We start from the raw sequence: 55,820 nt of genomic DNA, 5'->3' as shown, positions 1-55,820 counted from the left end.
CCTCGAACTGGTTGGCCAGCAGCGCCAGCAAGGTGCCTAGCCCGTAAGTGAACAGACCCGCCAGCATGGCGGGGCGTCGCCCGATCAGATCGCAGAGCCGCCCCCAACAGACCACGCCCACTGCAAACGCCAGAAAATAGACCGACAGGGTCTGGGATGCCTGCCCGTCGCTTACCCTGAAATGGCTCGCGATATGCGTCAGCACAGGGCTGTAGATGGTCTCCACTATCTGGGGAAACATCATCAATCCGACCACCAGCCAGAGCGGTGGCAACTTGTTGTTCATGGCAAACCTCCTTCACAAGAGGTCGTTATTCTAGAGAGATGCCGACTGTCCGATTACAATAAGCAGGACTATAAACATCAATAATCGGACACATGGCCTTTATTCTCCCCGATCACCCTTTTGACCCGGACAGCCTGTCTGGCAGCGTGATCGGCATTGCCTCCGCGCTGGGTTGGCACGACTCAGGCCTGCACCAGCATCAGCGCCATCAGCTGCTGTTCGCCCAGGCGGGCTGCATGAGCATAGAGCTGGCGAACCAGGTCTGTCTGCTGCCACCCAGCCGGGCAGCCTGGCTGCCGGCGGGCACTCCCCACAGAGTGCTGATGCGCGGTGTGGTGGCCTACCGCTCTCTCTACTTCATGCCTCAGCCAGATCTGCCAGCCAGTGTGCAGGTGATGGCGGTCAACCCGCTGCTGCGGGAGATCATAGAACGAATGGCACTCTGGCCATGGGAGAAACCGGAGGTGGAGCAGAGCCGGACACTGGCGCTGTTCATCGAGGAGCTGGCGCAAGCGCCGCGGGAATCCTGGCAACTGCCGCTACCGGCAGACTCGCGCCTGACGGTCTGGTTGCAGGAGGTAAAACGGGGCGACACCCTGCCCGATCGGCTCAACCGGCTGGCCGGACGGGTGGGTGCTAGTGACAAGACCATAGGTCGCATCTTCATGCGAGACACAGGCATGAGCTATCAGGCCTGGCGCCAGCAGTGGCGTCTGCTGCGCGCCATGGAGCTGCTGGCCGAGGCCGTGCCCATCAGCCGGGTGGCCGCTTCGCTGGAGTTCTCCAGCGACAGCGCCTTCATCAGCTTCTTCAAGCAGCATACGGGGCAAACTCCCCTGCACCATCTCAACTCCTGGGGTGAGTCGCATCGGCTGAACTCACCTCCACCACCAGGGTATCCAGCGCCAGTGGCTTGAGGTTGCTGAGGGCATCCAGCACCACGGCATGGGATGCCTCCTGCTGCTGAGTCAGGATCACCTGATCCAGTTGGGCGGTATCCAGTTCGGGTCTGGGGTTTTCAGTTGCCATGACATTCAGACTCAGTGTGCTCATTATCAAGGTGGCGATCAGGGTTTTCATCTGGTGTGCTCCGATGTGGTTGAGATGACCAGATAGTTATTCCAATACTTGTGCCATATTTATAACTAGATGATTTTTCTTAAATTAATTAACTTAAAGCCCCAATTTGTGCCTTGTCGGGATAGCAAGGTGGTCATTTTTAAACCCATAAATGGTATTTTTTACCACGACGTATTCCCGAGTCATGTTCCACGTGGAACGTCCTGTTATTTTGATCGACACCCGCTTTTAAACTGAGCTATGGTGCTACATCCCCGTAACTGACTCTGGATCCGTCACCGAATGGAATTTTCCTTGTTCGGCGAGAAGTTCACTCGCCACGCCGGCATTACCCAACTCATGGATGACCTTAATCAGGGGCTGACCAATCCGGACGCCATCATGCTGGGTGGCGGCAATCCTGCCCCCATCCCCGCCATGCTGGAACGCTTTCAAACCGAAGCCAAAAACCTGCTCGACAATGGCGAACTGGTCAAAGCCATGGCCAACTACGACGGCCCCCAAGGCAAGGACAGGTTCACCAAGGCGCTGGCAGCACTGCTCAGCAAGGAGCTCGGCTGGGATATCACTTCTCGCAATATCGCCCTGACCAACGGCAGCCAGAATGCCTTCTTCTACCTGTTCAACCTGCTGGCCGGCGAGTTCGCCGATGGCCGCAAGAAGAAGGTGCTGTTCCCGCTGGCCCCCGAATATATCGGCTACGCCGACTCTGCCCTTACCGATGACTACTTCGTGGCGTACAAACCCACCATGGAGAAGCTGCCCGATGGCCAGTTCAAATACCATGTGGATTTCGAGAGCCTGCAGGTGGGTGACGATATAGGGGTGATCTGCGTCTCCCGTCCGACCAACCCGACTGGCAACGTGCTGACCGATGACGAGATAGAGCATCTGGATCAGATAGCCCGCGACAAGGGCATTCCGCTGCTGATCGACAACGCCTACGGCGTGCCCTTCCCTGGCATCATCTTCAGCGAGGCCAAGCCGTTCTGGAACGCCAATACCATCCTCTGCATGAGCCTCTCCAAGCTGGGGCTGCCGGGCACCCGCTGCGGCATCGTCATCGCCGACGAGAAGATCATTCAGGCCATCACCAACCTGAGCGGCATCATCAACTTGGCGCCGGGCAGCCTGGGACCCGCCATCACCATCCCCATGATAGAAAGTGGCGAGATCATCACCCTCAGCGAGCAGGTGGTGAAACCCTTCTACCGGCAGAAGGCCGAGCTGGCAGTGCGGCTGCTGCGTGAGGCGATCCCTGATCCGCGCTTCCACATCCACAAGCCGGAAGGCGCGCTCTTCCTCTGGCTCTGGTTCGAAGATCTGCCCATTCACTGCCAGGAACTTTATGAGCGGTTGAAGGCCAAGAACCTGCTGATAGTGCCGGGGCACTACTTCTTCCCCGGCATCGACGACCCCAAGTGGCGCCACAGCCAGGAGTGCATCCGTCTCAACTACTCCCAGAGCGAGGAGCTGGTGCGCCGTGGCATCGCCATACTGGCGGACGAGATCAACGACCTCTACGGCAGCAACTGACCTGCGAACCAAAAACAAAAAGGCCTGCAATCGCAGGCCTTTTTCATTTCCCATGGCTTAATTTGGCAGCGCCAGCGGCTCGGCTTTACCGATGGGAATGGCGCGAGGCTTGAGCGCCTCCGGCAGTTCGCGAGCCAGATCTATGGTCAAGAGGCCATGTTCCAGTTTGGCGCCCTGCACCTCCACATGCTGGCTCAATTTGAAGGCCAGCTCGAAGTCACGCTCGGCGATACCCTGATGGAGGAACTGACGCTCACCGGCAGCTGCCTTGCGCCCCTTCACCTTGAGGGTGCCGTTTTCGGTCTCCAGCTCCAGCTCCTCGCGCTCGAAACCGGCCACCGCGACCGTGATGCGATAGCCATCGTGATCGCGCTTTTCGATGTTGTAAGGGGGATAGGCCACCGCCTTCTGGTCAAACAGGCCTTCCAGCTCACGGGCCATCCGCTCGAAGCCGACGGCATTGGAATGGAGATGAGAAAAATCGAGGTTACGCATAATCCTATCCTTCTAATAAGCAACAGGTTTCAATTTCCACAGGCCCGCCATCGGCACCCGGGAAGCTTGGTAAAATGTGTGGCGAGGTCTGGCGTCAGCCGTTGATCTCGATCTTGCGCGGCTTCATGGCCTCGGGCACTTCACGCACCAGTTCGACGTGCAGCAGACCGTTTTTCAGGTCGGCACCCTTCACCCGTACATAGTCAGCCAGCTGGAAGCGACGCTCGAAACCCCGCTCGGCTATACCCTGATACAGGTAGTTGCGGTCGGTCTCGGCCTGCTTGCTGCCCTTCACCGTCAGCAGGTTTTCCTGAAAGCTCAACTCCAGCTCTTCCTGGGTAAAGCCCGCCACCGCCATGCTGATGCGGTAGTCGTTGTCACCCAGCTGCTCTATGTTGTAGGGGGGATATCCGGCATTGCCATTGCTGGCCGCAGATTCGATGAGATTGGCCAGACGATCGAAACCGATGGCAGAACGATAGAGCGGAGAAAAGTCGATAGAACGCATAGTATTACCCTCTTGTGAGCGATAACGGATGGTTTGCCCTCCTGTCGGACGGGCGTCCGGTCGAAACCTCTGTCGAGCGTTCCGGCCTTGTTACCTATATAGGGTCCGGCTTTTTGCTTTCAAGGGCGAGAATCAAAGAAATTTTTCGAGTTTGTCCAGCACACAATCGTATCGTTCAGCTGGCCCGATAGGATCGATAATCGACCCGCGGGCCACTCATGGCTCCCCGCATCCCCCGTCATACTGGTTGCACACCTCGCCGCTATCACGGAGCTACACAATGCAGATTACCCAGGTTCGCAACGCTACCCTGCTGATCGACTACGCCGGCACCCGCTTTCTGATCGACCCCATGCTGGCAGCGAAGGGCACACTGCCCGCCTTCGCCGGAACAGCCAACAGCCACCTGCGCAACCCCTTGGTCGAGCTGCCTCTCCCCCTGGCGGAGATACTCGATGTGGATGCGGTGATCGTCACCCACGATCACCTGGACCACTGGGACCCGGTCGCTCAGCAGCAGCTCCCCAAGCATCTCCCGCTATTTGTACAACATCAGAAAGATGCCGACACCATCTGCGCCAGCGGTTTTACAGATGTGCGCCTGTTGAGCGAGCAGGCCGAATTTGCCGGCATCCGCCTGCAACAAACCGAGGGGCAACACGGCAACGATCAGGTCATGGCTGTGTTGGCCGAGCGGCTGGGTGAGGTGTGCGGTGTGGTCTTCTCCCACCCGCAAGAGAAAACCCTCTATCTGGCGGGTGATACCGTCTGGAACGAGATGGTCGCACAGAGCCTGCGGCAACACGGGCCTGAGGTGATCATCCTCAACTGTGGCGATGCCCAGGTGCCGGGGCTGGGCTCCATCATCATGGGCAAGGAGGATGTGCGGGCCGTCTATCAGACCGCGCCACAGGCCACCCTGATTGCCAGCCACATGGAGGCAGTCAATCATGCCGTGCTGTCACGCAAGGAGTTGCGCGACTATCTGGCCGAGTACGGCATGGCGGATCGGGTACGGGTGCCGGAAGATGGCGACACGCTCTCGCTGTGATGGCTGGGGCCGTGCATCCGCATGGCCCTTCGGCTTTCAGCTGCCAGCGCTTATCATGGTTGCTCATCGCGCAAAAAGGAGGCCAGCGTCATGCCCATCCCGAGAGTTGCCATCGTGGCCTTCGACCACTTCAGCCCCTTTCACTGCTCAGTGCCCTGCCTCATCTTCGGCGACATACTGCCGGGTCAGCCCCTGTTCGAACTCAGGCTCTGTGCCGGGGATGGCAAGGCCAGCTCGCACTCGACACAGGGATTCAGCATCCAGGCGCCTCACGGGCTGGAAGCCCTGGCCGAGGCGGACATCATAGTCATTCCCTTCTGGCGCGACCCGGCAGAACGCCCGGCCCAGCCACTGCTGGATGCCCTGATGGCGGCTCATGCCAGAGGGGCCCAGGTGGTGGGACTCTGCCTCGGCACCTATGTGCTCGCCTATGCCGGCTTGCTCAATGGACGCAAGGCCTCGACCCATTGGGAGTACGAGCAGGATTTCCTCCGCCGCTTTCCCTGCGTGCGGCTCGATACCAACGCCCTCTATGTGGATGACGAGGGGCTGGTCACCTCGGCGGGCACAGCTGCCGGACTGGATTGTTGCCTCTATCTGGTACGCCAGCACCATGGCAGTGCCATCGCCAACCAGGTGGCACGACGGCTGGTGATCCCGCCCCACCGGGAAGGTGGCCAGGCCCAGTTCATCCAGCAGCCGGTCTCTGCCTCTACCCGGGATGCCAGGATGAATCAGCTGCTCGATCACCTGCGAGCCCACCTGCCGGAGCCGCATACCCTCGACAGCCTGGCGGCCCACAGTCTGATGAGTCGTCGCACCTTTACCCGCCGCTTTCATCAGGCCACCGGCCTCTCCGTTGGAGAGTGGCTGCTGATCGAGCGCCTCAGGCGCTGCCAGGAGCTGCTGGAAGCCAGCACCCATCCCATAGAACGCATCGCTGAACTGGTGGGTTTCAAGACAGCCACCTCACTGCGCCAGCATTTTCGGGCCCGCTTCGAGGTTTCGCCGAGCGAATGGCGGCGATCTTTTCGTGGCAGCAGGGAATAAGCCTCACACCTCACCCTGTTCCGGCTCGCCCAAACATGGCACCCTAACCGCAGATCCCAAGGAGCCATGCCATGTCCCGTTCCGAACGCCTGCTGGCCCTGCTCCAGCTGTTGCGCGGTCACCGTTACGCCATCACAGGCACAGAGCTGGCCAGCCGGCTCGGCATCAGCCTGCGCACCCTCTACCGGGACATAGCGACCCTGCAGTCTCAGGGGGCGCATATCGAGGGTGAGCCCGGTATCGGCTATGTGCTGCGCCCCGGCTTCATGCTGCCACCGCTGATGTTCAGCGAAGAGGAGCTGGAAGCCCTGGTGCTGGGCTCCCGCTGGGTGGCCGAACACGCCGACAGCGCCCTGAGTGCCGGAGCCCGCAGTGCGCTGGCCAAGATAGAGGCCGTGCTGCCCGCCGAGTATCGCCAGCAGCTCCATGCCAACACCCTGCTGATCGGCTCATCCCGCAGCGACGCCTGCACCGATGAGGCCCCCCTGCGCAGTGCCATCCGTCAGCAGCGCAAGATAACCCTGAGCTACCGCGATCTGAGGGAAGCGAATTCCGAGCGCACCGTCTGGCCATTTGCCCTCGGCTATTTCGAGCAGGTGCGAGTCCTGGTGGCCTGGTGCGAGCTGCGGCAGGACTTTCGCCATTTCCGGGTGGATCGCATCAGCCGGCTGAAGCTGGAGGAGATCGGCTATCCCAAAGGCCGGGCTATCCTGCTCAAGGAGTGGCGCGCCACCCAGCAGATCCCGCAACCACAATTCATTGCTGACAGAAACTGACAGCAGGTAGCGCCATGCTGACGGGGTCGGCGCAGATGCGCCATCCCCAAAACAAGGAGCGTCACCATGCTTGTCCCCCAGTTCACCATCCTCTATGTCGCCAATCCGGCTCGCAGCACCCGCTTCTATCGCGAGCTGTTTGGTCGCTCGCCAGTGGAGGAGTCCCCCACCTTCGCCATGTTCGTGTTCGAGTCTGGCGCCAGGCTGGCGCTCTGGTCCAGTGCCACGGTTGAGCCCAAGGTCACGCAAGGAGCCGGTGCCATGGAGCTGGCCTTCCCTCTGCCAGATGATGCCAGCGTCGATGCCGAGTTTGCGAAATGGCAGGCTCGTGGCCTCACCATCACCCAAACGCCGATCCGACTGGAGTTTGGCTACACCGGCATGGCACTCGATCCTGATGGGCATCGGCTGCGTCTCTACTGCCTGGCACCCGAACTGGGCACATGATAAACAGCCACAAGGGTTTGGTTGGCAATGGTCGGAGGGCGCGATGTTTCACGTGGAACATCCATAACGAGCCGAGATAATCTAGGGCCCGGGGATAACGCAATTCCGCTGACTACATATGTAAAAAAGCCGCTCACAAGGAGCGGCTTTTTGCTGTCTGACTGACTACGTCGATTAGACGTCGAGGTTGGCGACCCGCAGGGCGTTGGTCTCGATAAAGTCACGACGAGGCTCGACTGCATCACCCATCAGGGTGGAGAAGAGCTGGTCGGCACCAACGGCATCGTCGATGGTGACGCGCAGCATGCGGCGCGCTTCCGGATCCATGGTGGTTTCCCACAGCTGGTCCGGGTTCATCTCGCCCAGCCCTTTATAGCGCTGGATGTAGATGCCGCGCTTGCCTTCGCTCATCAGCCAGTCGACCGCTTCCACGAAGTTGGCAATCGGCTTGACCTTCTCGCCACGCTTGATGAAACCACCTTCCTCGATCAGGTTGGCAATCTCCTTGCCCAGTGACACGAGCTGACGGTACTCACCGGACTGCAGGAAGTCGTAGCTGATCGCGTATTCACGGTCGACCCCGTGCTGACGCACCACTGCGTGCGGCACGAACAGACTACGCTCTTCGTCGCGGCGAACCTGGATCTGGTACTGGATACCATGGTTGCTCTCGTTGAGCACGGCTTCCATCCCCTGGCACCAGGCCAGCAGATCGCTTTCGCTGGCCAGCAGGGTTTCGTTCAACTCAGGCTGATAGATCAGCTGGGTCAGCACGGCATCCGGAGCGCGGCGGGACATGCGAGTGATCAGGTGAGACACGGCGCGGTGCTGGTTGACCAGACGCTCCAGTGCCTCGCCACCGATAGCCGGCGCAGACTCGTTGACATGCAGGGTAGCACCATCCAGCGCCATGGCGGTCTGGTACTGCAGCAGCGCATCTTCGTCTTTCAGATACTGCTCCTGCTTGCCCTTCTTGACCTTGTACAAGGGCGGCTGGGCTATGTAGATGTAGCCACGCTCGATGATCTCCGGCATCTGACGATAGAAGAAGGTCAGCAACAGGGTACGGATGTGCGCACCATCGACGTCCGCATCCGTCATGATGATGATGTTGTGGTAACGCAGCTTGTCCGGGTTGTACTCGTCACGACCGATACCGCAGCCCAGGGCTGTGATCAGGGTGCCCACCTCTTGCGAGGAGATCATCTTGTCGAAACGGGCCTTCTCCACATTCAGGATCTTGCCCTTGAGCGGCAGTATGGCCTGGTTCTTCCGATTGCGACCCTGCTTGGCGGAGCCGCCAGCAGAGTCCCCTTCCACTATGTAGAGTTCGGAGAGGGCCGGGTCTTTCTCCTGACAGTCGGCCAGCTTGCCGGGCAGGCCGGCGATATCCAGCGCACCCTTGCGGCGGGTCAGCTCGCGGGCCTTGCGCGCCGCTTCACGGGCACGGGCCGCATCGATGATCTTGTTGACCACTATCTTGGCATCGCCCGGGTTTTCCAGCAGGAACTCGCCGAGCTTCTCACCCATCGCCTGTTCAACGGCGGTCTTCACTTCGGAAGAGACCAGTTTGTCCTTGGTCTGGGAGGAGAACTTGGGATCCGGCACCTTGACCGAGATGACCGCAATCAGACCTTCACGCACGTCGTCGCCGCTGGCGGCCGACTTGGCCTTCTTGCTGTAATCCTCTTTGTCCATATAGGTATTGAGGGTACGGGTCAGCGCGGTACGGAAACCCACCAGGTGAGTACCACCATCCCGCTGCGGGATGTTGTTGGTGAAGCAGTAAACCCCTTCCTGATAGGCATCGTTCCACTGCATGGCGACTTCGACGCCGATGCCGTCCTGCTCGGTGGAGAAGTGGAACACCTTGGGATGGATCGGGGTCTTGTTCTGGTTCAGGTATTCAACGAATGCCTTGATACCGCCCTCGTAGCAGAAATGCACCTCGCGGCCGTCCCGCTCGTCCTGCAGACGGATGGAGACACCGGAGTTGAGGAAGGAGAGCTCGCGCAGACGCTTGGCCAGGATCTCGTAGTGATACAGGGTATCGGTGAAGATGATCGGGCTCGGCCAGAAGCGCACCTCGGTACCCGTGCCGCTGCTGCTGTCGCCAATCTGCTTGAGCGGTGCCTGCGGCTCACCCAGGTGGTAGGTCTGCTCGTAGACATGACCGTTGCGACGTATGGTCAGCAACAGCTTGTCAGAGAGGGCGTTAACAACTGAGACGCCCACGCCATGCAGGCCGCCGGACACCTTGTAGGAGTTGTCATCGAACTTACCGCCGGCGTGCAGCACGGTCATGATGACCTCTGCGGCGGAGCGGCCCTCCTCCTCGTGCATGTCTACCGGGATACCCCGGCCGTTGTCACGCACGGAAACGGAACCGTCGGAATGGATCTTGACCAGAATATCGGTGCAGTAGCCAGCAAGAGCCTCGTCAATGGAGTTATCGACGACCTCAAACACCATGTGGTGCAGACCTGAGCCATCATCCGTATCGCCGATGTACATCCCCGGGCGCTTGCGGACCGCATCCAGGCCCTTCAGTACCTTGATATTCGAGGAGTCGTAAGTATTTTCACTCATAGCTTACTCTCTGCCTTCTCTAACGTTTCGGAGATCTTGCCTTGTTCCACGTGGAACAACTTGCAGTCATTCGCATCCATCATGTCTGCGAGCTGACCGGTATCGATGGCGGTGATAAACACCTGGGACGCACACTGCTTCAGCCTTGCGGCCAGCAAGCGGCGCTTGTCGACATCCAGTTCAGAGGCAAAATCGTCAATTAAAAAAATACAGCCACGGCTGCTATGTTGATTCAAATAGAGCCCTTGGGCCAGTCGCATGGCACAGACCAACAACTTCAGCTGACCCCTGGACAAAATATCCTGAGCGGGCACACCGTTCGCCTTGAGTCGCACATCAGCCTTCTGTGGGCCTACCCCTGTGTAACCCAGCGAACGATCCCGCTCAAACCCCGCCTCCAGCAAGTCGCCGAGGGGAGTCTCTTTCTCCCAGCCCCGATAGAAACCGAGACTGATGTCGAATTCCGGCAGAAAATCTGCCGTCATCTCCTTGATCAGGGGCGTAATGGCCTGACAATAGCTGGCGCGAAACTCGGCCAGTTCACCCCCGAGCCGCACCAGCTCCTGATCCCAGAACGCCAGCTGGCGATACTGGCTGCTCTGGCGCAACAGCGCATTGCGCTGTTTCAACAGACGCCGCACTCGTCCCCACAGGGAGAAAAAGGTCGGTTCCTGATGGAAGACACCCCAGTCCAGCCAGGCCCGGCGAGCCTGGGGCCCACCCGTCAGCAGGTTGAAGCCATCGGGATGGATCAACTGCACCGGCAACAGCTCGGCCAGATCGGCCAGTCGCTGGGCCTGGGCCCCGGCGATCTTGAGCTGGGTCTCGCCACTCTTGTCCTTGGCGAGTCCGATGGGCACCTGACGCCCCTCCAGCTCGCACTGGGCAAACAGGGTAAAGGCCCGCTCCCCCTGGCGGATGACCCGCCCGGTCAGGTGAGTACGAAAGGAGCGACCGAGACCAAGGTAGTGAATGGCTTCCAGCACGCTGGTCTTGCCGCTGCCATTGCACCCGACCAGGATATTGAGGCCGGGGGACAGCTTGAGACTGGCCTGCTGGATATTGCGAAAGTCGCTGAGCTGGAGTTTGACCAGGGCCACGACTAGATCCGCATCGGCATCACCACGTACTGAGCATCCTGATGATCAAAATCCTCAATAATGGCACTGCTGATGGAATCGCTCAGGCTAATCCGAATTTGGTCACATTTTAACGTATTCAGCACGTCCAGCACATAAGAGACGTTGAAACCTATCTCCATCTCGCTGGCCTCGTATTGTACGTCAAGCAGCTCTTCGGCTTCTTCCTGTTCCGGGTTGTTGGCGGTAATGCGCAGCAGGTTTTCCTGCAGATTGAGACGCACCCCACGGAATTTCTCATTGGAGAGGATGGCCGCGCGGGCAAACGCCTGACGCAGATCCTCACGACCGGCGATCAGGGCCTTGTCGCTGTTGCGCGGGATCACCCGACGCCAATCCGGGAAGCGACCATCTACCAGCTTGGAGGTGAAGATAAAGCCGTCCAGCGCAGCGCGCAGGTTGCTGCGACCGATCTGCAGCCGTACCGGCTTGTCTTCCGCTTCCAGCAGACGCACCAGCTCAAGCACACCTTTACGGGGCAGGATAACCTGATGATCGGGCAGCGATTCTTCCACTACCTCACGACGGCAGGTCGCCAGACGGTGACCATCGGTCGCAACGGTACGCAGGCCGTGGCCCTCGCTCTCGAACAGCATGCCGTTCAGGTAGTAACGCACGTCCTGGCTGGCCATGGAGAACTGGGTGGCATCGATCAGCTTCTTCAGCTCCAGCTGGCCTATGTCGAATTCGAGCACGGATTCCCAATCCTCGATATTCGGGTATTCGCTGGCCGGCAGGGTCGACAGGTTGAAACGGGAACGACCGGAACGGATGATCAGGCGCTCGCCTTCGGTGTTGAGGCGGATATCCGCCCCTTCCGGCAGACCGCGGCAGATATCCAGCAGCTTGCGCGCCGGCACCGTGGTACGGCCATCCTGGCTCTCATTATTGAGATAGACCTGGCCTATCATCTCAACTTCCAGGTCAGTCCCGGTCAGCGACAGCAGACCCTGGCTGACATCAAGCAGGACATTGCCGAGGATCGGCAGGGTCGGCCGGCCACCCAGGGCACCGGACACCAGTTGCAGAGGACGTAACAGGGCCTCACGGCTAATTTCGAGCTGCATCTGTGCTCTCCGTTGTTATCGGGACGAAAGGATTCGAATCAGGTTGGAATATTCGCGCTGCATCTGTCCACTCACCGTTGTTATCAGGAGGAAAGGGTTCGGATCAGGTTGGAATAATCTTCCTTGATGTCGTGGCTCTCCTCCTTCAGCTGCTCGATCTTGCGGCAGGCATGAAGAACGGTAGTGTGGTCACGGCCACCAAAGGCATCACCTATCTCCGGCAAACTGTGGTTGGTCAGCTCCTTGGCCAGTGCCATCGCCAGCTGACGTGGACGGGCAACGGAGCGTGAGCGGCGTTTGGACAGCAGATCCGCCAGCTTGATCTTGTAATACTCCGCCACCGTCTTCTGGATGTTGTCTATGGTGACCAGCTTCTCCTGCAGCGCCAGCAAGTCCCGCAGCGCTTCGCGCACGAAATCTATATTGATGGCACGACCGGTGAAGTTGGCGTTGGCGATCACCCGGTTGAGGGCGCCTTCCAGTTCACGGACGTTGGATCGCAGACGCTTGGCGATGAAGAAGGCCACTTCGTCAGGCAGATGGATCTGGTTCTCGTCTGCCTTGCGCATCAGGATGGCGACGCGGGTCTCCAGCTCCGGCGGCTCGATCGCCACCGTCAGGCCCCAGCCGAAGCGAGACTTGAGGCGATCCTCGACACCGTTGATCTCCTTCGGATAGCGATCCGAGGTCAGGATGATCTGCTGGTTGCCTTCGAGCAGCGCGTTGAAGGTATGGAAGAACTCCTCCTGGGAGCGCTCCTTGTTGGCGAAGAACTGGATGTCATCGATGAGCAGGGCATCGACGCTACGGTAATAACGCTTGAACTCTTCAATGGCGTTATTCTGCAGCGCCTTCACCATGTCCTGCACAAACCGCTCGGAGTGCATGTAGATGACTTTGGCGTCTCTCTTGCGCTCCTTGATGGCGTTGCCAACGGCGTGCAGCAGGTGGGTCTTGCCCAGGCCGGTGCCGCCATAGAGGAACAGAGGATTGTAAGCGCCACCCGGGTTGTCGGCTACCTGACGGGCAGCCGCGCGGGCCAACTGGTTGGACTTGCCCTCGACGAAGTTCTCGAAGGTATAGTTCACGTTGGTGTTGCTTTTGTGGTTCGGCTCAGGCTTGGCTTCAGCCTTGCTTTCCCAGCTCTTCTGCAAGTTATTCACAGGCGCAGCACCCCGCGCCGGCGCTCTTGCGATCGCAACGGGATGGGGACGATTACCTATATCAAAACGCAGGGTGGGGCCATCGACCCCACAGAGTTCATTGATGATGCCGTTAACCCGGATGAGATACTTGTCTCGTACCCAGTCCAGAACAAAGCGATTCGGTGCATACAGGGTCAGAGTATTGTCACTCAACTCCGCTTGAAGCGGCCGGATCCACATGCTGAATTCTGCCGAGGGCAACTCATCTTGCAGCCGGTTAAGGCACTGCTGCCATAGCGAAGCAGTCACTCTAAACTCCCGTCAATTGATTAACTAAAGACCGGCTATTCTACGTTTTTAGCGGCTGGATCTCTAGCCGCCACCTCGCGGATCCAGCAAATAAGATCCTTGACTTTCAAGGATCCAGCACCGATGGATCTGATTTCATCCCCAAAGTTACCCACAGCCTGATCCATCCTGGATGGCACCAAAGATCCAGACCTGAACCGGTTATTTTATATAACCAAATATCATTTATTCTTTGGCTTTTATTCCAATAACATCAGCGCAAATCCAGTGATTACAACTAAAAATACAGAACAACAGAGAGAGGAATCCCATGACATCATCCATCAAGCTGGTCTCCGGTGCCGCCATTCTGCTGGCAGCCCTGTCCGGTCAAGCCATCGCCCAGGAAACCATCAAGGTCGGCATGTCCGGCAAGTATTTCCCGTTCACCTTCGTCAAGCAGGACAAGCTGCAGGGCTTCGAGGTGGATATGTGGAACCAGATAGGTGAGCGCACCGGCTACAAGGTCGAGTTCGTTACCGCCAGCTTCTCCGGCCTGTTTGGCATGCTGGAAACCGGCCGCGTCGATACCATCTCCAACCAGATCACCATCACCGACGAGCGCAAGGCCAAGTACGCCTTCTCCCAGCCCTACGTCTATGACGGCGCCCAGATAGTAGTCCGCAAGGGCAACAGCACCATCCACGGCATCAAGGATCTGGAAGGCAAGACGGTCGCCGTTAACCTGGGTTCCAACTTCGAAGAATTGCTGCGCAAAAACGATCCGAACAAAAAGATCGATATCCGCACCTATGACTCCAGCTTCGAGCAGGATGTCGCCCTGGGTCGTATCGATGCTTTCGTGATGGACCGCGTCTCCACCGCCCAGCTGATCAAGGAATCCAAGCTGCCGCTGCAACAGGCTGGCGCACCGTTCGAGACCATTGAGAACGCCCTGCCCTTCCTGAAGACGCCTGAAAAGCAGGCTCTGCTGAAGAAGGTCGACGACGCCCTGACCGCCATGCGCAAAGATGGTGCCCTGCGTCAAATCTCCGAGAAATGGTTCGCAGCTGACATCACCGACAAATAAATGATGGAATTTGACCTCGAGTACACCCTAGGGCTGTTCCCCATCCTGCTCAAATACCTGAGCACCACGATGGAAATGGCCCTGTGGGGATTCGTCTTGGCACTCGTGCTGTCGCTGACCCTGGCGATAGTACGGGTGTTTCACATCCCCGTTATCCACTGGCTGGCGATGCTCTATATCTCGTTCTTTCGAGGTACGCCCCTGCTCGTCCAGCTGTTCCTGCTCTACTACGGACTGCCGCAACTGTTTCCCGTCTTCGTGGGAATGGATGCCTTTACCGCCGCCATCGTCGGTCTGACCCTGCACTTCGCCGCCTATATGGCCGAGTCGATCCGTGCCGCCATCCTGAGTATTCACAAGAGTCAGATGGAAGCGGCGCTCAGTATCGGCATGAGCCGCTATCAGGCTATGCGGCGGATCATATTGCCGCAGGCGGCCCGCATAGCGACCCCGTCGCTGATGAACTACTTCATCGACATGATCAAGAGCACCTCGCTGGCGTTCACCCTGGGAGTGGCCGAGATCATGGGCAAGGCGCAGATGGAAGCCTCCTCCTCCTTCAAGTTCTTCGAGAGCTTCATGGCGGTGGCCCTGGTCTACTGGGTGGTGGTCATCATCTTCACCCGCTTGCAGCACCTGCTGGAAGTGCACCTGAACCGAGCCTATTAAAGGAAGTCTGCGATGATCAAATTAACCGGCCTCTCCAAGGCATTTCACGGCAACAAGGTGCTCAACAGCATAGATCTGGAAGTCAGGAAGGGGGAGATAGTGGTCATTATCGGCCCCTCCGGTACCGGCAAGTCGACTCTGCTGCGCTGCCTGAATCTGCTTGAGACACCGGATGCAGGCACCCTTGCCATCGATGATCTGCAGCTGGATCTGGCAAACGCCAGCGAGCAGCAGGCCATAGAGCTGCGCAAGCGCGCCTCCTTCGTGTTCCAGAACTACGCCCTGTTCGCCAACAAGACGGCGCTCGACAACATAGCCGAAGGGCTGATCACCGTCTGGAAGCAGCCAAAGGCAGAGGCCCGCGCCACAGCCCTCGGCATCCTCAAGGACATAGGGCTTGCCGACAAGCAGGATGCCTACCCGGCGTCTCTCTCCGGCGGTCAGCAGCAACGGGTCGGCATCGGCCGCGCCATGGCGGCTCACTCCAAAGTCATTCTGTTCGATGAGCCCACCTCGGCCCTCGACCCCGAGTGGGTCGACGAAGTACTTGGCCTGATGAAGGAGCTGGCACGCCAGCACCAGACCATGGTGGTGGTGACCCATGAGATTGAATTTGCTCGTGATGTTGCCGATCGGGTGATCTTCATGGAGGGGGGCCGGATCGTGGAACAGGGCCCGCCGGATCAGATATTGGTCGATCCCAAGGATCCCCGCACCCGGGAGTTCTTGCGAAAAGTACTTAAATAGCTCTCTCTTTGGCGGCCTGGCCGCCTTTTTTATTGGAGGATCCTTGTTTAACCCCGGGTTGCCAGTATAATCCGGAGCCCTTGATCCTCTGGATCCTGTCAGCTTCTCCTGCTTATTGATGAGTCAGGACAAGATGAGAGGGAACGGCGGATTGACTAAAAGCCGAACTCTGTTTAGAATTCGGCCTCTTTTGCTAGTCGTCACACGCTATAGCTGGCGCGTCGGCTAAGTGTGACAATCAAAACTGTACAGAAATACGGAATCGAATCATGAAACGTACTTTTCAACCGTCCAACCTGAAGCGCAAGCGCTCTCACGGTTTCCGCGCCCGCATGGCAACTGCCAACGGTCGTAAAGTTCTGGCCGCTCGTCGTGCCAAGGGTCGTGCCCGTCTGGTAGTTTAATGCCAACGCCGCACACCTTCTCTCGGGAGTTACGTCTGTTAACTCCCGAACACTTCAAACGCGTTTTCGCCGAGCCTGTCCGGGCCGCTTCTCCGCAAATTACTCTTCTCGCCTGTCCCAATACCCTCGAACATCCCCGTCTTGGCCTCGCTGTGCCCAAAAAAGCACTCAAGCGTGCCGTCTGGCGTAATCGTGTCAAACGAGTGGTCCGGGAAAGCTTCCGTCTCAATCAAGCCAACCTGCCCGCTATCGACATAGTCGTGATCGCCAAGGGCGGCGTCAAAGAGATGGATAACGAGGAGCTGTTCAAGTTACTGGAAAAGCTATGGCGCACTCTGTCACGCCGTTGCAATGGGTAGCTGTCAAACTGATACGCCTGTATCAGCTAATCATTAGCCCTCTGCTCGGGCCGCGCTGCCGTTTCACGCCAACTTGTTCCCAATTTGCGATAGAAGCAATCCGACTTCACGGTTTCATAAAAGGCGTTTGGTTAGCCAGCAAACGTCTATTAAAATGCCATCCCTTATCCGAGGGTGGTTATGACCCGGTTCCGCAACCAAAGCGAAGAAACTGAAGACTATGGAATCACAACGCAATCTCATCCTGATCGGTTTGCTGTTCGTGAGCTTTCTGCTCTGGCAACAGTGGGAGTCTGATAAGGCTCCGAAGCCGGCCCCGACTACCGTGGCCCAAACCGAACATTTCGTACCTGAAGCCGGTCAGACCGGTGATATTCCTCAGGTTTCCGAGCAAGCCAACGCGAACGCCGCACGCAAGCTGATCACCGTCTCCTCCGACGTGCTCAAGCTGACCCTGGACACCCAGGGCGGTGATATCGTTTCTGCCGAGCTGCTGGCCCACAAGCTGGAAGAAGGCAAGGATCAATCCTTCGTCCTGCTGACCAGTCAACCTGACCGCCTCTATGTCGCCCAGAGCGGCCTGGTAGGTCGCGATGGTCCTGACAGCCAGGCCCAGGGGCGTCCCACCTATGAAGCCACTCAGACCAGCTACCAGCTGGCCGATGGTCAGGATCAAGTCGTCGTGCCGATGACCTGGACCGACAGCAAGGGTGTGGTCTTCACCAAAGAGTTCGTGCTCAAGCGCGGTGACTATGCGATTGGCGTCGATTACAAGATCGACAACAAATCCGCCGAGCCGGTCCAGGTGCAGTTCTACGGTCAGCTGAAGCAGACCGTGACCACGCCCAAGGATCAGGAAGGTCACGCCATGGTAGCCAGTGCTTACCGTGGTGGCGCCTTCTCCAGCGAAGAGAGCCGCTACAAGAAGTACACCTTCGACGAAATGAAGGATGCCGACCTGAACAAGACCACCAAGGGTGGTTGGGTCGCTATGCTGCAACACTACTTCGTCTCTGCCTGGGCACCGAATGCCGACGATACCAACAGCTTCTACAGCCGCGTGATCCCTGGTAAAGACCAGGCCATCATTGGCTACAAGGCGCCGCTGGTAGACGTGGCTGCCGGCCAGCAGACCGAAGTGGCCAGCAAGCTGTGGGTGGGTCCCAAGCTGCAAGACCAGATGGCCAAGGTGGCAAACCACCTCGACCTGACCGTCGACTACGGCTGGCTCTGGTTCATCGCCCAACCGCTGCACTGGTTGCTGACCGTGTTCCACGGTTTCGTCCAGAACTGGGGTCTGGCCATCATAATGCTGACCCTGCTGGTACGCGGCATCATGTTCCCGCTGACCAAGGCCCAATACACCTCCATGGCCAAGATGCGCATGCTGCAGCCCAAGCTGGCCGCACTGCGTGAGCGCTTCGGTGACGATCGCCAGAAGATGTCTCAGGGCATGATGGAGCTGTACAAGAAGGAGAAGGTCAACCCGCTGGGTGGCTGCCTGCCTATTCTGGTCCAGATGCCGATCTTCATCGCCCTGTACTGGGCCCTGATGGAATCCGTTGAGCTGCGTCACGCGCCGTTCACCCTGTGGATCACCGACCTGTCGGTGAAGGACCCCTTCTTCGTGCTGCCAATCCTCATGGGTGCTTCCATGTGGTATCTGCAGAAGATGAGCCCGACCACGGTGACAGACCCGATGCAGCAGAAAGTGATGCAGTTCATGCCGATCATCTTCACTTTCATGTTCCTCTGGTTCCCGGCTGGCCTGACTCTGTACTGGTTGGTGAGCAACGTCATCTCCATTACCCAGCAGACCATCATCTATCGTCAGCTTGAGAAGAAAGGGCTGCATACCCGCACCTGATCTTCCCCCTGATGACAAAAGAGGCGGCCTTCGGGCCGCCTTTTTTATTACAATGTCCCCAATTACCGAACATACGAGCCAAGCAAGATGACAACAGATACGATCGTGGCCCAGGCCACCGCGCCCGGCCGTGGCGGCGTTGGCATAGTCCGGGTCTCAGGCCCCGCCGCCGAACAGGTCGCCGAGATAGTGCTCGGCAAGCTTCCCCGGATCCGTTATGCCGAATATCTGCCGTTCAAGGATGAGCAAGGCCAACCGCTGGATCAGGGCATAGCCTTGCTGTTCAAAGCCCCTAACAGCTTCACTGGCGAAGATGTGCTGGAGCTGCAAGGTCACGGTGGCCCCGTCATCATGGACATGCTGGTGCGCCGTATCCTGCAAATAAAGGGGCTGCGCCCTGCCCGTCCCGGCGAGTTCAGCGAGCGCGCCTTCATGAACGACAAACTGGATCTGGCCCAGGCAGAAGCCATCGCCGATCTGATTGAAGCATCCAGCGAGCAGGCCGCCCGCAGCGCCATGCACTCCCTGCAGGGGCAGTTCTCCAGCAAAATCCAGCAACTGGTGGAGAGCCTGATCCGGCTGCGCATCTATGTGGAAGCCGCCATCGACTTCCCGGACGAGGAGATCGACTTTCTCTCCGATGGCAAGGTGGCAGGCGATCTCTACGCCATCATGGCTGAGCTGGACGGCGTGCGCAGTGAAGCCAAACAGGGCGCCCTGCTGCGGGAAGGGATGAAAGTGGTGATCGCCGGTCGTCCCAACGCAGGCAAATCGAGCCTGCTCAACGCCCTGGCCGGACGCGAGTCAGCCATCGTCACCGAGATCGCCGGCACCACTCGCGACGTGCTGCGCGAGCACATCCATCTGGATGGCATGCCGCTGCACATCATAGACACCGCCGGTCTGCGCGATACCCAGGATCAGGTGGAAAAGATCGGCATCGAGCGCGCCTGGGCCGAGATAGCGCAGGCCGACCGAGTGCTCTTTATGGTGGATGGCACAACAACCGATGCGATCGACCCGCGGGAAATTTGGCCGGAATTTGTTGATCGGTTGCCAAAAAACATCGGCCTCACGGTAGTACGCAACAAGGCAGACCTGACCGGCGAAGATCTGGCTCCTCGCAGTGAGCTGGGCCACGCCGTCTACCGCATCTCCGCCAAGACAGAACTGGGGCTGCCCGCCCTGCGCGAGCACCTGAAAGCCTGCATGGGCTTCCAGGGCAACACTGAGGGGGGCTTCATGGCTCGCCGCCGCCACCTGGATGCGCTGGAGCGCGCCGCCGAGCGGTTGCTGGTGGCCAAGGATCAGCTGGAAATCTATGTCGCCGGGGAACTGGTGGCCGAAGAGCTGCGGCTGGCGCAGGAGTCCCTGTCCGAGATCACCGGCGAGTTCAGCTCTGACGATCTGCTGGGCCGCATCTTCTCCAGCTTCTGCATCGGTAAATAAACCGGTACGACAGACAATGAAAAGCCCGGGTTCATTCCGGGCTTTTTTGTGCGTTTTTTATCCTCCAACCTAGAGCCGGCGCAGGCACCACATGAAGTAAGCGCCCCCTAACAGGGTGGAGACCAGCCCGACCGGCACGTCCTGCGGGAACAGGATCTGCTGGCCGATCCAGTCCGCCGACACCATCAGCAGGGCGCCGGAAGCGGCGGCACCGAGCAGGTGCCAACGGGCCCGCACCAGTCCCATCAGCTTGGCCATGTGCGGGGCCAGCAGACCAACGAAGGAGAGCGGCCCCACCACCAGGGTGGCGCTGGCGGTGAGCACGGCCACCAGCAGCAGTATGGCGAGCTGGGCCCGGTTGAGGCGAATGCCCAATGCGGTCGCCAGCGCCGACCCCATCGGCAGCAGATCGAGCCAGCGGCTGATGAGCAGGCAGGCTGCCAGCATCAATACCGCCAGTGCCACCAGCCCATAGGCCACCGGCAGGGTAACGTAATAGGTGGAGCCGGACATCCAGGAGAGCAGCTGCAGCACCCGCATGTCGCCGTTGGCCAGCGCTATGGCCTGCAGCGGCTCGAACAGCGCCGTGATGGCGATGCCGGACAGCAGGATCCGCTCCGGCTGGAAGCCGTGCTTGCGGTTGACCAGCACCAGCAGCAAGAGACAAGCGAAGGCGCCGAGCAGGCCGCCCAACAGCATAATGGGCAACGGCAAAGCCGGCAGCAGCAAGGCCGTCGCTATCACCCCCATAAAGGTACCGCCGCTCACCCCCAGTAGTTCCGGACTCGCCATGGGGTTGTTGCTGACCCGCTGCAGCAGGGTGCCCGCCAGCGCCAGCAAGACACCGGCGGCGCCGGCCGCCAGAGTGCGCGGCAGCCGCCACTCCAGTTGGGCCTGCCACCTGAGCCAGCTCGGCCAGCTCCAGCCAGCCATCCCCTGCCCGACCAGCAGGGAGCCTATGATGGCGAGCCCCAGGCCGAGCAGCAGCAAGGTGAGCAGCCGAGTCGGGGCCGGATGCCGTGCGACCGACAGGCCGCTTGCCCCCTTAGGCGCGCCGGACTTCAGGGCCAGCCGCGGGATCAGCCAGAGCAGCAGCGGCGCCCCCAGCAATGCCGTCATGGCACCGGTCGGGATCAGCACGGGCCAGACATTGCTCAGGGTCTGCAGCAGCAGATCGGTGGCCGTCAGCAGCAGAGCCCCCAGGATTGGCCCCCATAACAGCCGTTGGCCGAGCTGACGGATCCCCAGCAACCGCACCATGGCTGGCGCCGCCAGCCCGATGAAACCGATCAGCCCCACCACGCTCACCACGCAGGCGGTGACAAATACCGCCAAGCCAAGCCCCGCCAGTCGCAAGTTTTGGAGGGAGACCCCCAGACTGCGGGCGCTGGCATCATCCAGCTCCAGCACCGCCAGCGGGCGCACCAGCACAGCCGCCAGCCCCCCCGCCACCAGCAGCCGTGGCAGCAGGTAGCTCACTCCGCTCCAGCTGTTCTGGGCCAGGGAGCCACTGCCCCACACCAGCAGCCCCTTCAGCTCCTCCTGAAAGAACAGCAAGAGCCCCATGCTGATGGCCGCCAGATAGAGGTTAATCACCAGTCCCGCGAATACGATGACCACAGGATTGAGCTGACGGCGCCAGGCCAGGGCGAACACCAGCGCCATGGCGAGGCTGCCACCGGCCATGGCGATCCACTCCCGCCCCAGCAGCAGCCAGGAGGGGGCAAACAGGGTCACCATCATCAACGCCAGCTGGGCACCGGAGGCCACCCCCAGTGTGGTCGGCGAGGCGAGCGGGTTGCGCAGCACCTGCTGCATCAGGGTGCCGGCCAGACCGAGGGCGGCTCCGGCCAGCAGGGTCACCGTCAAGCGGGGCAACCAGCTGAAATGGACCACGGCTTGACGGGCATCATCCAGATTGGGCGCAAAGAGGGTCTGCCACCAGAGCGCACCCGGCACCTGGCTGGCCAGCTCCCAGCAAGCGAGCGAAAGGGTCAGCCCCAGCAGGATCAAGGCAGGCCGCAGCAGCGGGGATGGGAATAAATGTTTCATTGGCTATCTCCGCTGGCATCCTTCTGCAATGCCTCGTTGAGCAGGCTAGCAAAGCGGCGGGCGGCGAGCACACCACCGAAGCTCCAGACCGCGGGCAGATGCAGTACCGGGGCCTGCTGCACCAGCGGCAAATGCTGCCACAGGCCGGGCTCCTGCAGCCGCTCGCTCACCCCGACCGGGATGGGATCCACCACCACCAGCCGCGCGGCTGGCAGCGCCATGAACTGCTCTATGCTGGCCACCGAGAAGCCCCAGGCATTGGTCTCTCCCTGCCAGGCATTGCGCAGGCCGAGTCGCTGCATCACGGCCTCGAACAGGCTGTGGCGGCCGAACACCCGCACATGGCGCTCATCGATAAACTGCACCACCAGCAGGGGCGGCAGCTCCACCGGCAGGGTCTGTTTCATCTGCTCGAGATCCCGATTCAAATCTGTCAGCAGCACGTTCGCCTCGGCCGTTTTGTTCACCAGCGCAGCTATGGTCAGGGTCGCCTCATGGAGCCGCTGCCACAGATCGGTTTGCGGATCATAGAGGGCGATGGACTGCACGGGGGCGATGCGGGACAGGGTCGGCGCCAGCGGCGCCGCCAGCGGGGAGATGAGGATGCGATCGGGTTTCAACTCGGCCAGCAGCTCGCGATTGGGTTGAGCCCGCAGGCCTATATCCACCACATCGGCCGGCAGCAGCGGCTCGCCGACCCAGGCGCGGTAGGCGCTGACATCCCCCACCGCCAGCGGGGTCACCCCCAGCGCCAGCAGGGTTTCGGCTATGGTCCAGTCGACGGTGGCAATCCGTGGTACCTGTGTGTGCTCACTCGGCCGAGCGGTATCGGTGGTGGCACTCTGGCTCGCCGGACTGGCCTGCAATCCCAATGGAGCCAGCAGGCAGAGCAGCCAGCCAGCCCTTTTCAATGAAGATATCAAGATAGCTGTCCCGGCTAGATGATGGCGATGGCATGGGCATGAGCCGGGTGGCGCATGACCTCCATCGGGATGCCATGGTACATGGAGTGCAGGGTCTCGCCAGTCTGCAGTGATATGGGTACAAATAAACTCATCGGGATAACAAGCCTTATCTAAACGATGGCGATGGCGTGGTCATGGGCCGGGTGACGAATGACCTCCATAGAGATGCCATAGATGGCGTGCAGGGTCTCGCTGGTCATGATCCGCTCTGGCTCGCCATGGGTAAGCAGACGACCCGAGTGCAGCGCCACCAGCCGATCGCAGAAGCGGGAAGCCATGTTGATGTCGTGGATGACTATGATAACGCCGAGGTTGAGCTGACGGCTGAGTTGCCTGACCAAAGTCAGCACCTCCACCTGATGGGCCACATCCAGCGCTGCCAGCGGCTCGTCCAGCAAGATGAAGCGGCTCTCCTGCGCCAGCAGCATGGCCAGCCAGACCCGCCCCCGCTCGCCACCGGAGAGGGTATCCACCAGCCGATCGGCAAAGCGTTCGGTATGAGTGAGGGCGATGGCCCTGTCGACCTGACGCTGATCCTCCGCCCCCATCCGGCCAAGCAGGCCGCGCCAGGGATAGCGGCCCATCTCCACCAGCTCGCGCCCGAGCAGGTTCTCGGCACTCGGCAGATGCTGGGGCAGATAGGCCACCTGACGGGCGAAGTCCCGGTTGCCCCACGCTTGCAGCGGCTTGTCATCGAACAGGATCTCACCCTCGCTCAGGGGCTGTTGGCGCGCCAGCAACTTGAGCAGGGTGGATTTGCCGGAACCGTTGTGGCCTATGAGGCCATAGACCTGTCCCTGCTCGAAACGCAGGTCAGTGGGGTGCAGCAACTGGCGGTCGTTTACCGCGAAGCTGGCGGCTTTCATCTCAAACATAAGCAATTCCTGTGCTGGCCTGATGCCAGTCTCATCGGGGCCGGCATCAAGCCGGCACCTCGCAATCCAGATGGGCGACGGCATCCTGGCTGACCTGCTCGCGCCGTTCACCGGTCAGCTCGGTGAGCTGGCCCTGGCGCATCTCTAGCAGACGATCGGCCAGCGGGAAGTAGTGATCGTCGTGGCTGATGGCGATCACCGTCTTGCCCATTGCCTTGAGGCGCGGCAGCAGCAGCTGATAGAAGATGCGGCGGAACTGGGGATCCTGATCCGCAGCCCATTCATCAAACAGCATCACCTCGCGCTGCTCGGCCAGTGCCAGCAGCAGGGCGACCCGCTTGCGCTGCCCCTGGGAGAGGTCGATATCGGCGATAAAATTGTCCTCTATGGCGAGCTTGCTGCCCATCTGCAACCGATCCAGCCACTCGGCCACCAGCTCGGCCTTGGGCTCCGGCCCCAGCAAATGCTGGAACAGGTGATAGTCGGTGAAGATGGCGGAGAAGAGCGCCAGATAGGCGTTGCGATCCGTGACGGGTTCACCATCCAGCAGGATCCGGCCCGACACAGGCTGATAGAGACCGGTCAGCAGCATGGCAAGGGTCGACTTGCCGGAGCCGTTGCCACCTATGATGAAGACTTGCTCCCCCCGCTCGATCACCAGATTGATGGGGCCCACCGCGAAGCCACCCTCCCCCTGATAGTGAAAGCTCACCTGCTCCAGCTGGATGCGTTGCCAGGCATGGGGTGCCGGTGGCAGCGGGAAGTCGGGATCCGGCTCGGCCAGCGCCAGTGCGGCTATCTTGTCGAACGCCACCTGGGCGGAGAGCAGAGTCGGCAGGGCGCCAATCCCCTGCAACAAAGGGGTGCGCAGGAACAGCAGGGTCAGCGCGAAGGTGGCGGCCACATTGGTGTTGGCCCAGCCGAGGCCATTGGCCAGGAAGAAGACCAGGCCTATGGCCCCCAGCATCATGATATTCGACCAGTTCACCGCGCTCAGGTGATAGGTGTCGGCGCGTATGATCTGCTGGCGATAGTCACGGGCGTTCTGCTCATAGAGCTGGTGGTAGACGAAATGGGCCCGCTCGCGGTTGAGCGCCAGCTCCTTGCTGCCGGCTATGATGGCCTGATAGTTCTGGTAAAGGCGATCCTCCGCCTGACGCATATGGGAGAGATGGCGATAAACACGGTTCACCAACAGCCAGCCCACCACCATGGTGACTGTGACCCAGAGTGCTGTGACGCCGAGCAGGGCCGGTGAGAGCCAGCCGAGATAGAGGGCTGAGCCCAGGGTGAGCACCAGCCCCTGCACCAGCTCGGGCAGGCGCACGAAGGCGATGGTGATCTGGCCTATGTCGCTGGAGAGGGACGCCAGCAGCGGCCCCTGGCCAAGCTGGCGAATGCGGGCGACATCGGTATCCAGCAGTTGCTTGAGCAGACGGCCCCGCAACCGGTAGACAAAATGATGACCGAGTGTGGTCAGGCCCAATTGAGAGCCGAGAGTGATCACCAGCAGCAACAGGATCAGGCCAAGCAGTTGGCCAAGTACCGGCAGCGGATCACCGACGGATTCGACAAGAGAGTGATTGATAAAGGCAATGACACCTATCCCGCTCACTGCGCTGAGCAGGCTGAGCAGGGTAATGGCAATGAAGGGCCAACGATATTGGCGGTAAACCAGAGACAAGAGTTCCATAACGGACCGGTATTCTAGAGATATGCCAGAAGCAATGTGCAGGGAAAAAGGAGGGTGGGAGCCTGGGCCCCCACCCTCCTCTATTACCAGCGGTAGTTGATGCTGCCCACTACGCTACGCGGCTCACCGTAGTAGCAGTAGTAGTCACAGCTCGCCACATAGGTATCACCCAGCAGGTTGTTGACGTTGAGCTGGGCTCGCCAGTTCTTGGCAAAGTCATACCCGATCATCGCATCCCACACGGTATGGGCCGGTACCTGGGCCGAACCATAGATGGGGGTGTAGTCCGCATTCACGGCACCTATGCCGACACTGGAGCCGACATAACGCACGCCGGATCCCAGTTCCAGACCAGAAACCGGCCCCTGCTGCACCTTGTAGTTGCCCCAGAAGGAGGCCTGGTGGCGCGGGATCAGGCTGGCACGGCGATCGCCCTTGCCGGTGTCGTTGGTCTTGGCATCGGTATAGGTGTAAGCGGCGGTGAGACGCAGTGCCTCCGTGGCCTGCACACTCCCCTCCAGCTCGACACCCCGGGAGGTCACTTCGCCGGCCTGGGTCTGCTGGCCTGAACCGGTGGAGACCAGCGAGTTGGTCTGCTCCAGATCGAACAGGGCCATGTTGATGTAGCCGTCGAGGAAGCTGGGCGCGTACTTGACGCCAGTCTCATACAGGGTGCCCTTGAGCGGCTTGTAGGACTCGCTGGTGTTGGGATCGATCCCGGGCAACACCTCGAACGACTCGGCGTAGGCAATATAAGGAGAGAGACCGTTGTCGGCCAGGTACATCAGGCTGCCGGAGAGGGAGAGCTCGTGATCATACTGCTTCTCGTTCTTGCCCTTGGCTTCGCTGATGTTGTGGGTCTCCACGTAGTCGAAGCGACCGCCGCCGGTCAGCAACCAGCGATCGTCCCAGCGAACCTGGTGCTGGGCGTAGAGGCCGCTCTGGCCCTTGGTGCTCTTCTGATGGGTGGCTGTAGATTCATCAAAACCGGGGAAGCCGCTGTAATCCGGGTTCATGGTGTTGATGGAGCCCATGCCGTAGTTGTCGGCTTCCTGGCCTTCATTGATGTGACGCTGCAGATCCAGCCCCAGCAGCAGGGTCTGTTCCGTGCTGTCGGTGTTCCAGTACCCCACCATCTGGTTGTCCATGGTGGCACTCTTGGTGTTGCCATCCCGGTAGACCAGACCGCGGAAGGCGGTGGTGCCTTCATAGGTCGGGAAGATATAGGTCTGACGCAGCAGCAGATCGTTGTAGTTGAAGCGGACGTTCTGCTTGAACTCCCAGGTCTGGTTGAGCTGGTGGGCCAGCTCGTAACCGGTGGAGATCTGGGTATTGCGGTTGCGATCGTAATCCGGCTGGCTCAGGTTGGTGGAGGGATCGATCTGTCCACCGCTGGTATTGAGGGTGCCGTAAACCGGGAAGAAGCCGTTGGTCGGCACCCCTTCGTCGTGCAGCAAGCTGGCCAGCAGGGTCAGGCTGGTGCGATCCGAGAGATCAAAGGTCACGCTCGGCGCCAGATAGACGCGATCGTTGTAGGTGCCATCCAGCACGCCATCACGCTCTTTATAGAGGGCAACCATGCGGTAGCGGCTGTTGTCGGTCAGCGCATCAGAGACATCCACCCCGATCTGGCGATGATCCCGGCTGCCCAGCTGCAGATCCAGCAGCCCCTGCGGGGTGGCGGTCGGCCGCTTGCTGATGGCATTGATCACGCCGCCGGGAGGCGCCTCGCCGTAGAGGATCGAGGCCGGCCCTTTCAGCACTTCCACGCTCTCCAGGCCGAACGGCTCGGGTGTCCAGACATAGTAACCGGTGCCGAACAGGCGGTTGCCGTCCAGATAGGAGGCGGCATCAAAGCCGCGCACTTTGAACCAGTCGGTATTGTTGTCGGAGCCATAGAGGCCGGTGAGCACACCGGAGCGGTAGCGCAGGGACTCGTCAAGCTGCTGCACGGCGCGCTGATCCAGATCCTCGCGATTGACCACGGAGACGGCGCGAGGCGTCTCGGCCATGGGCACTTCCACCTTCATGGCAGTGCCGGTGACCACCATGGTTTCGCTGGCCTTGGGCAGTTCTTTCGGTTGTTCAGCCAGCACTTGCAGGCTTGCCAGCAGGCAGGAGAGCGGCAGCAGATGCTGTGCCCCTCTCTTTCGCATCGCTGCGATTGGGGTGTTTTTTTGCACAATCATATAAGTGTCTCAAATATCAATGAGTTGTTTCTGGTTTCTTATTATTGGTGCCCGGTCATGCCGGTCGGCCCGGTTCCTCAGGCGAATAAAGCAGCGTCATGCTACTACAGGAGCCATGATCGAATCGATTCAATAATTGCCAATCATTTGCATATGCATTGTTACTTAACGTATCAAACAGACGGCTTTTGGGTAGAAGAGAAGGGGAGCAGACGGGGACATCTCTGCTAAAAAGATCGGAGGAAAGAGGAAAGCGAGGGATCCAGCTCTATATAAGAAAAGAAAAGAGGATCCATTATCCCTAAGCTTTATCCATATTTATCCACACCCTTTGACGGTAGAATCCGGGTTCCGCATTTTTCAGGATCCATTCCATGGCCAAACTCAATCTCGTCGTCGGCTCCATGCTGGGCGCCGCCGAATATGTCGCAGACCACGTCGCCAACCTGCTGGAACAGGCAGGCCATCAGGCCGAGATCCACAATCCGGCCACGCTGGACGAGGTGCTCGCCGAGCCGGACGCCATCCTGCTGGTGGTCACTTCCACCCACGGCGCCGGCGATGTGCCCGACAACCTGCAACCCTTCGCCAAGGATCTTGCCGAGCAGCATCCGGATCTTAATGCCTTGAAATATGGAGTGATCGCCCTCGGCGACAGTAGTTATGACACCTTTTGCCAGGGTGGCAAGACGCTGGATCGGCTGCTGGCCGAGTGCGGTGCCAGCCGGATCGGGGATCGTCTCGACATAGATGTCACCCAGCACGAGATCCCGGAAGATGCAGCAGAAGCCTGGATCCAGGGCTGGATGCCGTTGATCGCCTGATCAGGGTCTGGGAGATCCGGCAGAAAAGCCTTGATCTCCCCGTTTATCCCCAGATCGCTATCCACCAGGTTATTAACAGATTGATCCTGACGACTTGTTCTACATGGTTACCCACAACGACCGGGGGTAATGTGCATAACTACCGTGTAAAGCTCTGCAAAACCTATAGTTATCCATGTATGAGATCCAGCCCGCTAGCCGCCTGTGTATAAAAGCACTGGTTATCCCCCTGTTCACGGGGCCAGGATCCAAGCTTTTCCACAAGCTGAGATCGCCTTTAACCAGATGATCTTTATGATCAAAAAGCGCTTATCAACAGAAATGGTGGATCCTAATAAAAGATCCAATAAAAGATCGATCTAAAGATCCTTAAGATCTATTAAGTGGATCCTCCCTCCATACTGACCGTTAAGTAGACGTTCCCCTCAGGGCGTGAAACAGATAGAATGTTCCGCCCCTCAGCCCAGGCAAACAACGATCTTCAGACGTGCAGATCAAGGTGATCCCCAATGCAATACCATGAACAATTTGATGTGATCGTCGTCGGTGGCGGTCATGCTGGAACCGAAGCAGCAACAGCGGCAGCCCGTATGGGTCTGAATACCCTGTTGCTGACCCACAATATCGATACGTTGGGACACATGTCCTGTAATCCGGCGATCGGTGGGATCGGCAAGGGACACCTGGTCAAGGAAGTTGACGCCCTCGGCGGGATCATGGCGCGAGCCACAGATCTTGGCGGGATCCAGTTTCGTACACTGAATTCCTCCAAGGGACCTGCGGTACGAGCCACCCGTGCTCAGGCGGATCGACTGCTCTACAAAGCCGTTGTTCGCCAGATGCTGGAGAACTACCCAAACCTGAAGATCTTCCAGCAAGCCTGTGACGATCTGATCATGGACGGGGATCGTGTTGCCGGAGTGGTCACCCAGAGCGGGATCCGCATCAGCAGCAAGACGGTGGTACTGACCGTAGGCACTTTCCTGAATGGCTTGATCCACATCGGGATGGAAAACTACAAGGGCGGCCGCGCCGGGGATCCTCCCTCGATCGCCCTGGCTCAACGGCTGCGCGAGATGCCGCTGCGCATCGATCGTCTCAAGACGGGTACACCGCCGCGGATCGATGCCCGCAGCGTCGATCTCTCCGTGATGCAGGCCCAGTACGGCGATGATCCACGCCCGGTCTTCTCGTTTATCGGCAACGCCAGCCAGCACCCCCGTCAGGTGCCCTGCTACGTCACTCACACCAACGAGCGTACCCACGAGGTGATCCGCAACAATCTGGATCGCAGTCCCATGTACGCCGGAGTGATCGAAGGGATCGGCCCGCGTTACTGCCCGTCGATCGAAGACAAGATCACCCGCTTCGCGGACAAAACGGCGCACCAGATCTTCGTCGAGCCGGAAGGCCTGACCACCCACGAACTCTATCCGAACGGGATCTCCACCAGCCTGCCATTCGACGTGCAGGTGCAGATAGTGCGTTCCATTCGTGGTTTCGAAAATGCCCACATTACCCGCCCCGGCTACGCCATCGAATATGATTTCTTCGATCCGCGGGATCTCAAGGCCAACATGGAGAGCAAGTGCATCGGCAACCTGTTCTTCGCCGGCCAGATCAACGGCACCACGGGTTACGAAGAGGCCGCGGCCCAGGGCCTTATGGCCGGTTTGAACGCCGGTCTGCGTGCCCAGGACAAGGATCCCTGGCATCCGCGCCGGGATCAGGCCTACATGGGCGTGATGATGGACGATCTCTCCACCCTGGGGACCCGCGAGCCCTACCGCATGTTCACCAGCCGCGCCGAATATCGTCTGCTGCTGCGGGAAGACAACGCCGACCTGCGCCTGACCGCCATCGGCCGCGAGCTGGGTCTGGTGGATGACGAGCGCTGGGGCAAGTTCAACGTCAAGATGGAACAGGTGGAGCTGGAGCAGCAGCGCATGCGTTCGACCTGGATCCACCCGCAACATCCGTCGCTGGAGGCGGTCAACGCCCTGGTCAATACCCCGCTGACCCGCGAGCAGAGTCTGGAAGAGCTGCTGCGTCGTCCCGAGGTAACCTACGATGCGCTGATGGCCATCGAAGGCGTGGGCCCGGCGCTGAGCGATCGCGCCGCCGCCGATCAGGTGGAGATCCAGATCAAGTACGCCGGTTACATCGAACGTCAGCACGACGAGGTGGAGAAGCAGCTGCGCAACGAGAACACCCTGTTGCCGCTGGACATGAACTACCGCGACGTCAACGGTCTCTCCAACGAGGTGATCGCCAAGCTGAGCGATGCCAGGCCGCAGACCATAGGTCAGGCCTCCCGCATCTCCGGCATCACACCGGCAGCCATCTCCATCCTGCTGGTTCACCTGAAAAAACACGGCCTGCTGCGTAAAACCGCCTGAGGATCCCCATGCTGGAAAGATTGAACGGCCTGCTCATGCAGGCCGGTATTGTTATCACCGACACTCAAAAGACCCAGTTGGTTCAGCTTGTCGAGTTGCTGCACAAGTGGAACAAGGCTTACAATCTCACCTCGGTGCGTGATCCGGACGCCATGCTGGTCAAGCATATCCTCGATAGTCTGGTGGTGAGCCCTCACCTGCACGGTGAACGTTTCATCGATGTGGGCACAGGTCCCGGCCTGCCTGGTTTGCCGCTGGCCATCATCAATCCAGACAAGCAGTTCGTGCTGCTCGACAGTCTGGGCAAGCGGATCAACTTTATCCGCCAGGTGATCCAGGAGCTGGGCCTGACCAATGTGACGCCAGTCAAATCCCGGGTGGAAGAGTATCAGCCTGACGTGGGGTTTGATTGTGTGCTCAGTCGGGCCTTTGCCTCGCTGGAGGACATGCTGAGCTGGTGTCACCATCTGCCGTCCGAACAGGGCAGCTTCCTGGCGCTCAAGGGGCAATATCCCGAGCAGGAGCTGGCCCAGTTGCCTGCCAATATCCGTCTGGTAGCCTGTCATGAATTACGGGTACCGGAACTGGAAGGCGAACGTCATCTGCTGGAATTCAAACATGTCCAGCCCGAATAGGGTCGCAGTTTCATTTAGGGGATAGTGTGGGAAAAGTCATCGCCATAGCCAACCAGAAGGGTGGAGTGGGTAAAACCACCACCTGTGTGAATCTGGCCGCCTCCCTGGCCGCCACCCGGCGCAAGGTGCTGGTGATCGATCTGGATCCGCAGGGCAATGCCACCATGGGCAGCGGCGTCGACAAGTACGAAGTCGAGCGCACCGCCTATGAGCTGCTGATCGAAGACGCCCCCATTGCCGAAGTGATCATCCCCGAAACCTCGGGGGGCTATCACCTCATCGCCGCCAATGCCGACGTGACCGCGGCCGAAATCCGTCTGATGGAATTCTTCGCCCGTGAGATCCGACTGCGCAACGCCATTGCCTCGGTACGGGACAAATACGATTACATCTTCATCGACTGCCCGCCTTCTCTCAACATGCTGACCGTGAACGCCATGGCCGCCGCCGATTCCGTGCTGGTGCCCATGCAGTGCGAATATTATGCGCTGGAAGGGCTTACCGCCCTGGTCGACACCATCAGCAAGCTGGCAGCCGTGGTCAATCCGGAGCTGAAGATCGAAGGGGTGCTGCGCACCATGTTCGATCACCGCAACCGGCTGGCCAATGATGTGTCCGATCAGCTGAAACAGCATTTCGGGGACAAGGTCTATCGCACTATCATCCCCCGCAACGTAAGACTGGCGGAGGCGCCGAGCTTCGGTGCCCCGGCCATGCACTATGACAAATCATCGGTGGGCGCCAAGGCCTATCTGGCGCTGGCGGGCGAGATGCTGCGCCGCCAGGAGCAGGAGCGTCAGGTGACCATCGCAGACCGAGAGAGCATATGACGCCGAAAAAACGTGGACTGGGCAAGGGGCTGGACGCCCTGCTCAGCACCAGCACGGCCGCGCGCCAGAAACAGGTGATGAGCGACCAGCGTACCGAAGAGGCCATGGCCCCCACCAATCAGGGTGAGCTGCGCAGGCTGCCGGTGGAGTGGTTGCAGTCCGGCAAGTACCAGCCACGCAAGGACATGTCGCAGGATGCACTGGAAGACCTGGCCAATTCCATCCGCGCCCAGGGCGTGATCCAGCCGATCGTGGTGCGCCCCCTCGGCGAGCAATCTTTCGAAATCATCGCCGGCGAGCGACGCTGGCGTGCCTCCCAGCTGGCCCGGCTCGATGTGGTGCCCTGTATCGTCAAGGATGTGCCCGACGAGGCGGCCGTCGCCATCGCGCTGATTGAGAACATCCAGCGCGAAGATCTCAATGCCATCGAGGAGGCGGTCGCCCTGCAGCGGCTGCTGACCGAATTCGAGCTGACCCACCAGCAGGTGGCCGAGGCGGTAGGCAAGTCCCGCACCACTGTCACCAACCTGTTGCGCCTCAACCAGCTCAACGACGACGTCAAGCGTTTCGTCGAGCACGGCGATCTCGACATGGGCCATGCCCGCGCTCTGCTGGCTTTGAGCGGACAGGCCCAGTCCGAACTGGCCAAGCTGGTCGCCCAGAAGGGGCTGACAGTGCGAGATACCGAGAAGCTGGTTCAAAAAGCGCTGGAACCGGCAAAAGCCAAGGTTGAACCCGTCCGTGATCCCCAGTTTGGTTACCTGGAGCGCCAGATTTCAGAAAAAATTGGCAATCAGGTACAACTTCAGCCGGGGAAACAGGATAGCGGCAAGTTAGTAATAAGTTACGAGAACTTGGCGGATTTGGACCGGGTATTGGGCTATTTTGGCCTGTCAGAAACGTGATTTTTACGCTTTTTGTAGTAATAAAACATCCATTCCTTTTGATATGGACATAACCTTGATTCTGTGCGGAAAGCCGCAAAAATTAAGGATTTTTGCCATGTTGCAATAGCTGTCTTCAAGGGTATAATTTGACCGGCTTTTAGGGCTGTAAACACGGGGTCTTCGGATCCCGATTTTTTACAGTTCTGTAATGTTCAGGGGTAGGTTGGTGAAGCAGAAAATAGCCTTGGAAGGTTTGACGCTGGCCTTGGCTATGCTCGTTTGTCAGCTCGTCCTGATCCTGGCGATCAGTACCGTCTGGTTTTACCAGGCCGGTGCGTTTGCCGGACGTTCCTCCCTCTATGGGGGGAGCATGTACTGGGTTCCTCAAGCCCTGTTCACGCTCTGGGTTCTGCGCCGCAAGGTGACGAAGGAGAGTGTGGGCCTGGTTCTGCGGGACTTTTATGGTGGGGCAGGGATTAAGCTCATTACTACAACAGGACTTTTCGCCCTGATGTTTGGCGCCGGGATCGAGGTCGATACCGTCTCGTTCTTTGCCACTTATATCCTCGCCCTCGTTGTACAGTGGATAGTCTCATTCACGCTTAACAACCACTATTAGGAAAACTCATGTCTGCAACCGGAGAAGTCCTGACTCCTCAGGGATATATCTCCCACCATCTGACCCATCTGCAAGTCGGGTCTGGGTTCTGGACAGTCAATGTCGACTCAATGATATTTTCTGTTCTGTTGGGCACTCTGTTTATCTGGTCTTTCCGCCGTGTAGCCGTCAACGCTACCAGTGGTGTCCCCGGTAAGCTGCAGTGCTTTGTGGAGATGCTGGTCGAGTTTGTGAGTGGTAACGTCAAGGACATCTTTCACGGTCGTAACAAGGTCATCGCACCTTTGGGCCTGACGGTGTTTGTGTGGATCTTCCTGATGAACCTCATGGATCTGATCCCCGTTGACTTTATCCCCCACGCTGCACAGTTGATGGGTGTTCCCTATCTGCGTGTGGTTCCCTCTGCTGACGTTAACATCACCATGTCCATGGCTTTGGGCGTGTTCTTCTTGATCCTGTACTACAGCATCAAGGTCAAGGGTATCAGCGGGTTTGTGAAGGAGCTGACGCTTCAGCCTTTCAACCACCCGGCTGCCATCCCGGTTAACTTCATCCTTGAAACCGTCACGTTGATTTCCAAACCTGTTTCTCTGGGTCTACGACTGTTCGGCAACATGTATGCTGGCGAACTGATCTTTATCCTGATTGCGGGTTTGTTACCCTGGTGGTCACAGTGGATCCTGTCCGTGCCTTGGGCAATTTTCCACATCCTGATCATCACTTTGCAGGCGTTTATCTTCATGGTTCTGACCATCGTATATCTGTCGATGGCACAAGAAGACCATGGTTGATGCAACTCAAATAATCCTTTTTATACAATCAATTACATCTAAATAAATGGAGATCCTCATGGAAAACTTGAACATGGACCTGCTGTACATCGCTGCTGCAATGATGATGGGTCTGGCGGCTATCGGCGCATCCATCGGTATCGGTATCCTGGGTGGCAAGTTCCTGGAAGGTGCAGCTCGTCAGCCTGACCTGATCCCTGTTCTGCGTACCCAGTTCTTCATCGTGATGGGTCTGGTGGATGCGATCCCGATGATCGCCGTTGGTCTGGGTCTGTACGTGATGTTTGCGGTTGCTGGCTAAGTCTCGACGACTCCCAGGCATAACCCATTAACTAACTAAGAGGACATAGGCTGTGAATATCAACGCCACCCTCCTCGGCCAAGCAATTGCTTTTTTCTTCTTCGTAGTGTTTTGCATGAAGTACGTGTGGCCGCCGCTGATGGCAGCCATCGAAGCCCGTCAGAAAGAAATTGCTGATGGTCTCTCTTCCGCAGAGCGTGCCAAGAAAGATCTGGATTTGGCCAAGGCCAACGCCACCGATCAGCTGAAAGAAGCCAAGCTCCAGGCTGCAGAAATCATTGAACAGGCTAACAAACGTAAAGCCCAGATCATTGATGAGGCTGCTGTCGGAGCCCAGACTGAGCGGGAAAAAATCCTGGCTCAGGGCCGCGCCGAGCTCGAAGCTGAACGTCATCGTGCCAAAGAAGAACTGCGTAAGCAGGTTGCTGCTCTTGCCATTGCTGGTGCAGAGAAGATCCTGGCGCGTCACATCGACCAGGCTGCCAACAGCGACATCGTCGACAAACTGGTAGCAGAACTGTAACGGGAACGGGGCTATGTCTGAACTGACTACAATCGCTCGCCCCTACGCCAAGGCTGCTTTCGAGTTTGCCGTTGAGCACAAGGCGGTTGACCAGTGGCTGGGGATGCTCGGCTTCGCTGCACAAGTAGCGGAGAACGAAACCATTCACAACCTGGTGAACGGCTCTGTCGCTGCCGAAGAACTGGCAAATCTCTTTGTCGGTATCTGTGGTGAGCAACTCGACGAGCATGGCCAGAACCTTATCCGGGTAATGGCTGAGAATGGTCGCTTGGGTGTGCTGCCGGCGGTCGTTGCTGAATTTGTAGCGTTCAAGGCTGAACTGGATAAAGAAGTTCAGGCTGACGTGATTTCGGCGACCGAACTGACCGACCAGCAGAAAGCCGCTATTCAGGCTTCTCTGGAACAACGTCTCGCGCGCAAAGTGAAGCTGAATTGCAGCATGGATGCGTCCTTGATGGCCGGGGTGCTCATCAAGGCCGGTGATCTGGTAATCGACGGCTCTGTCCGCGGTAAGCTGGATCGCATGGCTGACGCGCTGCAATCTTGATTGGGGTATTAGAGCATGCAACTGAATTCCACTGAAATCGCCGAGCTTATCAAGCAGCGCATCGCGCAGTTTGATGTCAAAAGTGAAGCGCGTAACGAAGGTACCATCGTCTCTGTGAGCGACGGTATCATTCGTATTCACGGCCTGGCCGATGCCATGCAAGGTGAAATGATCGAGCTGCCGGGCAACCGCTTCGCTCTGGCATTGAACCTGGAGCGTGACTCCGTCGGTGCTGTGATCATGGGTTCCTATGACGGTCTGTCAGAAGGAATGAAAGTAAAAGGCACTGGCCGTATTCTGGAAGTGCCGGTCGGTCGTGGTTTGTTGGGCCGGGTGCTGAACACCCTGGGTCAGCCGATCGATGGTAAAGGTCCGGTCGAAAACGACGGCTTCTCGCCGATCGAAGTGATCGCCCCGGGCGTTATCGAGCGCAAATCCGTTGACCAGCCGGTTCAGACCGGTCTGAAAGCCATCGATGCCATGATCCCTATCGGTCGTGGCCAGCGTGAGCTGATCATCGGTGACCGTCAGGTGGGCAAGACCGCCATCGCGATCGACACCATCATCAACCAGAAAGACTCCGGCATTAAGTGTGTCTACGTTGCGATTGGCCAGAAGGCCTCCACCATCGCCAACGTGGTGCGCAAGCTGGAAGAGCACGGCGCGCTGGCCAACACCATCGTCGTTGTTGCTTCTGCCTCCGAAGCCGCTGCCCTGCAGTACCTGGCACCCTATGCCGGTTGCTCCATGGGTGAGTACTTCCGTGACCGCGGTGAAGACGCGCTGATCATCTATGATGACCTGTCCAAGCAGGCCGTAGCTTATCGCCAAATCTCCCTGCTGCTGCGCCGTCCGCCAGGACGTGAAGCCTACCCGGGTGACGTTTTCTATCTGCACTCCCGTCTGCTTGAGCGTGCTGCTCGCGTCAACGCCGAGTACGTAGAGAAGTTCACCAAGGGTGAAGTGAAAGGCCAGACCGGTTCTCTGACCGCGCTGCCGATCATCGAAACCCAGGCCGGTGACGTGTCTGCATTCGTACCGACCAACGTGATCTCCATCACCGATGGTCAGATCTTCCTGACGTCACAGCTGTTCAACTCCGGTATTCGTCCGGCAGTTGACCCGGGTATCTCCGTATCCCGTGTGGGCGGTGCCGCTCAGACCAAGATCGTCAAGAAGCTGTCCGGTGGTATCCGTACCGCACTGGCCCAGTATCGCGAGCTGGCGGCATTCGCCCAGTTCTCTTCCGATCTGGACGAGGCAACTCGCAAGCAGCTGGATCACGGTGTGAAAGTGACCGAGCTGATGAAGCAGAAACAGTACTCTCCGATGAGCGTGGCCCAGCAGTCGCTGGTGCTGTTCGCCGCCGAGAAAGGCTATCTCTCCGATGTCGAGCTGAACAAGATCGTCGACTTCGAAGCCGCTCTGCTCTCTTACGCCAATACCCAGCATGCTGAGCTGATGGCTGAAATCAATGCCAAAGCAGACTACAACGACGCGATCGTTGGCAAGCTGACTGCGTTGCTGGATGACTTCAAGGCAACCCAGACCTGGTAAGCGTGTGTGGCAGCGCGAGCTGCCACCTGATGGAGAGTAAGAGATGGCCGGCGCAAAAGAGATACGTAACAAGATCGGGAGTGTGAAAAACACTCAGAAGATCACCGGCGCTATGGAAATGGTGGCAGCAAGCAAGATGCGCCGTGCGCAGGAACGCATGTCTGCCAGCCGTCCGTACGCTGAAACCATGCGCAAGGTGATCGGCCATATCGCCCAGGGGAACTTGGAATACAAGCACCCCTACCTCATGGAACGTGAGGTCAAGCGAGTGGGTTACATAGTCGTCTCCACCGACCGTGGCCTGTGTGGCGGTTTGAACATCAACCTGTTCAAGGCTGCCCTCAATGATATGAAGCAATGGAGCGAGAAAGGTGCCAAGGTTGACCTGGCATTGATCGGCAACAAGGCCTCCAACTTCTTTGAACGGCACGGCGCCAAGGTGAAAGCTCATGTCGCAGGACTGGGTGACAACCCGAGCGTCAATGACCTGATTGGTTCAGTCAAGGTCATGCTGAAGGCTTACGACAACGGTGAGATTGACAAGCTGTACCTGGTGTACAACAAGTTCGTCAACACCATGGTGCAGCAACCACGAGTCGATCAACTGCTGCCTTTGCCCGTAACTGAAGACAGCAAGCTCGCCAAGAAGCAACACTGGGATTACCTCTATGAGCCGGATCCCAAGCAGCTGCTGGATACCCTGTTGATTCGCTACGTCGAATCCCAGGTGTACCAGGGGGTGGTAGAAAACTTGGCAAGTGAACAGGCAGCCCGAATGGTTGCCATGCAAGCCGCGACTGACAACGCCGGCAACCTGATTAACGATCTGCAACTGGTATACAACAAGGCCCGTCAGGCCAGTATTACCCAGGAGCTGACAGAGATCGTATCCGGTGCTGCTGCGGTGTAAGGCAAGGGTTATCAAAGGTTTAGAGGATTTGACATGAGTAACGGTTTCATCGTCCAAATCATCGGCGCTGTGGTGGACATCGAGTTCCCGCAGAATGCCGTGCCCCAGGTGTACGATGCACTGAAGGTCGTCAGCGAAGGTCAAGGCCTGGGTCTGGTGCTGGAAGTGCAGCAACAGATCGGCGGCGGCGTCGTTCGTTGCATCACCATGGGCTCCTCCGACGGTCTGCGTCGTGGGTTGGAAGTAATGAATAGCGGTAAATCCATCCAGGTGCCGGTCGGTGTATCGACTCTGGGTCGGATCATGAACGTACTGGGTGAGCCAATCGACGAAAAAGGTCCGATCGGTGAAGAAGAGCGTTGGTCCATCCATCGCGCGGCTCCCAGCTACGAAGATCAGTCCAACAGCAACGACCTGCTGGAGACCGGCATCAAGGTTATCGACCTGGTATGCCCGTTCGCCAAGGGTGGTAAAGTCGGTCTGTTCGGTGGTGCCGGTGTCGGCAAGACCGTCAACATGATGGAGCTGATCCGTAACATCGCCATCGAACACAGCGGTTATTCCGTGTTCGCCGGTGTAGGTGAGCGTACCCGTGAGGGTAACGACTTCTACCACGAGATGATGGAGTCCAACGTACTGGACAAAGTATCTCTGGTTTACGGTCAGATGAACGAGCCGCCCGGAAACCGTCTGCGCGTGGCGCTGACCGGTCTGACCATGGCCGAGAAGTTCCGTGACGAGGGTCGTGACGTATTGTTCTTCGTGGACAACATCTACCGTTATACCCTGGCCGGTACTGAAGTATCCGCACTGCTTGGCCGTATGCCGTCTGCAGTAGGTTACCAGCCGACCCTGGCCGAGGAGATGGGTGTTCTGCAAGAGCGCATCACCTCCACCCGGACCGGTTCCATCACCTCAGTCCAGGCCGTTTACGTGCCTGCGGATGACTTGACCGACCCGTCTCCGGCGACCACCTTCGCCCACTTGGACGCCACCGTCGTTCTGTCCCGTCAGATCGCGGCTCTGGGTATCTACCCGGCCGTTGACCCGCTGGACTCCACCTCCCGTCAGCTGGATCCGCTGGTGGTAGGCAAGGAGCACTACGAGACCGCTCGTGGTGTACAGACCGTACTGCAGCGCTACAAAGAGCTGAAGGACATCATCGCCATCCTGGGTATGGATGAACTGTCAGAAGAAGACAAACTGACCGTAGCCCGTGCCCGTAAGATCGAGCGTTTCCTGTCCCAGCCGTTCTTCGTGGCAGAAGTGTTTACCGGTTCTCCGGGCAAATACGTGCCGCTGAAAGAGACCATCCGTGGTTTCCAGGGCATCCTGAAAGGCGAGTATGACGATCTGCCTGAGCAGGCGTTTTACATGGTTGGCAACATCGACGAAGTCGTCGAGAAATCCAAGAAACTGTAAGCCTCGATAGGAGGGCCCATGGCTGAGATGATCTCCTTTCACCTGGATGTGGTGAGCGCCGAAGGGAAACTTTTTTCCGGTCGAGTGCAATCTGCTCAGGTATCAGGCTCCGAAGGTGAGCTGGGTCTCCGTCACGGTCATGCTCCGTTGCTGACTGCCATCAAGCCGGGCCTGGTCCGCTTGATCAAGCAAAATGGTAGCGAAGAGGTGCTGTATATTTCCGGCGGCATGCTGGAAGTGCAACCCGAAGCCGTGACCGTGCTGGCGGATACTGCAATTCGTGCCAAGGATTTGGATGAGGCGAAAGCCCAGGAAGCCAAACGCGCGGCCGAAGAGCGGATCCACAGCTCCCATGGTGATATCGACTATGCCCAGGCCGCTACCGAGCTGGCCAAGGCGATGGCCCAACTGCGGGTTATCGATATCGTCAAAAAGAATTACCGTTAAGTTCGGTGATGCAAAAAGCGACCTTCGGGTCGCTTTTTTTTTACTCGTTGGATAGACTCCGCCGAGTATTTATTCATGTTCCAAAGGTCGAGTTATGTCCCTCAATGTCGTGATCCTGGCGGCGGGTAAAGGTACCCGCATGCGCTCAGCCCTGCCCAAGGTGCTGCACCCGGTAGCCAATAAACCCATGGTTTCCCATGTGATCGATACCGCCCGCCAGGTCGGTGCCGAGCAACTGCATCTGGTCTATGGCCACGGTGCCGAGCTGCTGAAGGAGCGGATCCAGGCCGCCGATCTGAACTGGGTACTGCAGGCGCAGCAACTGGGTACCGGTCATGCCGTCGCCCAGGCCATCCCGTTCTGGAAAGATGAGGATGACGTGCTGGTGCTGTACGGCGACACCCCGCTGATCCAGCCGGAGACCCTGCAACGGCTGCTGGCCGCCAAGGCTGATGACGGCATGGCGCTGCTGACAGTGGTGCTGGACAACCCGACCGGTTACGGCCGCATAGTGCGCGCCAACGGCCAGGTGGTCGGCATCGTCGAGCAGAAGGATGCCAATGCCGAGCAGCTGACCATCCGTGAAGTGAACACGGGTGTGCTGGTGGCCAACGGCGCCGACTTGCGTGGCTGGTTGTCGCGCCTGGATAACAATAATGCCCAGGGCGAACTCTACCTTACCGACGTGATTGCCATGGCCCATGCCGATGGTTGCCCCATCGCCGCCGTCCATCCGGACAGCGCCATGGAAGTGGAAGGTGCCAACAACCGGGTTCAGCTGGCACAGTTGGAGCGCAGCTATCAGAAGATGCAGGCCGAGCAGCTGATGATCGCCGGCGTCACCCTAATCGACCCCGCTCGTTTCGATCTGCGCGGATCCATCGAGATCGGTGAAGAGGTGGTGATCGATGTCAACGTCATCATCGAAGGCAAGGTGACGCTCGGTAACCACGTGCGCATCGGGGCCGGCAGCGTACTGAAGGATTGCGTCATCGGCGACCACACAGAGGTGAAGCCCTACTCCGTCATCGAGGGTGCCCAGGTGGCAGATCAGTGTTCGGTCGGTCCATTTGCCCGCCTGCGTCCCGGGTCCGTGCTGGAGCAGGATGCGCACGTTGGCAACTTCGTCGAGATGAAGAAATCCCGTCTCGGGGTCGGCTCCAAGTGTGGTCACCTGACCTATCTGGGAGATGCAGAGGTGGGTGCCAAGGTGAACATTGGGGCCGGTACCATCACCTGCAACTACGACGGTGTGAACAAGTTCCAGACCATCATAGAGGATGATGTGTTTGTCGGCTCCGATACCCAGCTGGTGGCGCCGGTGCGCATCGGCAAGGGTGCAACCCTTGGCGCGGGTTCAACCATTACCAAGGATGTGGCCGAGAACGAGCTGGTCATCACCCGGGTGCCCCAGCGTCACATCAAGAACTGGGCTCGTCCGGTCAAGAAGAAGTGATGCCCGATCAATAAAATACAACCGGCGCCTGATGGCGCCGGTTTTGTCATGGCCTGCGGGTTATGGATCCTGATGCTGGGTGGGGTTGCCCATCACCCGATACCAGTCCAGCTTGCGGGTCAGCACCATGATCAGCGCCAGTATGACGAACAGCAGCAGGGCGCCGAGCAGCAGGGCTATCTCCTGTGCTTGCAGCAGGCCGAACAGGATGGCGTAGACCAACCCGAGCAGGGCCGCGAATCCGATCCCCTGTTTGGGGCCGCCCAGCACATGGCTGAGATAGAAACCGTTGAGAGCAACGCTGGCCAGGCCGGCAATCAGGTAGGCCCAGCCAAAGCCGAGGTGCTCGGTCAGCGCCAGCAGCACCAGATAGAAGATGGCCAGTCCCATGCCCACCAGGGCGTACTGGATCGGGTGTACCCGCAATCCCCTGAGCAGCTCGAACATGAAAAAGCTGAGGAAGGTCAGGCCGATGAACAGCAGGGCATACTTGGCCGCCCGCTCGTTCAGCTGATAGTGATCCACCGGCTGTACCAGGCTGACGCTGAAGGTGGGCAGATCGCCGCCGGCGCCTTTCATCATGCGGTTGAAACGGCTCTCCATGTCGGTGGCGAACCAGCTGCTCTGCCAGCTGGCGTCGAACCCCCGGGCTGTGAGGGTGCGGCTGCCCGGCAGAAAGTCGCCGATGAAGTTGGGATGAGGCCAGTTGCCGCTCAGCTGCAGCTTGCTGTCCTGGCCTAGGGGCACCACTTCCAGCTCATTCATTCCCTGCAGATCCAGCTCGATATGAAAGGCGTCTCCCCCACCCGGCAGGGCATTGAGCGGCGCATGGATACCAGCCAGACCGTCACCCAGCAGGGCGCCGGGGGCAAACGGGATGCGCTGCTCACCCAGCTGCAGTTCCGGCACACTGTTGATGCCGCGGGCATCGGACAGCACCAGGCTCAGATAGGGGGTACCCGCCACCAGTGCCGGATCGGCTGCATCGACAGTCAGGTCTGGTTCGCCGCTTATCAGGGCCTTGCCGTTCAGTTCGGTGGGCAGGCGCCCCGAGAGGGAGAGCCGGGTGTGATAGACCTGAGCCTGATAGATGCCGAGCTTGCGGGGGGTGACCTCCATGCTGGCCCGCACATCCAGCTGCTCCGGCAGCAGGTAGCGATAGAGCTGCAGTTTGCGCTCGAAGCGCTTGCCATCCAGCTCCACCGTGACGGTGCGGGTGTAAGGCTGCACCACGACAGGCCCCAGCAGCCGCTGCGGTCCGCTGCTGCTGGCCATGATGCTGTGGATGGCCTGACTGCGATAGGCCTGACGCTCCCGGTTCAGCTCCATGATGGATTGCACCGGCACCATCAGCAGCAGGCTGAGCAACAGCAGCAGAAAGATTTTGTGGGTGAATATCTGTTTGACCATGACACGTCTCCTTGTTGGGTGGAGCGAGTCTGTCAGCCCAGCGTGAAGTGGTGATGGGCTTGTGTGAAGCGGCGGTGAACTGATGCAAAACGGCGCCATCAGGCACCGTGAAATTGTTCAGGGGCGGAAGCGCACCAGCCGGGCTGCTTGCGCGAAACGATCGGTATGGCCGTCGATCACCCCGTGTATAAAGTCGACGTAGTAGACCAGTTCCGGCATCTCCTCAATGGAGCTGGAGGTCCAGTATGGGGCTGAATTTTCCCCGTTATCATGGATATCGGAGAAGAAGCTAGGGTCTGTCATCGGCGCCCGGCAATCTTCGTCGAGCAGGGTGAAAAGCTCCTCTATGGTGGGGAGTCGCCACCCCTTGCCCAGCCGGGTGGTCTCATCTTTGGCCTCAAGCAGGGTGAGCAACGCCGGAGTGCCTACGCACCCCTTCCCCTCCTGCCACTGGCTGCCGAGGCTGCACGCCTGCCATTCGAGGTGGTTTAGCCGATCGTAGATGACTTCCCCCTGCCGCGTCAGGCGGTCGGAGAGGTCACAGGCAGCCAGCGCCATGCTGGCCGGAAGCCAGAGCAGCAATAGAAATAATTTCATGTTTGTCTCGTTTACGAAGGATGGTCAGCCCGTCGCTGGTGGGCTGACCGTGGTTATCGGGGCTTATCTGGCGGGGAGCGAGATCATTGCTTTTTGAGTTGTGCAGGCAGGGCGGCAAACACCTCTTCCTTCGCCTTGATCGAGGCGAATTGCTTGCCGGGCTTTTGCACGACTGTGTGGACGAAGATGAGCTGCTTGCCCGGCTTGCTGGCCCAGCCGACAAACCAGCCGATCTGCTGATCCCGGTTGAGGCTGCCATCCAGCAGCTTGGGGTAGCCCATGCCGGTCTTGCCGTGGATCTGCCAGCCGTCGATGTCGGGCTGACGCAGGATATTGGCCGTGTGCTGCAGGGTCTGGGCGGAGACCGGCAGCTTGCCGCTCACCAGCTTGCCGAGGAAGCGGGCCTGCTCCTGCGGGCTGATGGCTAGGCTCGAACTGAGCCAGGCCTGGGTCAGACCGTCGTGCTTGCCGGGGTTGCCAGAGAGATCCCGGTTGCCGTAGTCGAAGCGATCGACGTACTGCTGGAAGCGCTCCATCCCCAGCCACTCGGTGAGGCGCTGGGAGTACCAGACCACAGAGTAGGTGAGCCAGCGGCTCGGGGTGGTGGTCTCGCGCCAGGCGGGCAGCCAGTCATCGTCGCCGGGTTTGAATGGCAGGGCCGGCAGCTTTTCATCCACCAGGAAGCCGCTGTCATAGCCCATCAGTGCCAACGGGATCTTGAAGGTGGAGGCGGGAGGCAGCTGGCTTGAGCAATCCCCCTGGCTGCTGATGGGCTTGCCGCTGCCATCGGCAAACAGCATACAGCCGGAGGCGGCGCTGGCCGGCAGCGAGAATAGCAGGCCAGCGGCGAGCAGGCCGGGTAACAGAATGCGGGACATGGGGTCTCCTTGGACAAATGGGGCTAGGGGCCGGGAGGCGGCAGCATAACGCCGCTTTATGTGGCCAGTGTGAAGTGTCAGCCGGTGGGCAGCCAGAGCTCGGCCAGCACACCGCCATCGGGCTGATTGCCGAGGCTCAGGTGGCCGCCGTGCTGGCGGGCTACCTCGGTGGCAAAGCTGAGCCCGAGGCCGCTGCTCTTGCCCTTGTCGGGCCTGGGCAGGGAGTAGAAACGCTCGAAGATGCGTGGCAGGGCATAGTCCGGAATGCCGGGCCCCTGATCTCGCACTCGGAAACAGTAACCGTCGGCGCTCATCTCGCCGGTCAATCTGACCGTGCTGCCGGCGGGTGAGAAGTCGAGGGCGTTATCCAGCAGGTTGCCGAGGGCCTGCTCCACCAGCAGCGAGTCCCACTTCTGTTTCTGGGCCTCGCCGAGTTCGGCGACCAGCGTCACCTGGAGGCGCTGGGCTATGATCTGGCGGGCATCGAGCGCCCGTCTGCCCAGCCTGGCGGGTTCGGTGGCCTGTCTGTCCAGCCCCTGCCCCGACTCCAGTTTGGCCAGTTGCAGCATGCGTTCTATCAGCTGCTGCATGCGGGCCGTCTCCAGATTGATGTTGCCGATGAAGCGCCGCGCCACCTCGGGTGGCGGCGCTTCCGCCAGCAGCTCCCCTGCCCCGCGAATGGCGGCCAGCGGGCTCTTGAGCTCGTGGGTCAGGCTGTGCACATAGGCTTCGATATAGGCCTTGCCATCCAGCTGGCGGCGCATGGTCTCCAGAGATCGGCCGAGCCGATCCAGCTCGGGGCTGTAGAGGCGCGGCAGGCTGGCCGGCTGGTTGTGGCTGACCGCATCGGCGTAGTGCACCAGCTTGCCGATGGCGCGGTTGAGCCACCACACCAGCAGGGCACCGATCAACAGCGAGATGAACAGCAGCAGGGCCGCCCCCTGCAACAGCTGGTGTTCGCTGCGCTCTATCATGGGCAGCAAAGTGCGGTTGGGTTTGGCGACCGTGAGGGAGCCCAGGATATAGCCCCCTTCTCGCAGCGGCGCGGCCACGTGCATCACGGAACTGGCGGGATCGTCGGGGTCGCTGCGAGTGCTGCGGGCCCCGTATTCGCCGCGCAGGGTGCGATAGACGTCGTTCCAGCGCGAGTAGTCCTTGCCCAGATCCACCCCGTCCGAGTCGTAGACCACTTTGCCCCAGCGGTCGACCACATAGATGCGGTACTCCGCCTGCTGCTTGAGGTGGCCGTCGATCAGGGCGTTGATAGGACTCTGGTTGAGGCGGGCGAAGGCGCTGGCCAGCCTGCCATCCGCCATCTTTCCTTCCTGCAGATCGTCCAGTGCCAGCGGCGCCAGCATCTGGGCCATGTCCACCAGGGTATCTTCGGTGGCGCTGCGCACCCCGGGTTTTATCTCCTCGACGAAGATCTCCAGCACGAACCAGGCGGCCAGTGCGAAGATCAGCACCAGCCCGCACAGCAGTTGCAGTCCAATTCTCATGTCGGCTCCTGGCCGCTGCACGGCAGCAGCATGTTCATGCCAGCTCCAGGCTGTAGCCCAGCCCGCGATGGGTCAGGATCAGGTTGGCGTCCGGGTCGCGCTCCCGCAGCTTGGCGCGGATGGTCTTGATGTGGGTGTCGACGGTGCGATCTAGGCTCTCCTCCGCCCCGCTCCATACCAGATCCATCAGCTGCTGGCGGGAGTAGACCCGGCCCGGCGCCTGCATCAGGGTTTTGAGCAGCAGGTATTCGTAACGGGTGAGCGCCAGCGGCTGGCCATAGAAGCTGATGCGGGCCCGTTCCTCATCCAGTGCCAGCAGTTGGCTCGGTGGGGGGGGCGTCGGCTGGCTGCGGCGCAGGATGACCCGTACCCTGGCGCACACCTCCCGGGGAGAGAAGGGCTTGGCCACATAGTCATCGGCACCAATTTCCAGCCCGATCAGCCTGTCAATCTCCTCGCTGCGCGCGGTGAGAAACATCAGGGGGGTGTCGCAGCGGGCCCGTACCTGCTTGCACAACTCGAAGCCGCTGATGTCCGGCAGTCCCACATCCAGGATCAGAAAATCCGGTCGCGTCTGTTCCAGTCGCGCCAGCAGCGGCTGACCGAGGGGGAACCACTCCACCTCGAAGCCATCGGTTTGCAGCGCATAGATCAGGGTGTCGGCGATGCTGGCCTCATCTTCCACCAGCCAGATGACTCGTTTTTGCATGGCGTCCTCGTCGTAAATCCGTTGTCCCATTCTGGCATCGAACCAAATCGGATCCTATTTGCTGTTTTATTTTTCCAAAAAAGGCGCTAAAATTTCGATATTCTTTCGAATCGAAACTTAAAGATGACCAAACGTAATACTCAGCAGCGCCGTCACACCATAGTGAGCCTGGTGCAGGAGCAGGGTGAAGTGAGCGTTGATACCCTGGCCAAGCACTTCTCCACCTCTGAAGTGACCATCCGCAAAGATCTGGCCGTGTTGGAAACCGGTGGCCTGCTGTTGCGTCGTTACGGTGGTGCCGTGCCCCTGCCCAGCGAAATGGTGGTGGACAGCAATCCCGAGCAAGTTTCGAAACGAAAGCTGGCCATAGCCCGTGCCGCCGCCGAACGGATCCGCGATCACAATCGCGTCATCATCGACAGCGGCAGCACCACCAGCGCCATGATCCCCATGCTGGGCAACAAGCGCGGTCTCATCGTCATGACCAACTCCCTCAACGTGGCCGGCGCCCTGCGCGAGCTGGAGAACGAACCCACCCTGCTGATGACCGGCGGCACCTGGGATCCCCACTCCGAATCCTTTCAGGGTCAGGTGGCGGAGCAGGTGCTGCGCTCCTATGACTTCGACCAGCTGTTCATCGGCGCCGACGGCATAGACCCGGAGCGGGGCACCACCACCTTCAACGAGCTGGTGGGCCTGTCACGGGTGATGGCCGAGGTGTCGCGGGAGGTCATCGTCATGGTCGAGTCGGAGAAGATAGGCCGCAAGATCCCCAACCTCGAGCTGCCCTGGGCGAACATCCAGACCCTGGTGACCGATGAAGGTCTGGCCACCTCGGCCAGAGAACAGATTCAAGCCAGGGGGATCACGCTGATCTGCGCCCCCGTGGCCGGCTGATATCGCCAATCAAATATCCCGTTATCCAAACCAATTTCTGAATTCAATCGAGGAGAAGTGTATGTGTGGCATCGTCGGGGCCGTCGCCCAACGTGATGTGGCTGAAATCCTGGTAGAAGGCCTGCGCCGTCTGGAATACCGTGGCTATGACTCGGCCGGTGTGGCCGTGTTTAGCGCCAACCAGCCGCTGCAGCGGGTTCGCCGTCTGGGCAAGGTGGCCGAGCTGGCCAAGGCGCTGGAGGAGCAGTCCGTCCACGGTGGAACCGGTATCGCCCATACCCGCTGGGCTACCCACGGCGAGCCGTCCGAGCGCAATGCCCACCCCCACGTCTCCGAGCACATTGTGGTGGTGCACAACGGCATCATAGAGAACCATGAAGAGCTGCGGGCCGAGCTGCAAGGGCTGGGCTATGTGTTCAGCTCCGACACCGACACCGAGGTGATCGCCCATCTGGTGCACCACGAGCTGAAGTCCGCCCCCAGCCTGCTGGCGGCCATGCAGGTGGCGGTGAAGCAGCTGCGCGGTGCCTACGGCACAGTCGTGATGGACAGCCGTGACGACAGCCGCGTGGTGGTGGCCCGTTCCGGCTCCCCGCTGGTGATCGGCCGCGGCATAGGCGAGAACTTCATCGCCTCCGACCAGATGGCGCTGCTGCCGGTGACCCGCCGCTTCATCTTCCTGGAAGAGGGAGACGTGGCCGAGGTGACCCGTCGCGACGTGCACATCTTCGATACCCATGGAGAGGCTGTGGTGCGCGAAGAGCTGGAGTCCGAGCTCTCCCACGATGCCGGTGACAAGGGCGAGTACCGCCACTACATGCTCAAGGAGATCTACGAGCAGCCCAAGGCCATCACCAACACCCTGGAAGGGCGTCTGGGCAGCGATCATGTGGTGGTCGAGTCGTTCGGCAACGGTGCCCGTGCCATCTTCGACAAGGTCGAGCACGTCCAGATCGTCGCCTGCGGCACCTCCTACAACTCGGGCATGGTGGCTCGCTACTGGTTCGAAGAGATAGCCGGCGTCTCCTGCGACGTGGAGATCGCCTCCGAGTTCCGCTATCGCAAGTCGGTCGTGCGCCCCAACAGCCTGCTGGTGACCCTGTCCCAGAGTGGCGAGACCGCCGATACCCTGGCCGCCCTGCGTCTGGCCAAACAGTCCGGCTACATGAGTTCGCTGGCCATCTGCAACGTGCCGGGTTCCTCCCTGGTACGTGAATCGGATCTGGCCTTCATGACCCGAGCTGGTGCCGAGATTGGCGTGGCCTCCACCAAGGCATTCACCACCCAGCTGGCCGGCCTGCTGATGCTGGTGGCCTCCGTTGGTCACTGCCGTGGCAACCTGAGCGCCGCCGCCGAGGCCGAGCTGGTCAAGGCGCTGCAAGCCCTGCCGCTGCGCATCAAGGAGAGCCTGGCGCTGGCCAAGGACATAGAAGCTCTGGCCGAAGAGTTCGCCGACAAGCACCACAGCCTTTTCCTCGGCCGTGGCAGCCAGTACCCCATCGCCATGGAGGGGGCGCTCAAGCTCAAAGAGATCTCCTACATCCACGCCGAGGCCTATGCCGCCGGTGAGCTGAAGCACGGCCCGCTGGCGCTGATCGATGCCGAGATGCCCATCATAGTGGTGGCGCCGAACAACGATCTGCTGGAGAAGCTGAAGTCCAACGTGGAAGAGGTGCGTGCTCGTGGTGGTATCCTCTACGTGTTCGCCGATGCGGATGCCGGCTTCAAGAGCGACGAGACCATGCGGGTGATGAGCCTGAACCATGTGGAAGAGATGATAGCCCCCATAGTCTACACAGTGCCGTTGCAGCTGCTCTCCTACCACGTTGCCCTCATCAAGGGCACGGACGTGGATCAGCCGCGCAACCTGGCGAAATCCGTGACCGTGGAATAAGCCGTTGTCAGAAATGAAAAAAGAGCCGCATTGCGGCTCTTTTTGTTTGGTTATCTGGCAGGGTGGCCGCTATGACAGCCGCAGATTGGTGATGGTCACGTCGTCCAGCGAAGGCACTATGATGCCGCTGGAGATGCTCTTGGCGATCGCCTGGTTGCGGTTCTTCGAGTCGGTCTTGTTGGTGACCTGGTTGAGGTGGAAGTTGACGGTCCGCTCGCTGATGCCGAGTATGGTGGCTATCTCCCAGGAGGTCTTGCCCTCGCTGGCCCAGAACAGGCACTCCTTCTCCCGGTCCGACAGCTCAGTGAGGTACTTCATCAGATCCGGTCTGCTCTTTATCAGCTGCAGCGCCGAGTTGAAGATGTAGCTGGCGCAGAACGACAGCAGGGGAACGTTTTCAAACATCAGATCGGAGTTGGATTTCTCCTTGCTGATGAAGGAGAGGATGCCGTGCTCCCCCTGCGGGGTGTGCAGCGGGAAGGAAACACCGTTCCTCACCCCGAAATCGGCGGCCAGATTCATCACCTCCCGGCTGGCGCTGGGCAGCCAGGGAGAGTCGCAGTCGAGCTTGTTCCAGAAGATGGGCTGGGTCTGCTTCAGGCCCAGGAAGACCACAGGATCCTGGGTCAGGTAGTGCCGCTCCGTGTAGGCATCGAACCAGCTGGTGGGGCAGTTGTTGAACAACGCCACGTGGGATTTCTGCATGCTGATGGGGAAAATAATCAGCAGACGGAAGTAATCAAAGCCCATCTGATGACTGAAGCGCTCCAGTTGCTGCTGGATATCACTGGTCTTCTTGGCCTTGGTGAACCGATCGATGTGTTCCCAGATCGCATCGTTAAACATGTACATCTCCTTTTTCGACCTCTATCACATTGATCGAAAAGATATTTTTTATTTATTAATTTGGTGTTGTGACTACCAACGCCAGTGACTCCCGTGCTTGCTTAAAAATTATCCTGTTTTTTCGGCCGAAGGCCAAGAAAATCATCTGATTGCCACTGACCCCACTCTTTGAGACAATGAGAATAGTTATCATTGTTAAGATTTATATCATGAACAAGTTTTGGGGTTTGGCCTTGTTGCCATTGTCAGTCCACTTTGCTGCCATCGGGGATGAGCTGGTTGCTCCCGCCCTCAAGAACAGCATAGCTGCCGGGAAAGCCTCCCAGCAGCGGGTGGAAAAAGCCGCCGATGCCGCCGTAGCCGCACGACTGGAGCTGCAAAATGCCCAGCTGCAACTGCGCGACCTCGAAGCCTACAACCGCTACATGCAGTCTCTGGTGGCCGATCAGCAAAATGAGCTGGGCAAGCTGAACCAGCAGCTGGAGGCGGTGCAAGAGACCCGGCAGGGCTTGATCCCGCTGATGTTGCAGATGCAGGCGGACCTGGAACTGCTGGTGCAAAACGACATCCCGCTGCGTAAGGAAGATCGTTTGGCGCGGGTTGAACAGTTGAAAGCAACGCTGGCCCGCGCCGATGTGAGCGAGGCGGAGAAATTCCGTCAGCTGCTGCAGGCCTATCAGATAGAAGCCGAATATGGCAGCCGGCTGGATAGCTACTCCGCCGAGCTGGAGCTGGATGGTGCCGCGCGTCGGGTCGACGTGTTGGCGCTGGGCCGTGTCTCCCTGCTGGCGATGACTGCTGATCGCTCCCAGGCGTGGCGCTGGTCTGCCGAGAACAAACAATGGCAAGCCCTCGACAGTCAGTGGCTCTCTCCCATCTCTGAGGCGCTGGATGTGGCTGCCGACAAGAAGGTTCCCCAGTTGCTCAATGTCCCCCTCTCTGTCAGCCGTAGTCAGGAGGCCCAATCATGAGCGCAGCCATGAAGTGGTTCCCCCTTGTTATTGCCCTCTCTTTCAGTGCCAATGCCGCGTTTGCCAACGATGAGTGGCAGCAGCAGGAGCAGGCCCGTGAACAGCAGGCCCAGCAGGACTTGGCAGCTGTTGCCAAGGAGCTTGGCACTGCCCGCGCCAAGCTGGCGGCAGCCCAGAACCTCAGCAAGCAGCTGGGCAGCCAGTTCGCCAGCAATGAAAAGCAGCTGGTCGAGCTCAACGCCCAGTGGGAGCAAGCCTCCGGCGACATGAACGAGATCTTCGCGGTCACCCGTCAGGGCGCCAGCGATGCGGTCAAGCTGCTGAGCGAATCCGCAGTCGAGGGCCAGTACCTGGAGCGTCTAGCCCCGTTGAAAGCCATGGCGCAGGAGAAGCAGGTACCGGATCGCGCCGCCCTCGCCCTGCTGCCCGCCACTCTGCTGCAAGAGATCCGCGAATCTGGCCGGATTGCCCAGTTCAACGGCAAGGTGCTCGATGCCCAGGGCGCAGCCAGCGAGCAGTCGCTGACCCGGGTTGGCAGCTTTGCCCTGCTGGGGAGCGAAGGATTCTTGCAACCGACCGCCGAAGGCTTGAGTCCGGTACTGGGGCTGCCAAGTGGTGTGCTCTCCGAGGTCGCGGCCTATCAGGGTCAGGAAGGGGAAGCGCTACCGCTGGATCCTTCTCATGGCACTCTGCTGGCGATGCTGGCACAGGCGCCTACTTTCTGGCAGCAAGTTCAACAGGGTGGCCAGGTGGGCGCCATCATAGTGTTGCTGGCCGCCATCGGTCTGGGGATCGCCGCAGTGCGGTTGTGGAGCCTCTCCCGCGAGCTGACTCTGGTGCGTCGCCAGCTCAAGAGCGGCGAATATCACGCCGACAATGCCCTCGGTCGGGTACTGACAGTCGCGGAGCAGCATCCCGAGCTGAGCATGGAAACCCTCGAGCTGAGGCTGGATGAGGCCATCCTGCAGGAGACGCCCCGCATGGAGCGCGGCCTCGGCATGGTCAAGGTGATCGCGGCCATCGCCCCCATGCTGGGTCTGCTCGGTACTGTGACCGGCATGATCGGCACCTTCCAGGCCATCACCCAGTTCGGTACCGGCGATCCCAAGATCATGGCGGGCGGCATCTCGATGGCGCTGGTCACCACGGTACAGGGTCTGGTAGCGGCCATTCCGCTCATCCTGGCCCACAGCCTGCTGCAATCGCGTTTCACCGAGCTCTCCAATGTGCTGGAGCAGCAGGTGGCCGGCATTCTGGCCGAGCGCGCCGAGAGCAATAACAGCGGGATGGAGCGGGCAGCATGATGCTCGACATCTGGCAACAGCTGCAGAGCTTCATGGGCCGTGGCGGCCCGGTGCTCTGGGTCATTCTGGCCCTGCTGGTGCTGATGTGGATTTTGATGATCGAGCGGCTGCTCTACCTCAATCTGGGTTTCGGCCCCTTGCAGCAACAGCTGCTCGGCCGCTGGCAGGCGCGCAGCGAGCGCCATAGCTGGCATGCCAGGGCCATTCGCGGTCGCTGGCTGGCCCAGGCCGAGCTTGAGCTCAATCGTCATCTGATCTTCATCCGCACCCTGGTGGTGCTCTGCCCCATGCTGGGGTTGCTGGGCACAGTGACCGGCATGATAGGCGTATTCGATGCGTTGGCCGCGGCCAACCGCTTTAACCCGGAGAGCATGGCGGGCGGGATCTCCCGCGCCACCATACCCACCATGGCAGGTATGGTGGTGGCCCTTTCCGGCGTGTTGTTACTCAGCCGGCTCGAGAGCCAGGCCAAGCGTGCGCTGGCCAAGACCCGGGACGGCCTGCGAGAAGAGAAGGTAATGCAATGAGACGGCAATCCAAACGCCAGCGTGACGAAGTGCAGATCGACATGACCCCCATGCTGGATATCGTGTTCATCATGCTGATCTTCTTTATTGTCACCACCTCCTTCGTGCGCGAAGCCGGGCTCGAGGTACACAGACCCCAGGCCAGTCAGGCCAAGGCGCAGAAATCCTCCAGCATCATGCTGGCGATCGGGGCTCAGGGTCAGATCTTCCTCGACCGCAAACAGATCGATGTGGAGCGGGTACAGGCCAGTATCGCCCGTCTGCTGGCGGAGCAACCCGATGCCAGTCTGGTGATCCAGGCCGACGAGCGGGTGCCCCACGGCAAGGTGGTGCGGGTGATGGATGAGGCCAAGGCGGCGGGTATCGCCAACATTGCCGTGGCGGTGGCGCCGAAATGAAGTTCAAGCTGATGAGCCTGGGGCTGGGGATCGCCCTCAGTCTGGCAATCCTGCTGTTCATGGCCACTCTGGTGGAGCCCCCCAAGGGGGAGAAGGTGGCGAGTGAGCAAAAATCCATCGTCATCAACATGCAGAATGAAGTGACCGAGGTGCAGGTGCGTGAACGCCCTGTGCCGCAAGAGCCCGAACGCCTGCCGGAACCTCCCGCCGCATTGGCGTCGACTCCCATGCCCTTGCCGGCTACAGCGCCGCTGCCTTCGGTGCAACCTAGCCTGGATCTGGTCTCCAGCCTCAGCGCGGTGCAGGTCTACGCCCCTGGTGTGGCGACCAGCACGGCCCCCGTACTGAGCGGTAACTTTCATGGTCAGCAGCAAGGCGCCGGAGTCGGTGCCGGCGATATGTTGATGCCGCTGCAACGGATCGAACCTGTTTACCCCTATCGCGCCCAGCAGGCGGGGATTGAAGGCGCCGTAACCCTGCGCTTCAGCGTCGATGCTGAAGGGCGAGTACAGGATGTGGAAGTGATCGAGGCCAAGCCCAAGCGTCAGTTCGAGCGGGCGGCCATTCAGGCCATCAACAAGTGGCGCTATCAGCCGAGACCAGGCGCCAGCGACAAACTGGTGCAAGTCATCACGCTCAAATTCAAACTGGAGTCATAACTATGTTGCGGATCTGGATCTGCCTGCTGGCCCTGGTCAGCCAAGCCTGTCTTGCGATGGAGGTGAGCCCCCATTTCTCTCGTCAGCTTGAGCCCGTGATGAAGCTCTATCAGTCTGGCCAGTGGCAACAGGCCCAGAGCAAGGCGGCCGGTCTCAAGCCGGGGTCCGATGCCGAGCGTGCCTGGCTGGCCCAGTTGCAGGCGTCCTTGGCAGTCAACCTGCAACAAACTACCCAGGCGAGCCGTTACGTCGAACAGGCGCTGACCTATAAAGAGTGGCCGGAGCAGCAACAACTCCAGCTGCTGCGTCTGCGTGGCGATATCCAGGCCCAGCAATCCAACTGGTCTGGCGCCATCGCCAGCTACAAGACGGCACTGGCACTCAAACCCGACGATGGCTTGCGCCTGCGGTTAGCCGGTCTCTATTACCACAACAAACAGTATGCCGAGGCCGCCAGCCAGAGCGAACAATTGCTCAAGAAGAGCTGGCAAAAGCAGGCTGCCATCATTCGCCTCTCCGCCCTCACCGCCTTGCAGCGCTACGGGGTGGCAGCCGATCAGGCAGCCGAGCTGATCCGCCACGAGCCGAAAGAGATCAAGTGGTGGCAACAGGCGGTATCGCTCAACCTCTCTGCCAAGCGTGGCGATCAGGCGTTAGCTCTGTTGCAGACAGCCATCGATAGAAAATTGATGGACGATGTCGCCGCCCGCAATCAGTTGATCCGCCTTTATGCCTGGCAGGGGCTGCCTTATCGTGGTGCTCGTTTGCTGGAAGCGGCCATGGTGAAGGGACAAATGAAGCAAAGTGCCGAGAACCAGCAACTGCTGGCCCAGCTATGGGAAGGAGCCCGGGAATGGCCGAAGGCGGTCGATAGCTGGCAACTGCTGGCCAACCAGCATGGTCAGCCCAAAGCGGCCATGCGTGCAGCCGAACTGCTGCTGCAACAGGGCAAGACGGATGCCGCCATGACTCAGTTGGCTGCCATCAAGTCGACCAAGGGTGAACAGGGCAACAGAGCCAAGGCGCTGCTGGTACAGGCCCACCTTAATAAGGAGCAGTATGCCCAGGCGTTGGAGCTGGCCCGTGAACTGCAACAGCAGGGTAACTGGCAACAGCGGGCAACCAGCTGGGTCAACTATATCCAGGCCCAAAGTGAAGAATTGAGCAAAAAATCGGCGTAAATGGGGGCTGATGTCTTGGTTTTAGGGGCTTTAGCCTGCTTTTTCAGCAAACAAACGCATTCTTGCAAAAAGCCCTTGTCATCCCG

The 55,820-nt window shown here is 59.6% G+C and carries 56 protein-coding genes (1 of these 56 running past the window's edge); 37 read left to right on the top strand and 19 right to left on the bottom strand.

Annotation, left to right across the window (positions count from 1 at the left end):
• On the bottom strand, window positions 1-286 hold the 5' portion of the coding sequence (locus tag BN1128_RS23650) for a multidrug effflux MFS transporter (RefSeq protein ID WP_042873540.1). The gene continues 842 nt to the left of window position 1, outside the view; 286 of the gene's 1,128 nt are visible here — the first part of the coding sequence; its start codon is at window positions 284-286; its stop codon lies off the left edge, out of view.
• A gap of 92 nt (window positions 287-378) precedes the next feature.
• On the opposite strand from BN1128_RS23650, the gene BN1128_RS23645 reads away from it, so the two are divergent.
• On the top strand, window positions 379-1,203 hold the full coding sequence (locus BN1128_RS23645; protein ID WP_042873538.1) for an AraC family transcriptional regulator: 825 nt from the start codon (window positions 379-381) through the stop codon (window positions 1,201-1,203).
• On the opposite strand, the gene BN1128_RS25055 is transcribed toward BN1128_RS23645, so the two are convergent.
• The gene (locus tag BN1128_RS25055; RefSeq protein ID WP_082030537.1) at window positions 1,133-1,366 is read right to left on the bottom strand and encodes a hypothetical protein; all 234 of its coding nucleotides are present in this window, start codon (window positions 1,364-1,366) and stop codon (window positions 1,133-1,135) included. The two genes, BN1128_RS23645 and BN1128_RS25055, sit on opposite strands and share 71 nt — an antisense overlap.
• Before the next feature lie 282 nt (window positions 1,367-1,648).
• Here BN1128_RS25055 and BN1128_RS23640 point away from each other — a divergent pair, with 282 nt between their 5' ends.
• Window positions 1,649-2,902 (top strand): valine--pyruvate transaminase, encoded by a 1,254-nt coding sequence (locus BN1128_RS23640; RefSeq protein WP_042873536.1) that lies wholly within the window; start codon window positions 1,649-1,651, stop codon window positions 2,900-2,902.
• Between the two features lie 57 nt (window positions 2,903-2,959).
• On the opposite strand, the gene BN1128_RS23635 is transcribed toward BN1128_RS23640, so the two are convergent.
• Together BN1128_RS23635 and BN1128_RS23630 are read right to left on the bottom strand one after the other, a co-directional pair.
• Entirely contained in the window at window positions 2,960-3,397 is a 438-nt protein-coding gene (locus tag BN1128_RS23635; protein ID WP_042873535.1) for an Hsp20 family protein, read from the bottom strand.
• A 94-nt stretch (window positions 3,398-3,491) separates the two neighbouring features.
• Window positions 3,492-3,905, bottom strand: a complete 414-nt coding sequence (locus BN1128_RS23630; protein ID WP_042873533.1) for an Hsp20 family protein — start codon at window positions 3,903-3,905, stop codon at window positions 3,492-3,494.
• A 280-nt stretch (window positions 3,906-4,185) separates the two neighbouring features.
• On the opposite strand from BN1128_RS23630, the gene BN1128_RS23625 reads away from it, so the two are divergent.
• From BN1128_RS23625 to BN1128_RS23610, 4 genes are all read left to right on the top strand, one after another.
• Window positions 4,186-4,956 (top strand): MBL fold metallo-hydrolase, encoded by a 771-nt coding sequence (locus BN1128_RS23625; protein ID WP_042873531.1) that lies wholly within the window; start codon window positions 4,186-4,188, stop codon window positions 4,954-4,956.
• A 90-nt stretch (window positions 4,957-5,046) separates the two neighbouring features.
• Window positions 5,047-6,006 (top strand): GlxA family transcriptional regulator, encoded by a 960-nt coding sequence (locus tag BN1128_RS23620; protein ID WP_042873529.1) that lies wholly within the window; start codon window positions 5,047-5,049, stop codon window positions 6,004-6,006.
• 71 nt (window positions 6,007-6,077) lie between these two features.
• Window positions 6,078-6,782: a helix-turn-helix transcriptional regulator gene (locus BN1128_RS23615; RefSeq protein WP_042873527.1), complete on the top strand. Its 705-nt coding sequence runs from the start codon at window positions 6,078-6,080 to the stop codon at window positions 6,780-6,782.
• A gap of 66 nt (window positions 6,783-6,848) precedes the next feature.
• Window positions 6,849-7,229, top strand: a complete 381-nt coding sequence (locus BN1128_RS23610; protein WP_042873526.1) for a VOC family protein — start codon at window positions 6,849-6,851, stop codon at window positions 7,227-7,229.
• Between the two features lie 174 nt (window positions 7,230-7,403).
• Here BN1128_RS23610 and gyrB read toward each other — a convergent pair whose 3' ends face one another.
• From gyrB to dnaA, 4 genes are all read right to left on the bottom strand, one after another.
• The gene (gyrB, locus tag BN1128_RS23605) at window positions 7,404-9,818 is read right to left on the bottom strand and encodes a DNA topoisomerase (ATP-hydrolyzing) subunit B (protein WP_042873525.1); all 2,415 of its coding nucleotides are present in this window, start codon (window positions 9,816-9,818) and stop codon (window positions 7,404-7,406) included.
• Entirely contained in the window at window positions 9,815-10,918 is a 1,104-nt protein-coding gene (gene recF, locus BN1128_RS23600; RefSeq protein WP_042873523.1) for a DNA replication/repair protein RecF, read from the bottom strand. Before recF ends, gyrB begins: the two co-directional genes overlap by 4 nt.
• A gap of 2 nt (window positions 10,919-10,920) precedes the next feature.
• Entirely contained in the window at window positions 10,921-12,024 is a 1,104-nt protein-coding gene (gene dnaN / locus BN1128_RS23595) for a DNA polymerase III subunit beta (RefSeq protein WP_005319542.1), read from the bottom strand.
• Window positions 12,025-12,107: 83 nt separating this feature from the next.
• Window positions 12,108-13,478 carry a chromosomal replication initiator protein DnaA gene (dnaA, locus tag BN1128_RS23590; RefSeq protein ID WP_042873521.1) on the bottom strand — a complete coding sequence of 457 codons (1,371 nt, stop codon included), beginning with the start codon at window positions 13,476-13,478 and terminating at the stop codon, window positions 12,108-12,110.
• 310 nt (window positions 13,479-13,788) lie between these two features.
• On the opposite strand from dnaA, the gene BN1128_RS23585 reads away from it, so the two are divergent.
• The 8 genes from BN1128_RS23585 to mnmE all read left to right on the top strand — a co-directional run bounded on the left by BN1128_RS23585 (window position 13,789) and on the right by mnmE (window position 20,042).
• Window positions 13,789-14,547, top strand: a complete 759-nt coding sequence (locus BN1128_RS23585) for an amino acid ABC transporter substrate-binding protein (RefSeq protein ID WP_005319547.1) — start codon at window positions 13,789-13,791, stop codon at window positions 14,545-14,547.
• Window positions 14,548-15,216, top strand: coding sequence for an amino acid ABC transporter permease (locus tag BN1128_RS23580; protein WP_156140675.1), 669 nt, complete (start codon window positions 14,548-14,550; stop codon window positions 15,214-15,216).
• Window positions 15,217-15,228: 12 nt separating this feature from the next.
• A complete protein-coding gene (locus BN1128_RS23575) occupies window positions 15,229-15,963 on the top strand; it encodes an amino acid ABC transporter ATP-binding protein (RefSeq protein ID WP_005319551.1) in 735 nt (244 codons plus the stop codon).
• 269 nt (window positions 15,964-16,232) lie between these two features.
• Entirely contained in the window at window positions 16,233-16,367 is a 135-nt protein-coding gene (gene rpmH, locus BN1128_RS23570; protein WP_005307156.1) for a 50S ribosomal protein L34, read from the top strand.
• Entirely contained in the window at window positions 16,367-16,726 is a 360-nt protein-coding gene (gene rnpA, locus BN1128_RS23565; protein WP_042037151.1) for a ribonuclease P protein component, read from the top strand. Before rpmH ends, rnpA begins: the two co-directional genes overlap by 1 nt.
• Complete coding sequence (gene yidD / locus BN1128_RS25050) at window positions 16,693-16,941, top strand: membrane protein insertion efficiency factor YidD (RefSeq protein WP_010635605.1); 249 nt, start codon at window positions 16,693-16,695, stop codon at window positions 16,939-16,941. The genes rnpA and yidD overlap by 34 nt, the downstream gene beginning before the upstream one ends.
• A 5-nt stretch (window positions 16,942-16,946) precedes the next feature.
• Window positions 16,947-18,593: a membrane protein insertase YidC gene (yidC, locus tag BN1128_RS23560; protein WP_042873517.1), complete on the top strand. Its 1,647-nt coding sequence runs from the start codon at window positions 16,947-16,949 to the stop codon at window positions 18,591-18,593.
• A gap of 87 nt (window positions 18,594-18,680) precedes the next feature.
• Complete coding sequence (gene mnmE / locus BN1128_RS23555) at window positions 18,681-20,042, top strand: tRNA uridine-5-carboxymethylaminomethyl(34) synthesis GTPase MnmE (RefSeq protein WP_042873515.1); 1,362 nt, start codon at window positions 18,681-18,683, stop codon at window positions 20,040-20,042.
• A gap of 69 nt (window positions 20,043-20,111) precedes the next feature.
• On the opposite strand, the gene fhuB is transcribed toward mnmE, so the two are convergent.
• The 5 genes from fhuB to BN1128_RS23530 all read right to left on the bottom strand — a co-directional run bounded on the left by fhuB (window position 20,112) and on the right by BN1128_RS23530 (window position 27,816).
• Window positions 20,112-22,094: a Fe(3+)-hydroxamate ABC transporter permease FhuB gene (gene fhuB, locus BN1128_RS23550; protein WP_042873512.1), complete on the bottom strand. Its 1,983-nt coding sequence runs from the start codon at window positions 22,092-22,094 to the stop codon at window positions 20,112-20,114.
• Window positions 22,091-23,005, bottom strand: coding sequence for an ABC transporter substrate-binding protein (locus BN1128_RS23545; protein WP_042873510.1), 915 nt, complete (start codon window positions 23,003-23,005; stop codon window positions 22,091-22,093). The genes fhuB and BN1128_RS23545 overlap by 4 nt, the downstream gene beginning before the upstream one ends.
• Before the next feature lie 164 nt (window positions 23,006-23,169).
• Window positions 23,170-23,934 carry an ATP-binding cassette domain-containing protein gene (locus BN1128_RS23540; RefSeq protein WP_042873508.1) on the bottom strand — a complete coding sequence of 255 codons (765 nt, stop codon included), beginning with the start codon at window positions 23,932-23,934 and terminating at the stop codon, window positions 23,170-23,172.
• A 46-nt stretch (window positions 23,935-23,980) separates the two neighbouring features.
• Window positions 23,981-25,627 (bottom strand): multidrug ABC transporter permease/ATP-binding protein, encoded by a 1,647-nt coding sequence (locus tag BN1128_RS23535; protein WP_042873506.1) that lies wholly within the window; start codon window positions 25,625-25,627, stop codon window positions 23,981-23,983.
• 83 nt (window positions 25,628-25,710) lie between these two features.
• On the bottom strand, window positions 25,711-27,816 hold the full coding sequence (locus BN1128_RS23530; RefSeq protein WP_042873505.1) for a TonB-dependent siderophore receptor: 2,106 nt from the start codon (window positions 27,814-27,816) through the stop codon (window positions 25,711-25,713).
• Between the two features lie 374 nt (window positions 27,817-28,190).
• On the opposite strand from BN1128_RS23530, the gene mioC reads away from it, so the two are divergent.
• The 15 genes from mioC to glmU all read left to right on the top strand — a co-directional run bounded on the left by mioC (window position 28,191) and on the right by glmU (window position 41,964).
• A complete protein-coding gene (mioC, locus tag BN1128_RS23525) occupies window positions 28,191-28,640 on the top strand; it encodes an FMN-binding protein MioC (RefSeq protein ID WP_042873502.1) in 450 nt (149 codons plus the stop codon).
• Between the two features lie 509 nt (window positions 28,641-29,149).
• Entirely contained in the window at window positions 29,150-31,039 is a 1,890-nt protein-coding gene (mnmG, locus tag BN1128_RS23520; protein WP_042873500.1) for a tRNA uridine-5-carboxymethylaminomethyl(34) synthesis enzyme MnmG, read from the top strand.
• A gap of 8 nt (window positions 31,040-31,047) precedes the next feature.
• Window positions 31,048-31,674 carry a 16S rRNA (guanine(527)-N(7))-methyltransferase RsmG gene (gene rsmG / locus BN1128_RS23515; RefSeq protein WP_042873497.1) on the top strand — a complete coding sequence of 209 codons (627 nt, stop codon included), beginning with the start codon at window positions 31,048-31,050 and terminating at the stop codon, window positions 31,672-31,674.
• Window positions 31,675-31,700: 26 nt separating this feature from the next.
• Window positions 31,701-32,504: a ParA family protein gene (locus BN1128_RS23510; protein ID WP_042873495.1), complete on the top strand. Its 804-nt coding sequence runs from the start codon at window positions 31,701-31,703 to the stop codon at window positions 32,502-32,504.
• The gene (locus BN1128_RS23505) at window positions 32,501-33,409 is read left to right on the top strand and encodes a ParB/RepB/Spo0J family partition protein (protein WP_042873493.1); all 909 of its coding nucleotides are present in this window, start codon (window positions 32,501-32,503) and stop codon (window positions 33,407-33,409) included. Before BN1128_RS23510 ends, BN1128_RS23505 begins: the two co-directional genes overlap by 4 nt.
• Window positions 33,410-33,599: 190 nt before the next feature.
• Window positions 33,600-34,010, top strand: coding sequence for an ATP synthase subunit I (locus BN1128_RS23500; RefSeq protein ID WP_010635593.1), 411 nt, complete (start codon window positions 33,600-33,602; stop codon window positions 34,008-34,010).
• 8 nt (window positions 34,011-34,018) lie between these two features.
• On the top strand, window positions 34,019-34,801 hold the full coding sequence (atpB, locus tag BN1128_RS23495; protein ID WP_042873491.1) for a F0F1 ATP synthase subunit A: 783 nt from the start codon (window positions 34,019-34,021) through the stop codon (window positions 34,799-34,801).
• A gap of 58 nt (window positions 34,802-34,859) precedes the next feature.
• Window positions 34,860-35,102: a F0F1 ATP synthase subunit C gene (gene atpE, locus BN1128_RS23490; RefSeq protein ID WP_005307205.1), complete on the top strand. Its 243-nt coding sequence runs from the start codon at window positions 34,860-34,862 to the stop codon at window positions 35,100-35,102.
• A 52-nt stretch (window positions 35,103-35,154) separates the two neighbouring features.
• The gene (atpF, locus tag BN1128_RS23485; protein ID WP_042873489.1) at window positions 35,155-35,625 is read left to right on the top strand and encodes a F0F1 ATP synthase subunit B; all 471 of its coding nucleotides are present in this window, start codon (window positions 35,155-35,157) and stop codon (window positions 35,623-35,625) included.
• Window positions 35,626-35,638: 13 nt separating this feature from the next.
• Complete coding sequence (gene atpH, locus BN1128_RS23480) at window positions 35,639-36,172, top strand: F0F1 ATP synthase subunit delta (RefSeq protein WP_042873487.1); 534 nt, start codon at window positions 35,639-35,641, stop codon at window positions 36,170-36,172.
• A gap of 15 nt (window positions 36,173-36,187) precedes the next feature.
• On the top strand, window positions 36,188-37,729 hold the full coding sequence (gene atpA, locus BN1128_RS23475; RefSeq protein WP_042873485.1) for a F0F1 ATP synthase subunit alpha: 1,542 nt from the start codon (window positions 36,188-36,190) through the stop codon (window positions 37,727-37,729).
• Between the two features lie 43 nt (window positions 37,730-37,772).
• Entirely contained in the window at window positions 37,773-38,639 is an 867-nt protein-coding gene (gene atpG, locus BN1128_RS23470; RefSeq protein ID WP_042873483.1) for a F0F1 ATP synthase subunit gamma, read from the top strand.
• 33 nt (window positions 38,640-38,672) lie between these two features.
• Window positions 38,673-40,061 carry a F0F1 ATP synthase subunit beta gene (gene atpD, locus BN1128_RS23465; RefSeq protein WP_042873482.1) on the top strand — a complete coding sequence of 463 codons (1,389 nt, stop codon included), beginning with the start codon at window positions 38,673-38,675 and terminating at the stop codon, window positions 40,059-40,061.
• Between the two features lie 18 nt (window positions 40,062-40,079).
• A complete protein-coding gene (locus BN1128_RS23460; RefSeq protein WP_042873478.1) occupies window positions 40,080-40,508 on the top strand; it encodes a F0F1 ATP synthase subunit epsilon in 429 nt (142 codons plus the stop codon).
• Between the two features lie 94 nt (window positions 40,509-40,602).
• The gene (gene glmU / locus BN1128_RS23455) at window positions 40,603-41,964 is read left to right on the top strand and encodes a bifunctional UDP-N-acetylglucosamine diphosphorylase/glucosamine-1-phosphate N-acetyltransferase GlmU (RefSeq protein WP_042873476.1); all 1,362 of its coding nucleotides are present in this window, start codon (window positions 40,603-40,605) and stop codon (window positions 41,962-41,964) included.
• A 60-nt stretch (window positions 41,965-42,024) separates the two neighbouring features.
• Here the strand turns inward: glmU and creD are convergent, their stop codons facing one another.
• From creD to blrA, 5 genes are all read right to left on the bottom strand, one after another.
• Complete coding sequence (gene creD / locus BN1128_RS23450) at window positions 42,025-43,374, bottom strand: cell envelope integrity protein CreD (RefSeq protein WP_042873472.1); 1,350 nt, start codon at window positions 43,372-43,374, stop codon at window positions 42,025-42,027.
• Between the two features lie 117 nt (window positions 43,375-43,491).
• Window positions 43,492-43,971, bottom strand: coding sequence for an Lcl C-terminal domain-containing protein (locus tag BN1128_RS23445; RefSeq protein WP_042873470.1), 480 nt, complete (start codon window positions 43,969-43,971; stop codon window positions 43,492-43,494).
• An 83-nt stretch (window positions 43,972-44,054) separates the two neighbouring features.
• Complete coding sequence (blaOXA, locus tag BN1128_RS23440; RefSeq protein WP_042873468.1) at window positions 44,055-44,849, bottom strand: class D beta-lactamase; 795 nt, start codon at window positions 44,847-44,849, stop codon at window positions 44,055-44,057.
• A 77-nt stretch (window positions 44,850-44,926) separates the two neighbouring features.
• Window positions 44,927-46,348 (bottom strand): beta-lactam sensor histidine kinase BlrB, encoded by a 1,422-nt coding sequence (gene blrB / locus BN1128_RS23435; protein WP_042873466.1) that lies wholly within the window; start codon window positions 46,346-46,348, stop codon window positions 44,927-44,929.
• A 34-nt stretch (window positions 46,349-46,382) separates the two neighbouring features.
• Window positions 46,383-47,057, bottom strand: a complete 675-nt coding sequence (gene blrA / locus BN1128_RS23430) for a beta-lactam response regulator transcription factor BlrA (RefSeq protein ID WP_042873623.1) — start codon at window positions 47,055-47,057, stop codon at window positions 46,383-46,385.
• A 123-nt stretch (window positions 47,058-47,180) separates the two neighbouring features.
• Here blrA and BN1128_RS23425 point away from each other — a divergent pair, with 123 nt between their 5' ends.
• A complete protein-coding gene (locus tag BN1128_RS23425; protein ID WP_042873464.1) occupies window positions 47,181-47,954 on the top strand; it encodes a DeoR/GlpR family DNA-binding transcription regulator in 774 nt (257 codons plus the stop codon).
• Window positions 47,955-48,015: 61 nt separating this feature from the next.
• Window positions 48,016-49,848: a glutamine--fructose-6-phosphate transaminase (isomerizing) gene (gene glmS / locus BN1128_RS23420; protein ID WP_042873462.1), complete on the top strand. Its 1,833-nt coding sequence runs from the start codon at window positions 48,016-48,018 to the stop codon at window positions 49,846-49,848.
• 69 nt (window positions 49,849-49,917) lie between these two features.
• Here the strand turns inward: glmS and BN1128_RS23415 are convergent, their stop codons facing one another.
• Window positions 49,918-50,694 (bottom strand): helix-turn-helix transcriptional regulator, encoded by a 777-nt coding sequence (locus tag BN1128_RS23415; RefSeq protein WP_042873460.1) that lies wholly within the window; start codon window positions 50,692-50,694, stop codon window positions 49,918-49,920.
• A 209-nt stretch (window positions 50,695-50,903) separates the two neighbouring features.
• Between BN1128_RS23415 and BN1128_RS23410 the strand changes: the two genes are divergently transcribed.
• Genes BN1128_RS23410 through BN1128_RS23385 form a run of 6 tightly spaced genes read left to right on the top strand, consistent with a single transcriptional unit; the run spans window position 50,904 to window position 55,734 of the window.
• Entirely contained in the window at window positions 50,904-51,665 is a 762-nt protein-coding gene (locus tag BN1128_RS23410) for a DUF3450 domain-containing protein (RefSeq protein ID WP_042873459.1), read from the top strand.
• Window positions 51,662-52,969, top strand: coding sequence for a MotA/TolQ/ExbB proton channel family protein (locus BN1128_RS23405; protein ID WP_042873457.1), 1,308 nt, complete (start codon window positions 51,662-51,664; stop codon window positions 52,967-52,969). The genes BN1128_RS23410 and BN1128_RS23405 overlap by 4 nt, the downstream gene beginning before the upstream one ends.
• Window positions 52,966-53,496, top strand: coding sequence for a MotA/TolQ/ExbB proton channel family protein (locus tag BN1128_RS23400; RefSeq protein ID WP_005321870.1), 531 nt, complete (start codon window positions 52,966-52,968; stop codon window positions 53,494-53,496). Before BN1128_RS23405 ends, BN1128_RS23400 begins: the two co-directional genes overlap by 4 nt.
• Window positions 53,493-53,894, top strand: a complete 402-nt coding sequence (locus BN1128_RS23395; RefSeq protein ID WP_005321875.1) for an ExbD/TolR family protein — start codon at window positions 53,493-53,495, stop codon at window positions 53,892-53,894. The genes BN1128_RS23400 and BN1128_RS23395 overlap by 4 nt, the downstream gene beginning before the upstream one ends.
• The gene (locus tag BN1128_RS23390; protein ID WP_042873456.1) at window positions 53,891-54,553 is read left to right on the top strand and encodes an energy transducer TonB; all 663 of its coding nucleotides are present in this window, start codon (window positions 53,891-53,893) and stop codon (window positions 54,551-54,553) included. Before BN1128_RS23395 ends, BN1128_RS23390 begins: the two co-directional genes overlap by 4 nt.
• Window positions 54,554-54,555: 2 nt before the next feature.
• Window positions 54,556-55,734 (top strand): tetratricopeptide repeat protein, encoded by a 1,179-nt coding sequence (locus tag BN1128_RS23385; RefSeq protein WP_042873455.1) that lies wholly within the window; start codon window positions 54,556-54,558, stop codon window positions 55,732-55,734.
• Window positions 55,735-55,820: the final 86 nt, after the last annotated feature.

The organism is Aeromonas piscicola (genome assembly GCF_000820005.1).
Lineage (GTDB): Bacteria > Pseudomonadota > Gammaproteobacteria > Enterobacterales > Aeromonadaceae > Aeromonas > Aeromonas piscicola.
The sequence above is the reverse complement of the archived record's forward strand: the minus strand, read 5'-3'. Positions and strand labels throughout refer to the sequence as shown.

What these genes read in the sequence shown, in the direction of transcription:
- BN1128_RS23405 (WP_042873457.1), top strand. Translation starts at nt 51,662, where the DNA reads ATGAGCGCAGCCATGAAGTGGTTCCCCCTTGTTATTGCCCTCTCTTTC.
- BN1128_RS23415 (WP_042873460.1), bottom strand. Translation starts at nt 50,694, where the DNA reads ATGTTTAACGATGCGATCTGGGAACACATCGATCGGTTCACCAAGGCC.
- BN1128_RS23460 (WP_042873478.1), top strand. Translation starts at nt 40,080, where the DNA reads ATGGCTGAGATGATCTCCTTTCACCTGGATGTGGTGAGCGCCGAAGGG.
- BN1128_RS23410 (WP_042873459.1), top strand. Translation starts at nt 50,904, where the DNA reads ATGAACAAGTTTTGGGGTTTGGCCTTGTTGCCATTGTCAGTCCACTTT.
- BN1128_RS23610 (WP_042873526.1), top strand. Translation starts at nt 6,849, where the DNA reads ATGCTTGTCCCCCAGTTCACCATCCTCTATGTCGCCAATCCGGCTCGC.
- atpE (WP_005307205.1), top strand. Translation starts at nt 34,860, where the DNA reads ATGGAAAACTTGAACATGGACCTGCTGTACATCGCTGCTGCAATGATG.
- BN1128_RS23645 (WP_042873538.1), top strand. Translation starts at nt 379, where the DNA reads ATGGCCTTTATTCTCCCCGATCACCCTTTTGACCCGGACAGCCTGTCT.
- glmS (WP_042873462.1), top strand. Translation starts at nt 48,016, where the DNA reads ATGTGTGGCATCGTCGGGGCCGTCGCCCAACGTGATGTGGCTGAAATC.
- atpD (WP_042873482.1), top strand. Translation starts at nt 38,673, where the DNA reads ATGAGTAACGGTTTCATCGTCCAAATCATCGGCGCTGTGGTGGACATC.
- fhuB (WP_042873512.1), bottom strand. Translation starts at nt 22,094, where the DNA reads ATGAAACATTTATTCCCATCCCCGCTGCTGCGGCCTGCCTTGATCCTG.
- BN1128_RS23505 (WP_042873493.1), top strand. Translation starts at nt 32,501, where the DNA reads ATGACGCCGAAAAAACGTGGACTGGGCAAGGGGCTGGACGCCCTGCTC.
- BN1128_RS23445 (WP_042873470.1), bottom strand. Translation starts at nt 43,971, where the DNA reads ATGAAATTATTTCTATTGCTGCTCTGGCTTCCGGCCAGCATGGCGCTG.
- blaOXA (WP_042873468.1), bottom strand. Translation starts at nt 44,849, where the DNA reads ATGTCCCGCATTCTGTTACCCGGCCTGCTCGCCGCTGGCCTGCTATTC.
- BN1128_RS23425 (WP_042873464.1), top strand. Translation starts at nt 47,181, where the DNA reads ATGACCAAACGTAATACTCAGCAGCGCCGTCACACCATAGTGAGCCTG.
- rpmH (WP_005307156.1), top strand. Translation starts at nt 16,233, where the DNA reads ATGAAACGTACTTTTCAACCGTCCAACCTGAAGCGCAAGCGCTCTCAC.
- blrB (WP_042873466.1), bottom strand. Translation starts at nt 46,348, where the DNA reads ATGAGAATTGGACTGCAACTGCTGTGCGGGCTGGTGCTGATCTTCGCA.
- BN1128_RS23575 (WP_005319551.1), top strand. Translation starts at nt 15,229, where the DNA reads ATGATCAAATTAACCGGCCTCTCCAAGGCATTTCACGGCAACAAGGTG.
- atpA (WP_042873485.1), top strand. Translation starts at nt 36,188, where the DNA reads ATGCAACTGAATTCCACTGAAATCGCCGAGCTTATCAAGCAGCGCATC.
- BN1128_RS23500 (WP_010635593.1), top strand. Translation starts at nt 33,600, where the DNA reads ATGTTCAGGGGTAGGTTGGTGAAGCAGAAAATAGCCTTGGAAGGTTTG.
- BN1128_RS23385 (WP_042873455.1), top strand. Translation starts at nt 54,556, where the DNA reads ATGTTGCGGATCTGGATCTGCCTGCTGGCCCTGGTCAGCCAAGCCTGT.
- dnaN (WP_005319542.1), bottom strand. Translation starts at nt 12,024, where the DNA reads ATGCAGCTCGAAATTAGCCGTGAGGCCCTGTTACGTCCTCTGCAACTG.
- BN1128_RS23580 (WP_156140675.1), top strand. Translation starts at nt 14,548, where the DNA reads ATGATGGAATTTGACCTCGAGTACACCCTAGGGCTGTTCCCCATCCTG.
- gyrB (WP_042873525.1), bottom strand. Translation starts at nt 9,818, where the DNA reads ATGAGTGAAAATACTTACGACTCCTCGAATATCAAGGTACTGAAGGGC.
- BN1128_RS23630 (WP_042873533.1), bottom strand. Translation starts at nt 3,905, where the DNA reads ATGCGTTCTATCGACTTTTCTCCGCTCTATCGTTCTGCCATCGGTTTC.
- mnmG (WP_042873500.1), top strand. Translation starts at nt 29,150, where the DNA reads ATGCAATACCATGAACAATTTGATGTGATCGTCGTCGGTGGCGGTCAT.
- atpH (WP_042873487.1), top strand. Translation starts at nt 35,639, where the DNA reads ATGTCTGAACTGACTACAATCGCTCGCCCCTACGCCAAGGCTGCTTTC.
- BN1128_RS23400 (WP_005321870.1), top strand. Translation starts at nt 52,966, where the DNA reads ATGATGCTCGACATCTGGCAACAGCTGCAGAGCTTCATGGGCCGTGGC.
- glmU (WP_042873476.1), top strand. Translation starts at nt 40,603, where the DNA reads ATGTCCCTCAATGTCGTGATCCTGGCGGCGGGTAAAGGTACCCGCATG.
- BN1128_RS23390 (WP_042873456.1), top strand. Translation starts at nt 53,891, where the DNA reads ATGAAGTTCAAGCTGATGAGCCTGGGGCTGGGGATCGCCCTCAGTCTG.
- yidC (WP_042873517.1), top strand. Translation starts at nt 16,947, where the DNA reads ATGGAATCACAACGCAATCTCATCCTGATCGGTTTGCTGTTCGTGAGC.
- BN1128_RS23640 (WP_042873536.1), top strand. Translation starts at nt 1,649, where the DNA reads ATGGAATTTTCCTTGTTCGGCGAGAAGTTCACTCGCCACGCCGGCATT.
- rsmG (WP_042873497.1), top strand. Translation starts at nt 31,048, where the DNA reads ATGCTGGAAAGATTGAACGGCCTGCTCATGCAGGCCGGTATTGTTATC.
- creD (WP_042873472.1), bottom strand. Translation starts at nt 43,374, where the DNA reads ATGGTCAAACAGATATTCACCCACAAAATCTTTCTGCTGCTGTTGCTC.
- BN1128_RS23530 (WP_042873505.1), bottom strand. Translation starts at nt 27,816, where the DNA reads ATGATTGTGCAAAAAAACACCCCAATCGCAGCGATGCGAAAGAGAGGG.
- BN1128_RS23615 (WP_042873527.1), top strand. Translation starts at nt 6,078, where the DNA reads ATGTCCCGTTCCGAACGCCTGCTGGCCCTGCTCCAGCTGTTGCGCGGT.
- BN1128_RS25055 (WP_082030537.1), bottom strand. Translation starts at nt 1,366, where the DNA reads ATGAAAACCCTGATCGCCACCTTGATAATGAGCACACTGAGTCTGAAT.
- BN1128_RS23535 (WP_042873506.1), bottom strand. Translation starts at nt 25,627, where the DNA reads ATGGAACTCTTGTCTCTGGTTTACCGCCAATATCGTTGGCCCTTCATT.
- rnpA (WP_042037151.1), top strand. Translation starts at nt 16,367, where the DNA reads ATGCCAACGCCGCACACCTTCTCTCGGGAGTTACGTCTGTTAACTCCC.
- blrA (WP_042873623.1), bottom strand. Translation starts at nt 47,057, where the DNA reads ATGCAAAAACGAGTCATCTGGCTGGTGGAAGATGAGGCCAGCATCGCC.
- BN1128_RS23635 (WP_042873535.1), bottom strand. Translation starts at nt 3,397, where the DNA reads ATGCGTAACCTCGATTTTTCTCATCTCCATTCCAATGCCGTCGGCTTC.
- mioC (WP_042873502.1), top strand. Translation starts at nt 28,191, where the DNA reads ATGGCCAAACTCAATCTCGTCGTCGGCTCCATGCTGGGCGCCGCCGAA.
- BN1128_RS23585 (WP_005319547.1), top strand. Translation starts at nt 13,789, where the DNA reads ATGACATCATCCATCAAGCTGGTCTCCGGTGCCGCCATTCTGCTGGCA.
- yidD (WP_010635605.1), top strand. Translation starts at nt 16,693, where the DNA reads ATGGCGCACTCTGTCACGCCGTTGCAATGGGTAGCTGTCAAACTGATA.
- BN1128_RS23625 (WP_042873531.1), top strand. Translation starts at nt 4,186, where the DNA reads ATGCAGATTACCCAGGTTCGCAACGCTACCCTGCTGATCGACTACGCC.
- BN1128_RS23395 (WP_005321875.1), top strand. Translation starts at nt 53,493, where the DNA reads ATGAGACGGCAATCCAAACGCCAGCGTGACGAAGTGCAGATCGACATG.
- atpB (WP_042873491.1), top strand. Translation starts at nt 34,019, where the DNA reads ATGTCTGCAACCGGAGAAGTCCTGACTCCTCAGGGATATATCTCCCAC.
- BN1128_RS23620 (WP_042873529.1), top strand. Translation starts at nt 5,047, where the DNA reads ATGCCCATCCCGAGAGTTGCCATCGTGGCCTTCGACCACTTCAGCCCC.
- BN1128_RS23540 (WP_042873508.1), bottom strand. Translation starts at nt 23,934, where the DNA reads ATGTTTGAGATGAAAGCCGCCAGCTTCGCGGTAAACGACCGCCAGTTG.
- atpG (WP_042873483.1), top strand. Translation starts at nt 37,773, where the DNA reads ATGGCCGGCGCAAAAGAGATACGTAACAAGATCGGGAGTGTGAAAAAC.
- mnmE (WP_042873515.1), top strand. Translation starts at nt 18,681, where the DNA reads ATGACAACAGATACGATCGTGGCCCAGGCCACCGCGCCCGGCCGTGGC.